Below are 54334 nucleotides of genomic sequence, written 5' to 3' on the forward strand. Positions count from 1 at the left end.
AAGCCGGTGCCGTCGGTCGCGGACCCGGGGGCGGGACGGATGACGGCCGAGGCGGTCAGGTCCTGTGCCAGGTCGCGGGGCCAGTGCACGGCGACCCCGGCCGCCGAGAGCCTGGTCGCCGCCACCCCGAGCAGCTCGCCCAGCTCCTCCTCGGAGAGCGCGAGCACGTCCGGCACGTCCTGTTCCGCGAGCCGGTCCAGCGGTGGCCAGACCCGCGCGGCCCGGCGGACGGCCAGTGCCGCGTCCACGCGCGCCCGGGGGCCGAAGGCGGCGTCGGAGCGCCCCGCCCACAGCGCCGCCGCGTCGGTCACCAGGGTGGGGTCGGCGAGGCTGTGCACCTGGACGATCGCCGCTCCCGCGCGGGGCGCGCCCTCGCCGTCGTCGAACAGGTCGTACGCCGACAGGTCCAGGCGCAGGGAGATGCGCACGCCCGCGTCCATGCCGGCGGCGACCTCCGCGGCCCACTCGCGGGCGTCGGGCAGCCGCTGTGCCTCGCGGGCGGCGAAGGGCCGGCCCGAGGTGTGGGGCGCGGCCGGGGTGCGGGGCAGGGTGTCGGCGACCGCGTCCAGGAAGGAGCGGATCAGCGCCTCGGGCCGGGGCAGCAGCAGCGGGCCCGGGCCGGGCAGCGGGACGGCGTGGCCCTCGGCGGGCAGGGCGGCGGCGACCGCGCGCAGGTGGGCGATGTCGGCGGGCTCCAGGGGGCCGGCCCGCCAGGCGTCGTGACCGGCCGGGGTCAGGCCGGGCAGCAGGCGGCCCCGGGCGGCGAGCCGCAGCGCGTGCTGGGCGGCGGCTCCCCAGCAGGCGGTGGCGGGGTGGGCGGCCGGGTCGCGGCGGGCCCGGACGAGCAGCGGGAGGGCCTCGGCGAGCGGCAGGGTCAGCGCGGGCACCTGCCGGCGGCGGACACCGGCACCGTGCCGTCGTACGACCGTCAGGTCCTCGGTCGCGGAACCGGTCGCGGCGGCGGGCAGTGGGTCGCCCTCCGGGTCCCAGAAGGCCATCCGGCCGTGGCGTGGGAGGTCGGCGGGCAGATAGATCGCGGCGAGGCGCACGGGCACGCCGTCAGGGGTCTCGGTCACCGTGCCGCTCATACGTTCTGCCACCTCCCGCCCGGTTGTCGGATCAGACGTCTCCGACTGTACGGGCGGGGTCTGACAATCGGCCCCGGCGACCGGCCGCGGCCACATTCACGGCCACATTCACGGCCACGACCACGGCCAGCGCCGGGTGCTACGGGACGGTGCGCGAGACCACGTAGATCATCGGGTAGTTGGGGTCGGCCGTGTTCACGACCACGTCCTGGGTGGGCGCCGGGTTCTTCTGCTTGTGCGTCAGGCCCGACCAGGCGCCGGGTCCGGTGAACTTCCAGCCGGTGATCTTCTGGTCGCGGGCGCTGATGCTGATGTCGTCCTTCTTGAGGGCGTCCCGGTTGACGCCCATGCCCTCCAGGAAGCTGTCCAGGCCGGCGCTGTTGGTGCGGAACTGGACGTAGAGACGGCTGGTCTTCCAGTTGTTCGTCTCGTAGTACGCGATCGTGTCGGCCGGGTGCGGGACCGGCACCTGGTACAGGCGTCGCTGCACCTTCGACGGCCAGCCCTCGGTGAGGCCGGTCGCCGAGTACTTGGACTCCTTGTCCTTGCCGCTGTTGCGGCTCTGGTTGGCGGAGATCACCAGATAGCCGGCCGGTACGCCGATGAGCAGCACGATGATCAGCAGCGTGAGCGTCCGGCGGCGGGCCTTGTGGCCCGGGGTCTCGGGCGGGCGGCGGTGCGGTTCGTCGGGCGGCGCGGCCTGGCGGGGCAGCGAAGCGGTCATGCGGTGTCCCGGGTACGGCGGGCCTCCGCGTACCGCTCGTAGCGCTCGTACCGCTCCACCCGGCGCCGGTTGGCGCGGCGGAACCGGCGGGCGACGAGCCGGGCGAGGTCGGCGGCGCCGACCATGCCGGCCTCGGGGCCCAGCTGGGCTCGGGCGATCCGGGCCTCGGGACGGTAGCCGCGGCCGGTGAGCTGGCGCTTGAACGCGTCCCGCGCGGGGCCGATCAGCAGGTCGTCGGCGGCGCTGACACCACCGCCGATCACGAAGCAGGAGGGGTCGAGGGCGGCGGCGAGGTTGGCGATGCCGACGCCGAGCCACTGGCCGATGTCCTGGAGCAGCTCGATGCACATCGCGTCGCCCTCGCGGGCCAGCTCGGTGATCATCGGGCCGCTGATCTCGTCGATGTTGCCCTTGACGTGCTCGATGATCCCGTAGGCCACCGGGGAGTCGGCCGCCGCCAGCTCCTTGGCCTCGCGGACCAGCGCGTTGCCGGAGCTGTACTGCTCCCAGCAGCCGCGGTTGCCGCACGGGCAGCGGTGGCCGCCGGGCACGACCTGCATATGGCCGAACTCGCCGGCGACACCGTACTTGCCGCGCTTGACCTGGCCGTCCTCCAGGATCGCGCCGCCGATGCCGGTGCCGAGCGTGATCATGACCAGGTGGTCCTCGCCGCGGCCGGCGCCGAACCGCCACTCGGCCCAGGCGGCGGCGTTGGCGTCGTTGTCGACCAGGACGGGGACCGCGAGGCGGCCGGCGAGGCGGTCGCGCAGCGGCTCGTTCCGCCAGGACAGGTGCGGGGCGAACAGGACGCGGTTGCGGTCGGCGTCGACCCAGCCGGCCGCGCCGATGCCGACCGCGTGCACGTCGTGCCGGTCGGACAGGTCCAGGACCAGCTCGACGATCGTGTCCTCGACGACCTTCGGGCTCTTGGACTTGTCCGGGGTCTCCGTGCGGAGCTTCTCCAGGATGTTGCCGTCGGCGTCCACGACGCCCGCCATGACCTTGGTGCCGCCGATGTCGATGCCCACCGTTGGCACACGGGGTGCTGTCAGGTGGGAGCGGCGTTCCCGGGTGCCGACGGTTCGCAGGACCGGGGCACGGCGGGAGCCGATGGGGGCGGTGAGGTCGCGGTAGGTGCTCATCGGGCTTGATTCTGCCGCACGCTCGCGCGGAGTGCCGTTCGGGGGACATAAAGGTGGGTACCGCGCCGTTGCCGGGTACGGGTTGTCCGTGGCTGGTCGCGCAGTTCCCCGCGCCCCTAGCCTCGCTGCAGCTCGTGGCGTAGAGACTCGAGGTCGCTTCCGCCCGCCATCTGCCGGGTCAGCTCCTCCAGGGTGACCGAGTCACGGTCGTAGCTGCCCGCCATCGTGCCTCGCCTGAGCAGCACGAACCTGTCCCCCACCAGGTACGCGTGATGCGGGTTATGGGTGATCAACACAACACCGAGGCCCTGGTCGCGTGCCGCCGCCACGTATTTCAGGACCACACCTGACTGCTTCACGCCCAGGGCCGCCGTGGGCTCGTCGAGGATCAGGACCTTGGCGCCGAAGTACACGGCCCGCGCGATGGCCACGCACTGGCGTTCGCCGCCCGACAGGGTGCCGATGGGCTGGTCGACGTCGCGGAGGTCGATGCCCATGCGGAGGAGTTCGGTGTGGGTGGTGCGGCGCATGAAGTCGACGTCGAGGCGTTTGAGGAGGCCCTTGCGGGGCTCGGAGCCGAGGAAGAAGTTGCGCCAGACCGGCATGAGGGGGACCACGGCCAGGTCCTGGTGGACGGTGGCGATGCCGCGGTCGAGGGCGTCGCGCGGGGAGGCCAGGGTGGTCTCCTCGCCGTCGATGTGCAGGGTGCCGCCGTCGTGGCCGTGCAAGCCCGCGACGATCTTGATGAGCGTGGACTTGCCGGCGCCGTTGTCGCCGAGGACGCAGGTGATCTCGCCCGCGTGGACCTCCAGGGAGACGCCTTGCAGGGCGCGGACGGTGCCGTAGTGCTTGCTGACGTCGGTCAGCCGGACGAGGGTCATGCGGTGGCCTCCGCGCGGTTGCGGACCCAGGTGTTGAGCAGGGTCGCGAGGAGCAGCATCGCTCCGAGGAAGAACTTGAACCAGTCGGGGTTCCACTCGGCGAAGACGATGCCCTTGCTGGTCATGCCGAAGAGGAGGGCGCCGACCGCCGAGCCGACCGCGCTGCCGTGGCCGCCGGTGATCAGGCAGCCCCCGATGACGGCCGCGATGATGTAGATCAGCTCGTTGCCCACGCCCTCGCCGGACTGGACGGCGCCGTACGAGAAGAGCAGGTGCTGGCCGGAGATCCAGGCGCCGAACGCCACGCCCATGTAGAGGCCGATCTTGGTCCTGGCGACGGGGACGCCGACCGCGCGGGCCGCGTCCTGGTTGCCGCCGACCGCGAAGATCCAGTTGCCGGTGCGGGTGCGCAGCAGGATCCAGGAGGCCAGGGCGACCAGGGCGAGCCACCACAGGATCGTGATCTTGAAGTCGACCCCGCCGATCGTGACGGTGGAGGCGAAGACCGCGCGGGCGGACGCGAAGCCCTCCATGTCGGCGACGGTCTTGGTGGAGACCGTGCCGTCGATGAGCTTGGTGAGGCCCAGGTTGGCGCCGGTCAGCATCAGGAAGGTACCCAGGGTGACGATGAAGCTGGGCAACTTGGTGCGGGTGAGCACGTAGCCGTTGAAGGCGCCGACGGCGAGGGTGACCAGCAGGGAGACGCCGACGCCCACCCAGGTGTTCGCCGTCATCTGGTAGCTGAACATCGAGGAGACCAGCGCGGACGAGGTCACCAGGACGCCCGCCGAGAGGTCGAACTCGCCGCCGATCATCAGCAGCGCCACCGGGACGGCCATGATGCCGATCGTCGAGGAGGCGTAGAGGACCGTGCTGATGCTGGAGGCGCGCAGGAAGCCGTCGGCGGCCAGCGCGAAGAAGAGGAAGACGGCGACCGCGCCGACGACCGAGCCCAGTTCCGGACGGGAGAGGAGTTTCCGCGGGACCGAGGTCCGCAGAATCCTTTCTTCAAGGGTTTTGTCCAGCGTCGCGCTCATCGGGTGCCCCGCTCGGTGTACTTCGCGAGCGCGCCCGCCTGGTCCTTGGTGATGATCTGCGGACCGGTGAGCACCGGCCGGCCGCCGCCGAGGACGTCGCCGTTGTACTTGTAGAGCCACAGCAGGTCGACCGCCTGGTAGCCCTGGAGGTACGGCTGCTGGTCCACGGCGAAGCCGAGGGTGCCGTTCTCCAGTTCGGCGGCGACCTCGGCGTTGAGGTCGAAGGTGTCGACCTCGGCCTTGCTGCCGGCATCCGTCCTCGCCTTGACGGCGGTGTCGGCGTACGGCGCCCCGAGGGTGACGACGGCGTCGATGGACTTGTCGGCCTGGAGCTTGGCCTCGATCGAGGACTGCACGTCGGGCATGTTGGTGCCGTTGACATAGAGGTTCTCGACCGTGCCGGAGAAGTTCTCGGCGACACCCGCGCAGCGCTGCTCGTGGCCGACGTTGCCCTGCTCGTGCAGGACGCACAGGGCCTTCTTCCTGCCCCGCCGGTTCAGCTCGTCGCCGACCGCCTGGCCGGCGACGGTCTCGTCCTGGCCGATGTGCGCGAGGGCGCCGAAGGCCTTGGACTCCGCGGAACCGGAGTTGACCGTGATCACCGGGATGCCGGCCTTCTCGGCCCGGGCCACGGCCGCCTTGAGGGCGTCCGGCTTGGCGAGGGTGACGATGATGCCGTCGACCTTCTTGTCGACCGCCGCGTCCACGAGCTGCGCCTGCTGCTGGGCCTCGTCGTCGTGCGAGTAGAGGAAGTGGATGTTGTCCTTGCGGGCGGCCTGCTCGGCGCCGCTCTGCACGATGTCCCAGAAGGTGTCGCCGTCTCCCGAGTGGGTGATCATCGCGAAGGTCCAGCGGGGGGTGTTCACCGCCGCCCTGCCCTGGGCCGCCGCCGCGTTGCGGGCGTCCTCCGCCCGCTTGCCGCCGGTACTGCTGCAGCCGGCGAGGGTGACGCTCAGCGCCCCCGCCACCGCGATGCCCACCCAGGTCCGAAACCGTGCCACGAGGCCGTGCCCTTCTTGCCGTGCTCATACGTGCGAGAGGGGCGGGCGGGCTCACCGTGGGTGACCACCGACGGCGACCTCGCCTGCCCCAAAAGCATCAGTATCGAACACGGGGTACACCCCTGACAGGGGTGGGTGCGCTCCACCGTCAATTTGTCCGGACATTACGACTGACGGAATGTCGGAATCCGGGCGGTGCTCAGGACCGTACGAGGAGCTGGAACTCGAAGGAATAGCGGGTCGGCCGGTAGATGTGGTCGCCGAACTCGACGGCGCGGCCGGTGTCGTCGTACGTGGTGCGCTGCATGGTGAGCAGCGGGGCCCCCTCCGGCTCGGCGAGCCGCTCGCCCTCGGCGGCGGTGGCGCCGCGCGCGCCGATGGACTGGCGGGCGCTGTGCAGGGTGATCCCGGCGGCCCGCATCAGGCGGTAGAGGCCGGTCGCCTCCAGCTGCGCGGTGTCCAGGTCGAGCAGTCCGGGCGGCAGGTAGTTGGTCAGGTAGGCCATCGGCTCGCCGTGCGCCAGCCGCAGCCGTTCGACCCGGTGCACCTCGGCGCCCTCGGCCACCCCGAGCGCGGCGGCGACCTCGGCGGAGGCCGGGACGACCGTGTTGACCAGCACCTTCGTCGCGGGACGCTGGCCGGCCGACTCCAGGTCGTCGTAGAGGCTGCTGAGCTCCAGGGGGCGTTTCACCTGGCTGTGCACGACCTGGGTGCCGACACCCCGGCGACGGACCAGGAGGCCCTTGTCGACGAGGGACTGGATGGCCTGCCGGACGGTCGGGCGGGACAGGCCGAGCCGTGCGGCCAGCTCGATCTCGTTGCCCAGCAGGCTGCCGGGGGTGAGCGAGCCGTGCTCGATGGCCGCCTCCAGCTGCTGCGCGAGCTGGAAGTACAACGGCACCGGCGAGCTCCGGTCCACACTGAGGTCGAGCGTGACGGTCGGGTCCACATCTGGTTTCGGCACGGGCCCGAGCGTATCTCCGTGACGGGTTGACGGGAAGTTGTGTAGTTCGATTGTCCGGACATACGGATTGACAGCGCACGGGGTGCACCAGCACCTTGTTCCCATGCGCATCGGGGTCATCGGTACGGGCCGCATCGGCACCATCCACGCGAACACGCTCAGCCGCAATCGCGAGGTCGGATCGCTGATCCTTACGGACGTGGACCCGGCGCGGGCCCAGGATCTGGCGCACCGCCTCGGGGAGACGGCGGCACCGGGGACGGACGAGATCTTCAAGTGGGGCGTGGACGCCGTGGTGATCACCACCGCGACCTCCGCGCACGCCGACCTGATCGGCCGGGCCGCGCGCTCCGGACTGCCGGTCTTCTGCGAGAAGCCGATCGCCCTCGACCTGCCGGGCACCCTGCACGCCCTGGCCGAGGTGGAGAAGGCCGGCACGGTCCTGCAGATGGGCTTCCAGCGGCGCTTCGACAAGGGATACGTGGGCGCCCGGGAGGCCGTGCGCTCGGGCCGGCTCGGGCGGCTGCACACGGTGCGGGCGCTCACCTCCGACCAGTCGCCGCCCCCGCCTGAGTGGCTGCCGCTGTCCGGCGGGCTGTTCCGGGACACCCTGATCCACGACTTCGACGTGCTGCGCTGGGTGACCGGACGGGAGGTCGTCGACGTGTACGCGACCGGCTCGGACGCCGGGCCCGCGATGTTCCGCGAGGCCGGGGACGTGGACACGGGCGCGGCGGTGCTCACCCTGGACGACGGCATGCTGGCCACGGCGACGGCGACCCGGCTGAACGGCGCCGGGTACGACGTGCGGATGGAGCTCTCCGGGGAGCGCGACACCGTGGTGGTCGGCCTCGACGACCGTACGCCGGTGGCCTCGACCGAGCCGAGCGGGCCGCCGCCCGCGGACAAGCCCTGGCCCGGCTTCCTGGAGCGGTTCGGACCCGCCTACGAGGCCGAGCTGTGCGCCTTCGTCGACGTGGTCCGCGGCGCCCTGGCCAACCCGTGCGACGGCCGCGAGGCCCTCCAGGCGCTGCGGATCGCCGAGGCCTGCGAACTCTCCCGGCACGAGCGAAGACCGGTGGCGCTGACGGAGATCCCGGACCGCCTCGCCTGACCGGCGGCACGGGGGGGCGGACCGGGACTGTCCGCGGACACGGGAGGGGGCTACCAGCGGACGGGGAGTCGCCGCACGCCTCTCATCAGGGTGCCCGGCAGCCACTCCCCCGGCGGTCCGTCCAGGGCCAGGTGCGGGGCGCGCTCCAGCAGGGTGCGCAGGGCGATGCGGCCCTCCAGGCGGGCCAGGGGTGCGCCCAGGCAGTAGTGGATGCCGTGGCCGAAGGCGAGGTGGCCGCGGTTGTCGCGGCGGATGTCGAAGCGGTCGGGCTCGGGGTAGCGGGCGTCGTCCCGGTCGGCGGCGGTGAGGCCGATCATCACGGGCTCGCCCCGCTCCACGGCGGTGCCGGCGATCTCCAGGGGCTCGGCGGCGTACCGGTACGTCGCGTTCTCCACCGGGCCCTCCCAGCGCAGTACCTCCTCGACCGCGCCCTCCAGCAGGCTCATGTCGGCGCGCAGAGCGGCGAGTTGGTCCGGGTGGGTGAGCAGGGCGAGGACGCCGTTGCCGATGAGGTTGACGGTGGTCTCGTGGCCGGCGATCAGCAGGATGTAGGCCATTCCGCGCAGTTCCTCGACGGAGAGGCGGTCGCCGTCCTCGGCGGTGGTGCGGATCAGGTCGCTGAGCAGGTCGCCGCTCGGTCCCGCGCACCGCTTGTCCTCGATGAGCTCCTTCAGGTACTCGGCGAGGGCGACGAAGGAGTCGTACTCGCTGCCCGGATCGCTGGGCGCGACGACCTCGTTGGAGAGTTTCCGGAACCGCTCGCGGTCCAGCTCGGGGACGCCGAGCAGTTCGCTGATCACGGTGATCGGCAGTGGGTAGGCGAGGGCGTCGATGAGGTCGGCGCGGCCGTGCGGGAGCATCTCGTCGAGCAGCCGGTCGGTGATCTCCTGGATCCTCGGCTCCAGTTCGGCCACCCGCCGGGCGGTGAAGGCGCGGGTGACGATCCCGCGCAGCCGGGTGTGCTGGGGCGGGTCGGCGACCAGCAGGTATCTGCCGATCAGTTCCTCGTCCATGAACCGGAAGCCGATCCTGCCGGTGTCCTTGGCCAGCCGGGGGTCGGCGAGCGCCGCGCGCGCCTCCTCGTACCCCACGACCAGCCAGGTCTCGTGGTACTGGTCGGCGGCCGGCAGCCGGACCCGGTGCACCGGGCCGCGCTCGCGCAGCCGGGCGTACACCGGGTGCGGGTCGGTGCGGAAGCCGTCGCCGAACTCGCTCAGGTCGATCACTCGCGTCATGCGCTGCCCCCTTCAGGACGCGTCCCCCGAAGTCATCCTGGTACTGGGGCAACGCGCCGGCCCCTCAATTGGTGCCCTCGCCCTCCAGCAGCCCGGCGTCGTACGCCAGCAGGGCGATCTGCACGCGGTTGTTGAGGCCGAGCTTGGCCAGGATGCGGGAGACATGGGTCTTGACGGTGGCGACGCTCATGAACAGGCCGGTGGCGATCTCGGCGTTGGCGAGGCCCCGGCCGACCGCGACGGCGACCTCGCGTTCGCGGTCGTTGAGGGCGGTGAGCCGGTCACGCGCGCGTGCCTGCCGGGTGTCGGCCCGGGCGCCCGCCGCGTGCCGCATGAGCTGCCGGGTGACGGCGGGCGACAGGACGGGGTCGCCGGCCGCGACCCGGCGGACCGCGTCGACGATCTCGGCGGGCGGGGTGTCCTTGAGGACGAAACCGGCGGCTCCCGCGCGCAGGGCGTGCAGCACCTGTTCGTCGGCGTGGAAGGTGGTCAGGACGACGACCTCGGGGGCGTCCGCGCGGGCGCGCAGCCGCTCGGTCGCGGTGAGCCCGTCCACGGACGGCATCCGGATGTCCATCAGGACGACGTCCGGCCGGGTGCGGTCGACGAGTGCCTCGACCTCGGCGCCGTCGGCGCCCTCCCCGACGATCTCGATGTCCTCGGCGCCGCCCATCATGAGGGACAGCCCCGCCCGCACCAGCGGGTCGTCGTCCACGAGCAGCAGTCTGATGGCGGTGGCGGCGGTCATGGCTCCTACGTAATCACGCGGGCAGGGCATCACGGGGTCGTTCAGGCGGCGGGCCAGGGCAGCCGGGCCCGTACCTCGAAGCCGCCGTCCTCGGTGGCCCGGTGGTCGAGGCGTCCCCCGGCCAGCGTGGCGCGTTCGGTCAGGCCGATCAGCCCCTGGCCGGAGCCGGGGACGTGCGGGGCCTCGGTGCCGGGCGCGGGGTTGCGCACGGTGATGTCCAGGCCGTCGCCGGGGGCGCCGGTGACGCGGACGGTCACCTCGGCGCCCGGGGCGTGCTTGCGGGCGTTGGTGAGGCCCTCCTGGGCGATGCGGTAGGCGGTGCGGCCGACGGAGGCGGGGACGGCCGACGGGTCGCCGACGTGGCTGTCCAGCACCACCTTCATGCCGGCCCCGCGTGATTCGGCGACCAGCGCCTCCAGCGCGGCCAGCGTGGGCTGCGGCCGGCCGCCCGCCTCGTCGCCGTCGGCCGCGCGCAGTACGCCGATGATCTCGCGCAGGTCCTGGAGGGCCTCGTGGGCGCTCTCCCGGATGACCCCGGCGGCCCGCGCGATCTCCTCCCGGGGTGCGTCGGGCCGGAACTCCAGGGCGCCCGCGTGCACGCTGAGCAGGGTCAGCCGGTGGGCGAGGACGTCGTGCATCTCGCGGGCGATGGCCTCCCGGGCCAGCCGCTGGGCCCGTTCGGCGCGCAGCCCGGCCTCGCTCTCGGCCCGCCGGGCGCGGTCGCGCAGGGTGAGCATCAGCTGCCGTTTGGTGCGGACGAACATGCCGAGGCAGGCCACCAGGAGGGTCAGCAGCGAGGCGAGCACCACGACCACGAGGTAGGGCAGGTCGGGGTCGGGCCGGAGCCAGTAGAAGAGCGGGACCAGGGCGAGGTTGACGACGGTGATCCAGGCCAGGTGCCGGAAGGGCCGGTGCACGGCCACCGTGAACAGGGCGACCATGGAGGCGCCGCCCGCGGTGGCGGAGACGAAGCTGACCGGGATCATCGCGAGTGCCAGGCCGAGCGGCCAGCGGCGGCGCAGCCAGACCGCGCCGCAGGCGAGGCCGCCGATCAACTGGTCGGCGACGGCGAAGGCGTGCGGGAGGTCCGTCTCCTGCCGGACGGTCTTCGCGCCGGCCGCGCCCACCAGGACGGCCAGCAGGAAGCAGCTGAAGTCGACGAGCCAGTCCCGCGCGGTACGGCGGGGGCGCCGTCCGGCCCGGTCGGGATCGGAATCGAGTTCATGGAGCACGGAGGACGGGAAGAGCCACCGTCGGCCCTCGAACGTCCGTACTGGGATGTCACCGCTCACGGTCGACAAATCTACGCAGGCCCGGCCCGTGGGACCGCCCCGCGCACGGGATCGTCGACCAAAGTCGTGCTCGCGTGGACTTTCGACGGACCACGCGTGCGAGGGCGCGGCCTTGTGACGGCGACGACTCGCCCCACGGCCGATGGCATGGGGGGAAGCCGCGGGGCGAGGGTCGTGCCGTGAGACAGCTGCTGGAAGTGCTCGGATTCGTCGCTCTGCTGCAAGGCGTGCTCGGCCTGCTGCACGAGTTCACCCACTGGCGGGTGGGCCTCCTGCACCGGCTGGGCTTCCTCGACGGCTACGGCGTGTACGCGAGCGTCACGCTGATCGTGCTGGCGTGCGCGCTGTTCGCCGTCGCGGAGAGCCGGAGGTCCGGGTGAACGCGGACCTGACCTCCGGCTGGTCGCGCCGTTCCTGGCGGTCGACCGGTCGGTTCGGCCGGCGTGTCAGCAGCCGAAGTCGATCAGGTCGAACGTGACGTAGTGGTCCGCCGTGTAGTAGTCCTCCTGGTACTCCTCGCCGGTCACGATGCGTCGTGCGCCGCGCGTGGAGGAACCGGGCGTCTTCACGGTGTACTCGTGGTAGTAGCCGCTGGGCTGGCTCGGCAGGACGCCCTCCTGGTTGCGGAAGACGACCCCGTCCTGCGAGTACGGGAACGGACCGTCCGACGCGATCAGGTCGAGCGTGTCGTACGCCTGCGAGGGCAGGTCGCTGTAGCAGATGCTGCCGACCGAGGCGGCGGCCGCGTCCGCCGTGGTGGCGGCGGTGACGGTGCCGCCGACCAGGAGGGCGGACAGCAGGGCGCCGGCGGCGCCGATGCGGGTGATTCGTGGGGGGAATCTCATGGCTCCATGATGACGCGCGTAGACAGTGGCATGTCAATGACAAGTCCGAAGAATTTCCCGTCAAGTCCCTTTCGTTTTCAGGGAGTTAACCTGTGACTAGGCGTTTCGCTGCTCCGCGATGTACGAGCCGTAGGCGGGGCGGCCCGCGACCTCGTACGACTGGATGGAGACGCCCGCCCCGGTGACCCGTCCGTCGGTGTGCCGGAACTTCGTCGGCACGGCGCCCTCCTGGAAGAAGCGGGTGCCGGAGCCCAGCACGACCGGGAACGTCACCAGGTGGAGGACGTCGAGGAGGCCGAGGTCCAGCAGGGAGCGGACCAGGGCTCCGCTGCCGTGCACCTGGAGCTCGCCGTCGGTGCGCTCCCTGAGGGCCGTGACCTCCTTGGCCAGGTCGCCGCCGAGGACCGTGGTGCCGGACCAGCCGGGGTCGGTGAGGGTCGCGGAGGGGACGTACTTCGGGAGGGCGTTCAGCTTGGCGGCGATCAGGTCCGCCGGGTCGGTCTCCTTCGGCCAGTAGGCGGCGAAGATGTCGTACGTGCGGCGGCCCAGCAGGAAGGCGCCGGCCCGGTCGAAGACCTCGGTCACGAACCGGCCGAAGTCCTCGTCGCCGTAGTGGAAGCTCCAGCCGCCGTGCGTGAAGCCGCCGCTGGGGTCCTCCTCGGGGCCGCCGGGCGCCTGGTAGACGCCGTCGAGGGTGACGAACATGGTGGAGACGAGCTTGCCCATGGCGGGTTCCTGCTTCCTGGGACGGGGTCCGTTGTCATCGGTTCAGACCCCCGCGGCGCCCGTAACTCATCGGTCGCCGCCCCGGCACCTCATCCCGCGTGCGTCGAGAACAGCCCGCCGGTCGGGCCCTGCTTGTCCCCGCCCTGGGCCTTCTTCAGGGCGTTGGCGAGGCCCTCGATGGTGAGCGACTGCAGGATCACCCGGCCGTTGCCCTCCAGGGTGGCCAGCGAGAGGCCCTCGCCGCCGAAGACGGCGTTCATGAGGCCCTGGCGGTTGAGGCCGCCGATGCGCTGGACGCCGTACTGGATGCCCTCCTCGAAGGCGACGACACAGCCCGTGTCGACCTCGATACGGCCGCCGAAGTCGGCGGGGTTGAGGTCGATGAAGTTGCCCGCGCCGGCGATGATCACCGTGCCGCGGCCGGTGAACTTCTCCAGGATGAAGCCCTCGCCGCCGCTCATGCCGGTGCGGCCGCCCTGGAAGGCGATGCCGAACTCGACACTGGACTCGGCCGCCACGAAGGCGTCCTTCTCGGCGAACCACGCGCGCGTGCCGTCCAGTTCCAGCGCGCGCATCTCGCCGGGGAGCACGCCCGCGAAGCCGACGGTGCCCTCGCCGCCCTGGGCGGTGAAGTACTGGAACGCCAGCGACTCACCGGCGAGCATGCGCTGGCCGACCTGCATGGCGGTGCCCATGGCCTGGCGCAGCATGCCGCCCATGCCGCCGCCACCGCCGCCGCCCTGCGGCTGCCCGCCGCCGTTCGGGCCGCCGAGCCGGGTCTCCATGGTCACGTTCGCCGTCTTGAACAGGAACTTGCCGGCCTCGCAGTACACGGTCTGGCCGGGGTACAGGTTGACGACCGCCATCTGCATGGCGTTGCCGACGATCTCTTGCTGAAGGGTCACGAGGGGAGAACGCCAGAAGCGGTCCGAAGAGTTCCACCGGCCCGCGCTCTCGCCCGTCTCCCGAACTCGGCGTCGGTTCCCCGCCAGCACCCTGGTGCCCCGGCCGCTGGGATGGATCCATGACAACGACTTACGGATCCCTGCACGGCAGGGTGGCCCTGGTGACCGGCGGCAGCCGGGGCATCGGCGCGGCGACGGCGCTGCGGCTCGCCCGCGAGGGCGCGGACGTGGCCGTCACCTACGTACACGGCAAGGAGGCGGCCGAGGACGTCGTACGGCGGGCCGAGGCGCTGGGGCGGCGGGCGGTGGCGCTGCGCGCGGACTCCGCGGACGCGGACGAGGCGGCGGGCGCGGTGGAGCGTACGGCCCGGGCCCTGGGCGGCTTCGACGTGCTGGTGAACAACGTCGGCCTGGGCGTGCTCGGGCCGCTGTCCGGCCTGTCGCTCGACGATGTCGACCGGGTCCTGGCGGTGAACGTCCGCGGGGTGTTCCTGGCCTCGCGGGCGGCGGCCGCGCGGATGACGGCCGGCGGACGGATCATCACGATCGGCACCTGCATGACGCACCGGGTGCCGGGGCCCGGCGGAACCCTGTACGCGACCAGCAAGTCGGCCCTGGTCGGCCTGACGAAGGCGCTGGCGCGCGAACTCGGGGAGCGCGGGATCACCGCGAACATCGTGCACCCCGGGCCGACCGACACCGACATGAACCCGGCGGACGGCCCCTATGCGGCCGGGCAGGCCGCGATGACGGCGCTGGGGCGCTTCGGCACGGCGGACGAGGTGGCCGCGACGGTGGCGTATCTCGCCGGGGCGGACTACGTCACGGGCGCGGAGTTCGCGGTGGACGGCGGCCACGCGGCCTGACACCGCCGTTCAGCGGGCCGGGCCGGGCACCTCCGGCTCGGCCCGTTCGGCCCGTTCGGCCTGAAGGCGCTGTTGTACGGCGTCGTCCGCCGCCGTGGCGGTGCGGTGGGCGTCGGCGAACCTGCCGATGATGGCGAGCAGTTCGTCGCGGGCGGCCAGGCCTTCCGCGCCGGGGCGGGAGAGGGCCTCTCGGAGGGCCGTCTGGAGGGTGTCGCGGACGCGGGGCCAGGGGTCGGCGACCGGTCGGCCGCGTTCCAGGTGGTGGTGGAGTTCCCGCAGGGCGCGGACCGCGTCGTCGCCGATCTTTGTCCGCCAGCTCTCGATCCCGGTCAGGGCCGACAGCAGGGAGCCCGCCTCGTCGGCCGGCAGCAGCACGGTCACCGTGTCGGCCTCGTCCAGGCCCGTCCGTACGGTCGCGAACCCGTCCCGGCGCCATGGCTGGGCCGACCGCAGGGCGTCCAGAGCTTGCCGTATGCCCGCCACTTCACTGGCCGGCAGGGTCACGGCGACGGTGTCCGGCCGTGATCCGGGCTCCGTGTCCGGCTCGTGCGGGTGGCGCCGGCGCCCGGACAGCCGGAACCAGCCCCGCACCGTGAACCGCGTCCCGTCGCCCGGGACCGCGCGGGGAGCCGATTCCGTGCGCGTGAATCCCTCACGGGCGAGCACCTGGTCGACCTCGGCCCAGGTCGGCACGGCGCCCGCCGGACGTATCCGGAGCGAGACGCTCTGACCGCCGCTCACGGCGATACCGACCGTCCAGGAACCGCCCGCCGTCACCCGCGCGCTGCCGAAGCGCCGTGTCGTCAGTGTCATCGTGCCGGCCTCCTCAGGACAGTCCGCTCCGCACCCGGTGCAGATAGCTGAAGTCGTGGTCGTCCCGGGCCCGTTCGAGCGGGCGGATCTCCCGCGTGGCGATGTTCAGCGCGTAGCCGCCGACGGTGCCCAGCAGCCAGCCGACGTCCGGCAGCAGCAGGGCGCCGCCCGCCGCGGCGGCGAGCGCGACCGACACCGTGATCGAGCGGTGCGCCCAGGCCATCCGGGTGCTCCGGCCCGCGGCCCGGTAGTCCTCCAGGGCCGCCGAGAGCTCCCGGCGCAGTTGGGCGAAGACGTCGGCCGGGTGCTCGTAGTCGCGGCGCAGGTCGCCGAGGAGGCGGTGCAGGGCGCGCATCAGCCGTACCCGCTCGTCGTCGTACCGCTCCCGGAAGGCGAGGACCTCGGCGGTCGGGGTGTCCGGCGCGGGGACCGGCAGCAGGCGGCCGAGTTCGATCTCCCAGGCCAGCGCGCGCATCGGGGAGGCCGGGCGCAGACTCCTGCGGTAGGCGTCCTCGCTGTCGGTGCAGGGGAAGAGGGCGAGGTCGGGGTTGACGGCGAGTTCACGCGCCAGCACGCCGATGATGAGCGTCTGGACCTCACGGGAGACGGAGAGCGCCCCGAACCCTTCGTGCCTGGCGTGCGCCGCCAGCCCGAGGCCAAGCAGCAACCGCTCCAGCCAGAAGCTGAGCTTCGTCGTGTAGATGACCGCCTCGGGAGGGGAGGCGGGCCGCGGCGGATCGGGGCGGGCCGCGATCCGCCGGAGTTCCTCGGTCAGGACGGTGGATGCCTGCCCCCCGGGGTGCGCGGCCCCGCCGGGGTACCGGTGGTCCAGCAGGTCCAGGGTGTCCTCGGCGAAGGCGAGCGGCCGGTACAGCTCGTGCTCCTCCAGGAGCCTCAGCTCCGGGCCGGCCACCGCCTCGTAGACCCGGGGGTCGCGCGGTACGACCGAGGCAATGCCGTCCCAGTAGAGCAGCGCCTGGTGGAGGATCCCGGTGGGCGGATTCACCGTCGGGTAGTACAGCAGCACGCCCATCGGATCCCCCCGCCTCGTCGACGCCGACGGGAGCAACCATAGCGAGGCGCACCGACGCCGGGGGCCGGTGCGCCTCGTGGGGTCAGCCGCCCAGTTCCTGGTGGCGGGCGGCGAGTTCGGCGGCGCCCGCCTCGGTGAGCGAGCCGTGCAGGCGGAGGCGGGAGATGCCGCCGTCCGGGAAGATGTCCACGCGCGCGTGCGTGCCCACGGCCGGGGCGGCCAGGACGAAGCGGTGGTTCGTGTCGGGCTGGAGGCGGGTGCGCGGGAGGAGCTCCGTCCAGGTGCCGTTCTCGCCGTCCCTGACGGACACCGACGCCCAGCCCGCGCTGTTGCCCTTCAGGTACGCCGTGTCGATCTCGACGGCGCGGATCTGGGACTGGGCCGCAAGACGGTAGCGGATCCAGTCGTTGCCCCGGTCACGGCGGCGGCGGGTCTCCCAGCCGTCGTCCATCTTGCGGGAGCGGCCCGGCTGGATGGTGTTGGTGGCCGGGGAGTAGAAGAGGTCGGAGGCGTCCTCGACCCGGCCGCCGTTCTCCAGGGCGGCCACGTCGAAGGTGCCGAGCGCGGCGAGCCAGCCCGGGTCCGGGACGACCTCGCCGTACACCCGCAGCCGGGCGATGCCGCCGTCGGGGTGCTGGTTGACGCGCAGGTGGGTGAAGCGCTGTTCGACGGCGACGGCGAAGCCGTTCGCCGCGTGGCCGCCGACGGGGGTGCGGGGGACGAGGGTCGTCCACTTCACGTCGTCGCCCAGCAGTTCCCGCGGGGACGGGGAGCCGGCGACCGCGGTGCCCTCGACCGACACCGCCTGCGGGTAGTTGCCGCGGAAGTGGGCCGTGTCGACGACGATCCCGCGGACGACACCGGGGGCGCCGAGGCGGACCAGCGCCCAGTCGTGGTCCTCGGCCGTCGGCCAGGGATGCTCGGCCGAGACACCGCGCCTGCGGCGGGTCTCCCAGCCGTCCATGATCTTGCCCTTGTGCCCGAAGTGCTCGGGGTCGAACTCGGCCCGCCCAGGCACCAGCAGGTTCTCCCGCTGGGCGAAGAACTCGTCGTTGGCGGCGATGACACCGGCGCCGAGCTGCCGGCCCGCGAGGTCGACGTACTGGGTGAAGGGGAAGTCGGCGGTGCGGTAGTCCGCGTACGGGTCGCCGCCGGAGTAGGGGTGCGCGTCGCCGGTGAAGCTCGGGATGGCCGTCAAAGAAGGTCTTCCTTTCGGGTGTCGGCCGCTGCGGGTGCGGGAGGGAACGGGAGGTCAGGGGGTACGGGTGAGGAGGCGGCCCGTCGGGGGCGCGAACGCGCCGTCCGCGACGATGCGTTCACCGCGCAGCCAGGTCGACCGCACGACGCCGTACAGGGTCTTGCCGGCGTACGCGGTGACCCGGTTGCGGTGCTGCAGGCCCGCCGGGTCCACGGTGAAGGTCGCGTCGGGCGCGAGGACGGCGAAGTCGGCGTCCCGGCCGGGTGCGATGGCGCCCTTGCGGTCGTCGAGGCCGACGAGCGCGGCCGTGCGGGCCGACATCCAGCGGACCACGTCCTCCAGACCGTGGCCGCGCCCGCGGGCCTCCGTCCACACCGCGGCGAGGCTGAGCTGGAGGCCGGAGATGCCGCCCCAGGCGGTCGCGAAGTCGTCGGTCTTCAGGTCGGCGGTGGAGGGCGAGTGGTCGGTGACCACGCAGTCGATGGTGCCGTCGGCCAGCGCCTGCCAGAGCAGGTCCTGGTTGGCCGCCTCGCGGATCGGCGGGCAGCACTTGAACTCGCTGGCGCCGTCCGGGACTTCCTCGGCGGTGAGGGTGAGGTAGTGCGGGCAGGTCTCGACGGTGAGCCGGACGCCCTCCGCCTTGGCCGCCGCGATCAGGGGGAGCGCGTCGGACGAGGACAGGTGCAGGACGTGCACGCGCGCGTCGAGGCGTTTCGCCTGGGCGATCAGCTGGGCGATCGCGGTGTCCTCGGCGTCGCGCGGGCGGGAGGCCAGGAAGTCGGCGTACTTCGGGCCGCCGTGCTGCGGGGCCGCTTCCAGGTGGTGCGGGTCCTCGGCGTGCACGATCAGCAGGCCGCCGAAGGAGGCGATCTCCGCGAGCGACCGGGCGAGCTGCTCCTGGTCGAGGTGCGGGAACTCGTCCACGCCGGACGGCGACAGGAACGCCTTGAAGCCGAAGACGCCGGCCTCGTGCAGCGGGCGCAGGTCCTTGACGTTGTCGGGCAGCGCGCCGCCCCAGAAGCCGACGTCGATGTGCGCCTTGCCGGCCGCGACCTCCTGTTTGACCCGGAGGTGGTCGACGGTCGTGGTCGGCGGGAGGGAGTTGAGCGGCATGTCGACGAGGGTGGTGATGCCGCCGGCCGCCGCCGCGCGCGTGGCGGTCCAGAAGCCCTCCCACTCGGTGCGGCCCGGATCGTTCACGTGGACGTGGGTGTCCACCAGGCCCGGCAGCAAAACGTCGTCGCCGAGGTCCTCCAGGCGGGCGCCCTCCGGGACGGGGGCGTCGTGGGGCAGTACGGCCGTGATCGTCCCGGCGGACACGGCGACCGAGGCGGCCCGTGTCCCCTCCGGGGTGATGACGCGCGTCGAGCGCAGCACCAGTTCAGCGTCGGACACCCGGACCCCTCTCTCTGCCGCCGTTTTACTTCCAGGAAACGGGATTTACACCCACGTAATGGAATTCAACGTTCTGTTGAAGGAGTCTTCACTCCCGCCCCCGCGCCGTCAAGGGCACACTGCCTCCCAGGGCCACGCGGGCGTCCACTCTGGACGTTTCCACGAAGCGGAATTATAATTCCGGCAAGCAGAACGTAGCTATGTACGACCGGGGAGTCAACCGACTGCCGGGTAGGCTGCTGCCCCTCCTGCCAGTCCCGAAAGGAACGCGCCGTGCCGACGTCCAGCGCCAGCACCACCGACTCCGCCAAGTCCGGCGGCGGGGTCCAGTCCCTCGAGCGCGCCTTCGATCTGCTGGAGCGGATGGCGGACGCGGGCGGCGAGGTAGGCCTCAGCGAGCTGTCCGCGAGCAGCGGGCTGCCGTTGCCGACGATCCACCGGCTGATGCGCACGCTGGTCGCCTGCGGCTATGTGCGCCAGCAGGCCAACCGGCGGTACGCGCTCGGGCCCCGGCTGATCCGGCTCGGCGAGTCGGCGTCCCGGCTGCTGGGGACCTGGGCGCGGCCGTACCTCGCGCGACTGGTCGAGGAGACCGGGGAGACGGCGAACATGGCGCTGCTCGACGGGGACGAGATCGTGTACGTGGCGCAGGTGCCGTCGAAGCACTCGATGCGGATGTTCACCGAGGTGGGGCGCCGGGTGCTGCCCCACTCGACCGGGGTGGGGAAGGCCTTGCTGGCGAACGTGCCGGACGCCGAGGTGCGGGCGTTGCTGGGGCGGACCGGGATGCCTGCGGCCACGGAGAGGACCATCACGACACCGGACGGCTTCCTCGACGCGCTGGAGGAGGTGCGCCGGCTGGGGTATGCCGTGGACGACAACGAGCAGGAGGTCGGGGTGCGGTGTCTCGCCGTGTCGGTACCCGATTCGCCTACCGCTGCGGCCATTTCGATCTCCGGGCCCGCGGGGCGGGTCACGGAGGCGGCGACGGAGAAGATCGTGCCGGTGCTGCAGCAGGTGGCTGTGGAGTTGTCTCAGGCGTTGGCTAGTTCGGGGGTCTAAGGGGTAGGGGCCGGTTCGCCGTTGGCGGGTGCGGGTTGTGCGTGGTTGGTCGCGCCCACGCGGCGGAGCCGCATGTCGACAGGGGCCCCGCGCCCCTAGGTGAATGACCGCGCCCTTCGCCTTCAAGTCCTCGGCGTCTCCCCGAACAGGTCGACCGCCTCGCGTACGTCCGAAAGGCCGCGGGACAGGGCGCTGACGGAGCCGATGGCTCCCGCGATCAGTAACAGGGAGCGGCGCAGGCGGGGGATTTCGGGCATGCCGCCGGTGGCCATGGCCGCGAGGGCGGCCAGTTCGTCCTCCGCTATGACGCGGTCCGGGAACTCGGCCGGGTGCGCGGCGAGTTCGCGGCGCAGGCGGGAGACCGCCGTGCGTAGTTCCGTCACCCTCGGATCATCGTCACTGCCGGTCACTGGCCTCTGTCCCAAGCTCCGCAACACAGCTCTCCCCCCTCGCCAGGTGTCCCTTGGCGTTGGTCGGGCGCCCGGGGACGCGGGTCAGTAAACGCCCTCACGTACGGAGAGCGCTACAGCACGGACCGAAATTCAGCCCTGCGGAACCCGCCGCCCGGTCCGGCGTCGGGTATGCAGGACGCATGACGGACACGCGTGACCAGATCGCCGGGCTGCTGCTCGCCGCCGGCGGCGGCAGACGGCTCGGCGGGCGGCCCAAGGCCTTGTTGACGCACCGGGGGCGGCCGCTCGTGGAGTACGCGGTCGGGGTGCTGCGCGCGGGCGGCTGCGGGCCGGTCCACGTGGTCCTGGGGGCCCTGGCGGACGAGGTGCGGGAACGGGCCGGGCTGGACGGCTGTGTGGTCGTGGAGAACCCGGACTGGGCCGAGGGGATGGGGTCCTCGCTCCGGGTGGGGCTGGAGTCGCTCGCGGGGGCCGGGGTGCCGGCCGCGGTCGTCTCGCTGGTGGACCAGCCGGGAATCGGGGGCGCGGCCGTGGCGCGGGTGCTCGGCGGATACCGGGACCGCAACTCGCTGGTGTCGGCCGCGTACGACGGCGTGCGCGGGCATCCCGTGCTGTTCGGCTCGGCCCACTGGGCGGGGATCGCCGTGAGCGCGACCGGCGACCGGGGCGCCCGCGCCTATCTCAAGGCCCACGAGGAGGCGATCACGCTCGTCGAGTGCGGGGACGTCGCCGAGCCGTACGACATCGACACCGAGGCCGACCTGGGCCACCTTGAGTGAGCGGGGTGGCACCGGGCGCCACCTTCGCTCGACCCGGAGAATCTCGATATCAACAAACCATTGAACTTCCACAATGAGGAAACTAGTATCCACTGTTCAGAAGCACCCGGCCCCTGATCGGGCGTGCTTCGCTCTACCCGGAACGACTGGCACCCGGTGCCACCGCTGAAGGAAGTGACAGCTCATGTCCGCACCAGCGCCGTCTCCGCTGGCCATCGTCGACGCCGAGCCCCTGCCCCGGCAGGAGGAGGTCCTCACCGACGCGGCGCTCGCCTTCGTGGCCGAGCTGCACCGGCGGTTCTCGCCGCGCCGTGCCGAACTCCTCGCCCGCCGTGCCGAGCGCCGCGCCGAGATCGCCCGCACCTCCACGCTCGACTTCCTCCCGGAGACCGCCGCGATCCGCGCGGACGACTCCTGGAAGGTGGCCCCCTCCCCCGCGGCCCTGAACGACCGCCGGGTCGAGATCACCGGCCCCACCGACCGCAAGATGACCATCAACGCCCTCAACTCGGGCGCCCGGATCTGGCTCGCGGACTTCGAGGACGCCTCCGCGCCGACCTGGGAGAACGTCGTCCTGGGCCAGCTCAACCTGATCGACGCCTACCGCCGGAGCATCGACTTCACCGACCCGGCGAGCGGCAAGTCCTACGCCCTGCGCCCGGACGAGGAGCTGGCGACGGTCGTGATGCGGCCGCGCGGCTGGCATCTGAACGAGCGGCACATCGAGGTCGACGGCGAGCAGGTGCCGGGCGCCTTCGTCGACTTCGGGCTCTACTTCTTCCACAACGCGCAGCGGCTGCTCGACCTCGGCAAGGGGCCGTACTTCTACCTCCCGAAGACCGAGTCGCACCTCGAAGCCCGGCTCTGGAACGACGTGTTCGTCTTCGCGCAGGACTACGTCGGCATCCCGCAGGGCACCGTCCGCGCCACCGTGCTGATCGAGACGATCACGGCCGCGTACGAGATGGAGGAGATCCTCTACGAACTGCGGGACCACGCCTCCGGGTTGAACGCCGGGCGCTGGGACTACCTGTTCTCCATCGTCAAGAACTTCCGGGACGGCGGGCCCCGGTTCGTGCTCCCGGACCGCAACGCGGTCACGATGACCGCCCCGTTCATGCGGGCGTACACCGAACTCCTCGTCCGCACCTGCCACAAGCGCGGCGCGCACGCGATCGGCGGCATGGCGGCCTTCATCCCGTCCCGCCGGGACGCCGAGGTCAACAAGGTGGCCTTCGAGAAGGTCCGCGCCGACAAGGACCGCGAGGCGAACGACGGGTTCGACGGCTCCTGGGTGGCCCACCCCGACCTGGTCCCGATCGCCCTGGAGTCCTTCGACCGGGTCCTCGGCGAGAAGCCGAACCAGAAGGACCGGCTGCGCGAGGACGTCCACGTCGAGGCCGCCGAGCTGATCGCGGTCGACTCGCTGGAGGCGAAGCCGACCTACCCCGGGCTGGTCAACGCCGTCCAGGTGGGCATCCGTTACATCGAGGCGTGGCTGCGCGGGCTCGGCGCGGTGGCCATCTTCAACCTCATGGAGGACGCGGCCACCGCCGAGATCTCCCGCTCGCAGATCTGGCAGTGGATCAACGCGGGGGTGCAGTTCGAGAACGGCGAGAAGGCCACGCCCGAGCTGGCCCGCAAGGTCGCCGCCGAGGAACTCGCCGCCATCCGCGCGGAGATCGGCGCGGAGGCCTTCGCGGCCGGCCACTGGCAGCAGGCCCACGACCTGCTGCTCCAGGTCTCGCTCGACGAGGACTACGCGGACTTCCTGACGCTGCCCGCGTACCAGCAGCTGCGGGGCTGAGCCTCGCCGCGTCCTCAGGGAGCAGGCTTGTCCGAGTGGCCCAGGGACCTTCCCGGGGCCACTCGGTCGCGTACGGCCTGCTTCACGGCCGTCGGCTCGGGGAAGCCCTGGTCGCGCCGGTCCCACACCACCTCGTCACCGACCCGGACGACGAAGACGCCGCCCTTGCCCGGCTTCAGCGCCAGCTCCGTCAGCTCGGTCTCGAAGGTGGTCAGCAGTTCCTGCGCCAGCCAGGCCGCCCGCGGCAGCCAGCGGCACTGGGTGCAGTACTCGATCTCCACGCGCCCGCTGTCGCTCATCCGAGGTGTACCGACCAATCCTGTCGGGCCGCGGGCTTGCCGTGCAGGTCGGGGACCTGCTTCAGCCAGGCCGGGCGTCCTTGCCGGGTCCTGGCCGCACGGGCGGCCTCCTCGGCCGCGAGCTGGTCGCGGCCCGGGAAATCGGTGGGGAGCCACTCGGCGGAGGCCCGCACCCGGGCCAGCAGATAGCCGACGTAGGCCTCGCGCATCTCGTCGGGGGTCGGGAAGTCGGTGAGCCAGGCGTCCGGGACCTCGGCGAGGATGTCCCGGAGCAGCTTCTCGGTGACCCTGGGGGCGAGTTCGGCGTCGGCCGCCCGGGTGTCGGGGCCGTACCGGCCGAGGGCGTGATGGCGGAAGTCGTACGCCTTCCCGGGTGTCGAGGTGTCCCAGCGGTGGTGGAAGACGAGGGCGGCGCCGTGGTCGATGAGCCACAGGCGCGGGGGCGCGACGCCGAGGGTCGGCCAGACCATGAGGTTGGAGCTGTGGACCGTACGGTCGACGTTGACGGTGAGCGCGTCCAGCCAGACGATCCGGCCGGCCTCCAGCGGGTGCACCGGGAACATCTCGGCGATGTCCGGGGTGAGGTCCCGCGCGCCGGGCAGGAAGTCCATGCCGAGGTTCACCCCGCCGCTGGCCGCGTGCAGGTCGCGCACCTCCTGGTGGGGTTCGTGCCCGGCGATCGCCGGGTCGAAGTGCACCAGGACCAGCTCGGGGAAGCGCAGGCCCAGCGCCCGCGCCAGCTCCCCCACGATCACCTCGGCGACCAGCGCCTTGCGGCCCTGCGCGGACCCGGTGAACTTGACGACGTAGGTGCCCAGGTCGTCGGCCTCGACGATGCCGGGGACGGAGCCGCCGGACCGTAGCGGCTCGATGTAGCGGGTGGCGGTGACCTCTCTCAGCATCTTCCAAGCCCCCGTGACCGGCGTGCGTCAGGTTCCACGATCGACTCCCATGCGGTGCGATGAGCATCGTAACCGAGCGTGACAGTCGGGGAGGAGTGCCTCCGGCACCGCCGGGGCACGCCCTGCCGCCCCGCCCCCTGTCGTGTCTACACCATCGCGCACTTCAGGACACGGTCGAGCGCCGCCCGGCCCGCGGGTCCCCACGCCGGCTTGCCGCCCGGCAGGCCCCGGTCCCCGTTCTGGCCCATGAGCACGAGGAACAGGCTCTTCACCACGGCCAGCCCGCGGGCGCGCCGGATCGCCGCGTCGTCCGCCCGCGCGTACGCGTCGAAGAACCGGCCGACGGCGTCCTCGGGAAGCAGCACCCATGCGGCCGCGAGGTCCCAGGCGGGGTCGCCGGCGAACAGGGCACCGAAGTCGATCACGCCCGAGAGCGTCCCGTCCGAGACGACGACGTTCGCCGGATGCAGATCACCGTGCACCCATACCGGCGGGCCCTCCCACTCGGGGGCCGCGACGGCGTCGTCCCAGACGGCCCGAACCTCGTCGGCCGGCCCGTCCAGGTCGACGGCCCGGAAGAAGTGGTCGAAGCCGTCCGTGGAGTCCTTGGGGTGGGCGCCGAAGTCCGAAGCGGCCGGCGCCCCGGCGGGCGCCTCCACGTGGAGCGCCCGGAGGAAGCCCGCCAGCGTGTCGGCCGCGTGGTCGCCCCGGCTGATCGAGGTGAGGTCCAGCGGTTCGCCGGGAACCCACGTCATCACGGTCCAGTGCTTGGGGAAGCGCGCGGACGGTTCGCCGGACCGCACCGGCACCGGCACCGGAAGCGGCAGGCGGGGGGCCAGCATCGGCAGCCACCGCCGCTCCTTGAGCTGGAGCTCCGGGGTGGGGTCCATGCGCTGCATGCGCACGGCCAACTCGTCGCCGAGACGCCACATCTGGTTGCCCCAGCCGCCCGCCACCTCGCGGACGGCCAGCCCGGCGAGGTCCGGATGCTGCTCCTGGAGCAGGTCGCGCACCAGCTCTGCGGTGATCTGGATCTCGGAGTCGGTCATACGGAGCGACAGTACCGGGGCGGCCGCCTCAGGCCAGGGGGTTGGGCAGCGGCAGATAGCGGGCGTCGGCGCCGTCCGCTCCGGTCCAGCGCAGCAGGAGGTTGGTCTTGCCGGGCACGGTCGGGGCGGCCAGCAGCTCGGCGGCCTCGGGCAGGCCGTGCCGTCCCAGCTCCCGCCGGGCCGCGGGCCACGGGTCGAACCCGGGGTGGCGCTCGGCGAGCGCGGCGGCGACCTCGGTCAGGTGGTTGACGACCAGGCAGTACACCAGCCGCTCCCAGCCCGCCGCCCGCTCCACGTCGGCCAGCAGCTTCACGCCCTCGGCGTCCCGGTACAGCGCCTGCACCGGCATGCCGTCCGCGTCGACGGCGACCAGGGTGTTCTGCAGATGCGCCTCCAGGACGACGCCGTGGTCGGCGAAGGCGGTGAGCGCGGGGGGTACGACCGCCCGCAGGTACGCCTCCCACCAGGCCCCCGGGTCGGCCGTCGCGGCCAGCGGGTCGCCGTCGTAGCCCTCCACCAGGCCGGCGGCGAGCAGCGGGGTCGCCCCGGGCAGCAGCGGTCCGCGCAGCCCGTCCCGGACCAGTACGGCGAGTTCCTCGAAGGCGAAGCGGGCGGTGCGGTAGCCGCGGTCGCCGAGCCAGGCGGCGGGTCCGTCCATGGCCGCGAAGGCGGCGGTCACGGCCGTGTCGGTGCGGCGCAGCTTGCGCAGGTCGTGCGCCCACAGCCGGCGGATGTCGTTGGTGATCCGGACATCCAGGCTGAACTTGAGGAACAGGTCCCGCACCGGCTCGTAGACCGTGCGGATCGCGGCCGTCGGCCAGGTGGCGAACGAGGTCTCGCCCAGCCGCAGCAGCCGTCCGTCCGCGAAGGCCGGGGCGAGGTCGCGGGCGACCAGGTCGAGCTGCCAGGGGTGCGCGGGCAGCAGCCGGTAGCCGTCCGGTACGGCGGCCAGCGCGTCCAGCGCGCTGGTGTCGCCCTCCTCCGCCACCTCGTCCTCGCGCACCGCGAGCAGCACCAGTGGGAACCGGGCGTGCGCCTCGGGCGCGTAGGGCAGCCAGGCGGTGACGGGGCCGCCGCCGCGCGCCTTGGGGGCGGGGTGGTAGGGATGGCCGGTGATGAGGGACTGTTCCGAGCGCAGATACGGGTCGTCGGGCGCCGTCGCCCGGGCGCGTGCCGTGAGCAGCGCGGCGACCGCGTCCCGGCTGTCGATCATCTCGGCGGGCAGGTCGCCGTTGGAGAGCCCGGTGTGCCGGCGCAGCTCCTCGGCGACGAGTTTCACCAGCTCGGTGTGGCCGATGCGGTGCCAGGCACCGTCCGCGTACACCTCGGGCGCGGCGGGCCGGCGCGCGCCGTGCACCCGCAGCAGCCGGCCGCCGCCGGGCAGCCGGTAGACCCGCGGCTCCCCCGGTTTCCCCGGTTCCCTCGGTTCCCCTTCCCCGGTGTCCGGTTGCGGTCGGGCCACCTCCCGCAGCAGGCAGTTGAGCAGGGGGGCGGCAGCGTAGGCGTCGGCGCGTTCTCCGACGGCGTCGCTGGGGGGCATGAGGTCCACGCGTTCCATTCGTTCTCTACGTCCACACAGTCCGATCGTGATCAGTATGTCTGTCGTCTCCGGTCATCATGACCGTCGTACCCGCCTGCGAGGAGCCCTCCCGTGCACCGTCCCTCCCCCACCGAGAACCGGCTCGCCGCCGAGCTGGCCGAGGCGCGGCCGGAACTCGTCGACGGGTACACGGCCGAGCTGCCCGGAGCGCGGGCGGCGGTGCTGACCCGGCTGTGGCGGGCGCTGGCCCACGAGCCGCTGCCGTGGGTGGCGCGCCGGGTGCGCGGGGCGCACAGCCTGGCCGTGCGGCTGGCCGACGGGCGGGCGCTGCACGGCCCGCCCGCGGACCCGTACGCCACCGCCGGGTATGTGACCGCGGTACGCCTGGACGGGGTGGCGTACGACGATCCGGCGCGGCTGATGACCGACCTGGGATGGCCGCACTCGGCGGGGTTCGCGGCCGAACTCGCGCACAGCGTGGCCTCGTTGGCGTTGTCGCGGGCCGATCGGGAGATTCGCCCGAAGGAGTGGCCGGACCGGGACTGGGAGTGGGAGCAGCGGGTCGTCGACGGGCACCCCTTCCACCCCAACTGCCGTTCCCGGCCCGGTTTCTCGGTGGCGGAGGAGCTGGCGTACGGGCCGGAGCACCGGCCGGTGGTGCGGCTGGAGGCGGTCCCGGTGGCGGCCGGCGACTGTCTGCTGACCGGGGAGTGGCCGGACGAACTCCGCGACTCGGGGCGGCTGTTGATCCCCGTGCATCCGTGGCAGAGCGCCCACGTCCTCAAGGGCGGCTCCGCCGGGCCCTGGCGGGAGGCGCACCCGCTGCTGTCCCTGCGCACGCTCGCGCTGCCCGGCGGTCCACATGTGAAGACCGCGCTCAGCGCCCGGCTCACCTCGTCCGTGCGGGACATCTCGACGTACTCGGTGGGCGCGGCGGTGACCCTGTCGGCGTTCGCGACGGACCTGGCGTCGCACACGGACGGGCTGCTGCACATCACCCGGACCCAGGGCGCGGCGACCGCCCACTCCCCCGACCTGGCGGCGCTGCTGCGCGAGTCGCCGCAGGTGTACGCGGCGCCCGGCGAGCGGGTCCTGCCGGTGGCGGCCCTGGCCACCACCGGCCTCCCCGGATCGCCGTCCTGGCTGGCCGAGTTCACCCACCTCGCCCTGACGGTGGGACTGCGGCTGCTGGACCTCGGCGTGGCTCTGGAGGCACACGGCCAGAACCTCCTGGTGGTGCTCTCGGAAACCGGACGCCCCCTGCGCCTGGTCTACCGCGACCTGGCCGACATCCGGATCAGCCCGGCCCGGCTGACCCGCCGCGGCATCACCCCGCCCGATCTGACGGGCCGCCTGGTCACGGACGACGAAACGACTCTGCGCCGCAAGCTGTTCGGCTCCCTGGTCGCGGGCGCGCTGGCGGCCACGGCGGGTTCCGGACCGGCCCTGGCGACGGCCCTGGAGGCGGCCGTACGGGGACTGCCCGCGACCCCGGACCTGACGTCCCTCCTCGAAGGCCCGCTCCCGGCCAAGGCGCTGACGCTGATGCGGCTGTCGCCGGAGACGCCCGGAGACCGGTGGGCGGCGCTGCCCAACCCGCTCGTCGGCACCCTCTGACCAGTCCGCCGCCCGGTGTTGGCTTGCCGGTCACTCCCGTTTCGGTGCCCGGACCCCGTTTTGGAGCCCGGCCCCTCTGATCAATAAGATCCGCCGATGATCAGAACACAACGGCTGGCGGCAGGAGTCTGCGCTCTGCTCGCCGCCCTGGGGGCCGGGATAGCCTTCCCCGGCGGCGCGGTCGCCGACGAGACCGACCAGGCCGCTCCGAAGGTGGAGCTCGTGCTGGACGTCAGCGGCTCCATGCGGACGGCGGACATCGACGGCGGGACGCGGATGGCCGCGGCCAAGCAGGCGTTCAACGAGGTGCTGGACGCGACACCCGAGGGAGTGCAGCTCGGCATCCGCACGCTCGGCGCCAACTACCGCGGCAACGACCGCAAGACGGGCTGCAAGGACACCGCGCAGCTCTACCCGGTCAGCACCCTGGACCGCACCGAGGCGAAGACCGCCGTCGCCACGCTCCAGCCGACCGGGTGGACCCCGATCGGCCCCGCGCTGCTGAAGGCGGCCGACGACCTCGAAGGCGGTGACGGGACCCGCCGTATCGTCCTGATCAGCGACGGCGAGGACACCTGCCCGCCGCTGGACCCGTGCGAGGTGGCCCGGGAGATCGCCGCCAAGGGCGTCGGACTCACCATCGACACCCTCGGCCTGGTGCCGGACGCCAAGACCCGCGACCAGCTCAGCTGCATCGCGGACGCGACCGGCGGCACCTACACCTCCGTGCAGCACAAGGAGGAACTGAGCGACCGGGTCGGCCAGTTGGTGGACCGGGCGGCGGACCCCGTGGTGACGCCGGTGGCCACCGAGGGCACCGGCCAGTGCTCCTCGGCGCCCACGCTGAAGTCGGGGCTGTACACCGACCGCGAGGAGTTCGGTCAGGAGCGCTGGTACAAGGTCGAGGTCGACCCCGGCCAGGAGCTGCGGACTTCGGTGAGCGTCGCCGCCGACCGGGCCGTCAACGCCAACTACGGTGTCCTGCTGCGGGCGGTGACGGTCCACGGCCGTGAGATCGTGCGCGGCGAGGCGTCCGGCACGGGCCGTACGGATGTCGTCTCGACCGGGCTGCGGTACCCCAAGGCCGAGAGCGACGACGACGAGGACACCACCCCGGAGACCGTCTGCCTCCAGGTGACCAACTCCTTCTCGGCCGCGGCCGGGGTGAAGACCAGCCCCGGTCTGCCGGTCGAGCTGACGGTCGACGTGGTGGACGGGCCGTCGAAGGCGAGCGACGTCGCCGCCTTCGGGCTCGGCCGCGGCTGGTGGCTGCTCGGCGCACTCGTGCTGACCGGCTTCCTCGCGGGTCTGGTGTGGGGCTGGGTGTCGCGCTGGCGGGTCGCGGTCTGGAGGACCAACTGATGGGGATCACACGAGTGTTGAGCGCCGCCCTGCTGGCGGTGGGCCTGGCGGCGGGCCCGGCGGTCGCCGATGACGCCTCGCCCTCGCCCAGCGCCTCGGACGACAGCGGCGCGCCCACCCAGGCGGGCACGTCCTTCCGTACGGCCACGGAGGTCGACCAGGGTCAGCAGGCGACGGCCAGCGGCTCCACCGGCGACTACCTGTACTGGTCGTTCGCCGCCGACGCCGGCCGACGCCCCGACGTCAAGGCCACGGTGAAGCTGCCCGACTCGCACGCCGCGCAGACCTGGCAGATCGACGTGTACGACGGTCTGCGGCGCCGCCAGTCCTGCCAGTACGGCGCGCAGACCCGCACCGCCGCGCCGGGTACCGCGTCGGTGGAGCTGGCGTGCGTGATGCGGACGGTCCGGGCCTGGTCGGAGCCGTGGGCCAACGACCCGCTGCCCGGCACGTACTACATCCGGCTGACCGTGGTGAACCTGACCTCGGCCGACCTCGGCCAGCCGGTGAGCGCCGAGGTCCGGGTGGACTCCAAGGACATCGGCGGTTCGGCGGCGGTGGACGGTTCGCTGGCGAAGCCGCTGGTGCCCGGGATCGCGGTCTCGTCGGCGTCGGACTCCGCGTCCGACTCCGCGTCGGACTCCTCGTCCGGCGAGGACGGTTCCTCGTCCACGAAGTCGGCGGTGCTGTCCAGCATCGAGCCCGACGACGGCTGGTCGTCCGGGTGGTGGACCGACCGCTGGGTGTGGACCGGGATCGGCGGTGTGCTGGCCGCGCTGGCGGGCATCGGCGGGTACGCGCTGACACGGGGGACGGGACGGCCGACCCGGGTGCCGCCGGGCGCCTGATCCACTGCCCGATCCACCGCCTGCTCCCCTGTCCGTTCCACCGACCGGGCCCCCGTCCACGGGGGCCCGGTCGTCGTCTCAGGCCTCCCGCAGCGCCTTGGCCAGGGTGCCGTCGCCGGTCACCGTCACCCGTCCGTCGCGTACCGCGTCCAGCAGGCGCAACTCGCCCCGGGCCAGGGCCGTACCCGTCCCGGCGTCGAGCGCGAGCCGTGCGTCGGGCTCGCGGGGCGCCGGACCGTCGCCGTACACCGGGCCGTCCTCCACGCCGACGTGCAGATGGAAGTCCCCCTCCCCCAGCCGGACTTCGACCAGGCCCTCGCCGTCCAGGGCCCGCAGCAGCGGCAGCGCGAACCAGTGGGCGCGTACGGCGTCGGTCGGCCGGCGTTCGCCCAGCTCGGCCTCGCCCCACTTGCCCAGCGCCTGTAGCACCGGGAGCAACTCCCGGCCGCGCGCGGTGAGTTCGTAGACGTACACCGCACCCGGCGGCGGCAGCCGCCGCCTGGCCGTGATGCCGTCCCGCTCCAGTTCCTTCAGCCGGGAGGCGAGGACGTCCGTGCTGACCCCGGGCAGATCCGCGTGCAGATCGGTGTAGCGGCGGGGGCCGGCGAGCAGCTCCCGGACGATCAGCAGGGCCCAGCGGTCGCCGACGACGTCGAGGGCGCGGGCTGCGGAGCAGTACTGGTCGTAGCTTCGGCGAGGTGGCATGCGACGCAGTCTAGACAAGATGTTGGACTTTCCAAGCTCCCACTTGGTAAAACCAAGCAACACGAGTTTCCGGAGGGGCGCAATGGAGTTCCGGCAGTCCAACAAGCTGAGCGAGGTCTGTTACGAGATCCGCGGACCGGTGATCGAGCACGCCAACGCACTGGAGGAGGCGGGCCACAGCGTGCTGCGGCTGAACACCGGCAACCCCGCGCTGTTCGGCTTCGAGGCACCGGAGGAGATCCTCCAGGACATGATCCGGATGCTCCCGCAGGCGCACGGCTACACCGACTCGCGCGGCATCCTCTCCGCCCGCCGGGCCGTGGCGGGGCGCTACCAGACACTGGGCCTGGAGGTCGGCGTCGACGACGTCTTCCTCGGCAACGGTGTCTCCGAGCTGGTGTCGATGGCCGTACAGGCGCTCATCGAGGACGGCGACGAGATCCTCATCCCCGCCCCCGACTTCCCGCTCTGGACGGCGGTGACCACCCTCGCCGGCGGCAGGGCGGTGCACTACCTCTGCGACGAGCAGGCCGACTGGTACCCGGACCTCGCCGACATGGAGTCGAAGATCACGGACCGCACCAAGGCCGTGGTCATCATCAACCCCAACAACCCGACGGGCGCCGTCTACCCGAAGGAGATCCTGGAGGGCATCCTCGACCTGGCCCGCCGGCACGGCCTGATGGTCTTCGCGGACGAGATCTACGACCAGATCCTGTACGACGACGCCGTCCACCACTCGACCGCCGCGCTCGCCCCCGACCTGGTGGTCCTCACCTTCTGCGGCCTGTCCAAGACGTACCGGGTGGCCGGCTTCCGCTCGGGCTGGATGGTCGTCACCGGCCCGAAGCAGCACGCCAAGGACTACCTGGAGGGCCTCACCATGCTGGCCTCCATGCGGCTGTGCGCCAACGCGCCCGCCCAGTACGCGATCCAGGCCGCGCTCGGCGGCCGCCAGTCCATCCGCGAACTCGTCGTCCCCGGCGGACGGCTCTACGAGCAGCGCAACGTGGCCTGGGAGAAGCTCAACGAGATCCCCGGTGTCTCCTGCGTCAAGCCGAAGGGCGCCCTCTACGCCTTCGCGCGCCTCGACCCCAAGGCGCACCCGATCCACGACGACGAGAAGTTCGTCCTGGACCTGCTCCTCCAGGAGAAGATCCAGGTCGTCCAGGGCACCGGCTTCAACTGGCCCGCCCCCGACCACTTCCGCATCCTCACCCTCCCCCACGCGGAGGACCTGGAGACGGCGATCGGCCGGATCGGGCGGTTCCTCAGCGGCTACCGGCAGTAGCGGCAGCGGCGGGGGCTCGTTGCTCCTTCCGGGGGATGCCGGGTACGGACTCCGGGCGCGTGCGTGCGCCGAACCGGAGCGCCGGGCTCTTAGCCTCTGACGTATGGCTGATGTCTTCCTCGTCCGGCACGGTGAGACCGAGTGGTCGCGGTCCGGACGGCATACCGGCTGGACCGACGTCCCGCTCACCGAGCACGGGAGGGAGGAGGCGCGCCGGCTGGTGCCGTTGATCCGTTCCCACCGCATCGGCGCCGCCTTCGTCAGCCCGCTGCAGCGGGCCCGGGAGACCGCCGAGCTGATCGGGGTGCCGGACGCGCGCGTGGACGCCGATCTGCGGGAGTGGGACTACGGCGGCTACGAGGGCGTGACCACCGTGGAGATCCAGCGCACCCGGCCGGGCTGGTTCCTGTTCACGGACGGGGTCGCGCCGGGTCCGCCGGAGCATCCCGGGGAGACCCCGGAGCAGGTCGGGGAGCGCGCCGACCGGATGCTGGCCAAGGTCGACGCGGCCCTCGCCAACACGGAGGGGGTCGTGCTGCTGGTGGCCCACGGCCACTTCCTGCGGGTCCTCACCGCCCGCCGCCTGGGCCTGGAGCCGTCCGCCGGGGCCCTCTTCCAGCTGGCGACCGGGACGCTGTGCCGGCTGGGCACGGAGCACGCGCGGCCGGTGATCGCGGGCTGGAACATCCGGCCGGGCACCTGAGCCGCCCCCGTTGTCAGCCCCCACCGTCAGCCCCCACCGTCGGTCCCCGCTGTCAGCCCCCACCGCCAGTCCCCGCTGTCAGGCCCCGCTGTCAGTCCCCGGTCGTAGCCTTCGGAGAAGGGATCAGTACCGCTCGGCACCGGGAAGGAGCACGCCGTGGCCCGACCGCCCACCGCCGCGCAGCGGCGGGTCATCGACGCCGCCGACCCGGTCACCGGGCGGCTGCGCGGTACGGAGGCACAGCTGGCGGCCCTGGTGCGGCACGGCCTCGCCTTCCGGCACCCGCGCCCGCCGCACGACCACTTCCTGACACCGGCGGGGCACCGGACCCGGGAGGAGGCCGCGCAGCCCCGGGAGGCGGCCCCACCGGAACCGGACGGGGTCTTCGCGGCGCGCGTCGGCGGCGAGGAGACGGCCGACGGCGGGCCCGCCCGCGTGCGGGAGGTGCACAGCGCCTGGCAGGGACTGCTCGAACTGCGCCGGATGACCAACCCCGACGGCGCCGTGGACCGGCCGTGCGGCTGGGAGCGCGCGCATCTGGTGCGGGCCGCCGCGCTCGCCCTGGAGGCGGCCGGGCACCCGCCCGAGGGACCGGACCGGGCCGGCTACCGGGTGCGGGCGACCCCGCAGCCGGAGGCGGTCGCCGTGTACGCACCGGAGGGTGAGCGCCTGCGGGCCTGCGCGGCCACGCTGGAGCAGGCCGGCTGGCAGACCGGCGAGTACACGGAGCCCCGGACCAGAACGCGCTATCTGCTGGCATCGCCCCGCCGGGTGTGACGGGCGTGCCAGGATGCGGACGGTAGATCAGTGCGTCGTACACGAGAGAGGGAAGTCGTGAGCGAACCGTATTCCGTCCGCGTCACGGTCCGTGGTTACGAGACCGATGTGCAGGGCCATCTGAACCAGGCGGTGTACATCAACTACGCGGAGCACGCCCGCTGGTCGCTGCTGCGGGCGGCCGGGGTCAGCCAGGCCCGGCTGATCGGCCGGGGCGTGGGCCCGGTGGCGCTGGAGACGACCATCCGGTACAAGCGGGAGCTGCTCGCCGGTGACGAGGTCGATGTGACCTGTGCGTTCGACTGGAGCGGCGGCAAGGCGTTCCGGATGGTGCAGAAGATGACCAAGGCGGACGGCACGCTGGCCGCCGAGGTCGACGCGGTCGGCGGGCTGCTGGACCTGAAGGCCCGCAAGCTGGTCGCCGATCCGCGCGAGATCTTCAAGGAACTCACCTCGGACCCGGAGCTGTTCGGGTTCTAGGGACGTCCAGGGTCCCTCGGACTCCGTCTACGCGTCGAGCAGTTCGGGATTGTGCTCGACGTCGTAGGCCGCCCGCGCCTGCGCGATGTACCCGCGGTTGCGCTCGGCCCAGTCGGTCAGCCGTTGCAGGGTCTCGTGCAGCTCGTAGGCCACCGGAGTGAGTTCGTACTCCACCTTCGGGGGCACCGTCGGGTGGACGGTGCGGGTCACCAGACCGTCCCGCTCCAGGTTGCGCAGGGTGAGGGTGAGCATCCGGCGGCTGATGCCCTCGATGCCGCGCTCCAGCTCGGTGAAGCGGATGGGGCCGTGCGAGGCCGCGACCAGGATCTGGACGCTCCATTTGCCGGCCACCCTGTCAAGAACCTCGCGGACCGGGCACGCGTGCGCGTTCACGACCTGCGACGTAACACCGGTGTTCCTCAGGGACATCGACCTGCCTCCTTACGCCGGCCTCCATGGTCACCCACGATGAACTCCGTTACAAGTCGTGCACCAAGGAACCGATCGATACCAATCGATACCAGCCGACACGGACGGTTCCTCCGGAGACTACGGAACATCGGAGGCCACGCCGCCATGACGGCCCTCATCTCGTCACGGACCCGGACACCGCACCGGACGTACTCCCGCTGGACCTCTCTGCTCGTGCTGTGCGCGGGAGCCCTCATGACGATCCTGGACGGCACCATCGTGACCGTCGCGATGCCCGCGATGCAAACGGACCTGGGCTTCTCGGGGGCGGGGCTGGCCTGGGTGGTGAACGCGTATCTGATCCCGTTCGGCGGGCTGCTCCTGCTGGCGGGCCGGCTGGGTGACCTGCTGGGCCGCAAGCGGATGTTCACGGCCGGGATCGCCGTGTTCACCGTGGCCTCCGTGCTCTGCGGACTGGCGACGAGCCGGGAACTGCTGGTCGCGGCCCGGGCCGTCCAGGGGGTCGGCGGGGCGATGGCGTCGGCGGTGGTGCTCGGCATGCTGGTGGCGCTCTTTCCCGAGCCGCGCGAACAGGCCCGCGCCATCGCGGTGTTCAGTGCGGTCGGGGCGGGTGGAGCCACGCTGGGCACGTTCCTGGGCGGGGCGCTCACCCAGGCGGCCGGCTGGCACTGGATCTTCCTGATCAACCTGCCGATCGGCGTGGTCGCCTGGCTGGCGGCGGTCCGGGTGCTGTCCCCCGAGCCCGGCGCCGGGCTCCGCGACGGCGCCGACTACCCGGGCGCGGCACTGGTCACCGGCGCGCTGATGCTCACGGTGTACGTCATCGTCGGCTCCGGCGACCGCGGCAGGACCGCCACCCTGCTCCTGGCGGCGCTCGCCCTCGCCCTCTTCGTGGCGTTCACCCTCCGGCAGATCCGTGCCGACCGCCCGCTGCTGCGGCCGGGGCTGCTCCGCTCCCGGCTGCTGACCGGCGCGAACGCCGTACAGGTCCTGATGGTGGCGACGATGTACGGCTTTCAGTTCATCGGCGCGCTCTACCTCCAACGCGTCCTGGGATTCGACGAGTTGACCACCGGCCTCGCCTTCCTGCCGGCGCCCCTGGCGATCGGGCTGCTGATGACGACCCTGTCCGCGCGGACGGTCGGCCGCTTCGGCGCGTACCCGGTGCTGCTGACCGGCCTCGTCCTGATCACCGGCGGCATGGCGCTGCTGAGCCGGGCCCCCGCCGACGGCTCCTACCCGGCCGACGTCCTGCCGCCCATGCTGCTGCTGGCCGCCGGGTTCGCCGCCGCGATGCCCCCGCTGACCGGTCTGGCCATGTCCGGCGCCCCCGGGGAGGACGCCGGTCTGGCCTCGGGACTCTTCAACACCACGCAGGTGGTGGGCGGTTCACTGGGGCTCGCGGTGCTGTCGACCCTGGCGGCGAGCCGCACGGACACGCTGCTGGGCGGCGGCGCCGAACTGGTCCCGGCCACCGCCGAGGGCTACCGGCTCGCCTTCCGGGTGGCGGTGGGCCTCGCGGCGGCGGCACTGGTCCTGGCGGCGACCGTACTGCGGCCCGGGCGGGACTGAGCCGGGCGGGAGCCGACCGGGCCGGAGCTGGCCGCGCGCCCGTGCCGGCCCGGCCGGTCTCAGGCGTCGGCGAACAGGTCCCTGTGGTCGACGGCCCACTCCCGGTAGGTCCGGGCCGGCCGCCCCAGGAGGCGTGGCACGTCGTCGGTGACGACCTCGTTGCCGCCCCGCTGTACGAAGGCCCTGCTCTGCTCGGAGGCGTCGACGAACGTGTCGTCGAAGCCCAGGGTCCGCAGATGCGCCCGGGCCTCGTCAGAGGTCAGCTCGCGGGTCCCGACCGGGCGGCCGAGGATCTCGGCGAGGACGGCGGCCTGGTCGGGGACGCTGAGCACCTCGGGGCCGGTCAGGGTGTACGTCCGCCCCGCGTGCCGCGCGTCGAGCAGCGCGGCGACGGCCACCTCGGCCACGTCGCGGGGATCGACGACGCCCTGTCCGCCGGCGCCGCTCAGGTTCGGCACCGGCCCGCCCGAGCGCACGGCCGGCGCCCAGCCCAGCGTGTTCGACGCGAAGGCCGAGGGACGCAGCACGGTCCACTCCAGTCCGCTGTCCCGCACGGCCTGTTCGCCCGCCAGGTGCCAGGTGCCGACCGGGCCGACGGCGGGGTCGCCGCAGCCGATGCCGGAGAGTTTCACGAGCCGCCGCACCCCGGCGGCCCGGGCCGCCGCCGGCAGGGCCCGGTCGTGCTCGGAGTCGTCCGGTCCGAACACGCCGACCAGGAAGGCCGCTTCGGCGCCCGCCATGGCCGCCGCCACCGAGGCCGGGTCACGGTGGTGCCCCGGCACCGCCTCCACCCCCGGGGGCAGCTGGGCCCGTGCCGGGTCCCGGGTCAGGGCGCGCACCTTCGCGCCGCGCGCCGCGAGCTGTCGTACGACTTCACCGCCTGTGGTGCCCGTGGCACCCATCACGAGGATCATGACCACCACGGTGGGCCGCGCCGGGCCCGGGGTGCTAGGAAAATCCGGCACGGCTCGGCCGCCCGTCCGCCCCGCGCGACGCCTACCGTGAAGGGGTGACGAACGCCGTGTTCCCGCGGACGCTGCCCGTGCCCCGCCCGCTGCGCCCCTGGATCTCCCGCGTCGGCCTCCTCGACGTCGAGGCCGCCGCGCGGGGACCGTACGTCCATCTCCCGGACACGGACACCAAGTTGATCCTGCGGGTCGCGGCGAACGGCCACCGCAGTGCGCTGGTCGTCGGGCCGCGGGTCCGTGCCTCGTACCACGAGGGCAAGCCCCTCTCCTCCTGCGTGGAGCTGCGGCTCACGCCCGGCACGGCCCGTCCGCTGCTGGGTCTTCCGGCGGCCGAGCTGGTGGGCCGGTCCCTGCCGCTGGAGGCGGTGCCCGGGGCGGCCGCCCGCGGGCTCGCGCACGAGCTGCGGTGGCTGGAGCCCCAGGAGGCGGTGGCCCGCCTCGCGGACGAACTGCCGGACCGGCTGGCCGCCGTCGCGGACGGCGGCCGCACCGGGCTGGTGCGCGCGGGCGTCGCGGCGCTGTCGGTCCGCTCCGGCCGCACGCCCGGCACGGTCCGCGACACGGCACGTGAACTGGCGGTGAGTGAGCGGCAGTTGCGTAACCTCTTCACTGAGGGCGTCGGCCTCTCCCCCAAGCACTACGCCCGGATCGACCGGGTCCGCGCGGTGGTCAGCCATGCCACCGAGGTCTCCTGGGCCGAACTGGCCGCCGTCACCGGCTACTACGACCAGTCGCACATGTCGTCCGACTTCCGCGCCCTCATGGGCGTCCCGCCCCGCTCCTACTTCACCGGCCGGCTGCCCGCGGCGGCACCCTGCCAGGCGGCGCGGCGCCGCTGAACCCGTCGGCTCACAGTGACTTCCTACCGCCGCCCCACCGCTTTCCCAAGTTGCCGCGCCAGTCTCGACATCCTTTGACAGCACCCTGCTTGGGAGTTCCTGTGCCGATCCTGCACGCACGCGCCGCCCGCCGCACGCTGTTCGCCACCCTGGGCGCCGCGCTGCTGACCTCGCGATGGCCGGCGGCCGAGGCGGCGGACGCGACCGGGCTGGCGGACCCGGTGAAGAAGGACATCGCGATGCGGCTGGTGAGCAGCGCGGAGAACTCGTCGCTGAACTGGAAGGCGCAGTACAAGTACCTGGAGGACATCGGCGACGGGCGCGGCTACACCGGCGGGATCATCGGCTTCTGCTCCGGTACGGGCGACATGCTGACGCTGGTCGAGCTGTACACGGAGTGGGACGCGGACAATCCGCTGGCAACCTACCTGCCCGCGCTGAGGAAGGTGAACGGCACCGACAGCCACCGGGGGCTGGCGGGCTTCCCCGCCGCCTGGCGGAAGGCGGCGAAGACGACGGCCTTCCGCAGGGCACAGCGCCACGAACGCGACCGCGTCTATTTCGACCCGGCCGTGGCGCGTGCCGAGAAGGACGGTCTCGGCACACTCGGGCAGTTCGTCTACTACGACGCGATGGTCATGCACGGCCCCGGCACGGACGCCGTCAGCTTCGGCGGCATCCGTGCCCGCGCCCGCAGGCACGCGGACACCCCGGCGGACGGCGGCGGCCGGCGCACGTACCTCAACGCCTTCCTCGACGCCCGGGTGTGGGCGATGCGGCAGGAGGCCGCCCACCGGGACGTCAGCCGGGTCGAGACGGCCCAGCGGGTCTTCCTCAAGGCGGGCAACTTCGACCTGGACACCCCGCTCAAGTGGAAGGTGTACGGGGACAGTTACGAGATCGACTGAGGTGCCGGGCGGGGTACGGCGGCCGTCGCCGTCGTACCCTTCGCCGCCTGGGGCCGTCGGCCGAGGTGGTGGAAGACCAGGTTGAGTGCCACGGCCGCCACGCAGCCCGTCGAGATGCCCGAGTCCAGGACGATCCGGGCGGTCTGCGGGAAGGCGTGGTAGAAGTCGGGGGCGGTGATCGGGACGATGCCGACGGCGAGCGAGACGGCGACGATCAGGACGTTCTCGTCCTTCTCCATACCCGCCCTGACCAGGGTCTGGATACCGCTGGCCGCCACCGAGCCGAACAGCACCACGCCCGCGCCGCCCAGCACCGGCCGGGGGACGACGGCGATGAGGGAGGCGGCCATCGGGCACAGCCCCATCAGGACGAGGAAGCCGCCGCCGGCCGCGACCACGAACCGGCTGCGGATCCGGGTCATCGCGACCAGCCCGATGTTCTGCGCGAAGGCGCTGCACATGAACCCGTTGAAGAGCGGGCTGATCGCCGAGCCGAGGGTGTCGGCGCGCAGCCCGGCCGCGATCGTCCGCTCGTCGGCGGGGCGTTCGACGATCTCGCCCAGCGCCAGCATGTCCGCGGTCGACTCGGTCATCGAGACCACCATCACCACGCACATGGACAGGATCGCGGCGATCTGGAACTGCGGGGCGCCGAAGTGGAAGGGCGTCGGGAAGCCGACGACGTCCGCGTCCGCGACCGGGCCGAAGTCCGTGACCCCGAACGGGATCGCGACGACCGTGCCCGCGACCAGGCCGATCAGCACGGCGATCTGCTTCACGAAGCCGCGGGTGAAGCGCCGCAGGAGCAGCACGAGGAGAAGGGTCGCGGCGGCCAGGCCCAGGTAGGTCGCCGAACCGTAGTCGTGCGCGGCCGGGTCGGGGCCCTGCGCCCAGCCGAAGGCCACCGGGAGCAGCGAGACGCCGATGAGGGTGATGACCGTGCCGGTGACGACGGGCGGGAAGAAGCGGACGGCCTTGCTGAAGAAGGGGGCGGCGAGGAAGCCGAGGAGGCCGGCGACAATCACCGCGCCGAAGATGACCGGCAGGGCGTCGGTCCTGTCGTGGGTGGCGGCGGCGATCGCGGTCATCGGGGCGACCCCGGCGAAGGTGACGCCGTTGACGAAGGGCAGCCGGGCGCCGATCTTCCAGACGCCGAGGGTCTGGAGGAAGGTGGCGAGGCCCGCGGTGAAGAGGCAGGCGCCGGTGAGGAAGGTCAGTTCGGTGCCGGACAGGCCGATGGCCGCGCCGACGATCAGGGGCGGGGCGACCACCCCGGCGTACATGGCGGCCACGTGCTGCAGACCCGTGGTGGCCATTTTCAGGGCGGGGAGTTTCTCGTCGACGGGATGCACTTCTTGCGTGGACACGGCGGCTCCTCCGGTCGGTTACACGTCGGCTCTGACGCGGGTGTCTGGGAGGTGGTGCGGGTGATCCAGGTCGTGCGGGACCCGAGAGGAGGACGGTGACCGTTCCCGGGCGCGCACGACCGGCGTACGCGCCCAGGGGACGGCCGCCGTGGACCGTTGCGGGTCCACGGCTACCGACCGGGAGCCGTCCCTCCCAGTCGGAGCTCAAGTGCCTTGCGAAGGAGAGGAGTTACTGGGCGGCGATGCGCGCCAGCCGCTGGGCCTCGACCCGCGTGGAGCGGGCGATCGCGTCCTCGTCGACATGCAGCAGGCGGCCGTCCTCGACGATCTGACGGCCGTTCACGAAGGAGGCGGTGACCGGGGCGGCGGCGCCGAGGACCAGGGCGGTCACCGGGTCGGCGATGGAGGCGTGGGCGAGGGTGTCCAGCTTCCAGAGCACCAGGTCGGCGAGCTTGCCGGGTTCCAGGGAGCCGGTCTGGCCCGCCCGGCCGAGGACCTGGGCGCCGCCGTAGGTGCCGAGGCGCAGTGCCTGACGGGCGTTCAGGGCCGCTTCCCGGTGCGCGCCGAGGCGGTTGATCAGCAGCGCGTTGCGCAGCTCGGTGTGGAGTTCGCCGGACTCGTTGGACGCGGTGCCGTCGACGCCGAGGCCGACCGGGACGCCGGCGGCGAGCATGTCGGGGACGCGGGCGATGCCGGCCGCGAGGCGGGCGTTGGAGGACGGGCAGTGGGCGACACCGGTCTTCGTCCGCCCGAACGCGGCGATGTCGGAGTCGTTCATGTGGACGCAGTGCGCCATCCACACGTCCTCGCCGAGCCAGCCGGTGGACTCGAAGTAGTCGGTCGGGCCCATCCCGAACAGCTCGTGGCAGAACTTCTCCTCCTCGACGGTCTCCGAGCCGTGCGTGTGCAGGCGCACCCCGAGCCGGCGGGCCAACTCGGCGCCCTCGCGGAGGAGTTCGGTGGAGACGGAGAAGGGCGAGCAGGGGGCCACGGCCACCTGGGTCATCGCGTCGAAGGAGGCGTCGTGGTACTCCTTCACGGTGGCCTCGGTGGCGGTGAGGGCGCCTTCGAGGGTCTCGACGGCGAAGTCCGGGGGCAGGCCGCCGTCCTTCTCGCTGCGGTCCATCGAGCCGCGGGCGAGGGTGAAGCGGACGCCCGTCTCGCGGGCGGCGCGGATGATCGCGCCGGACAGGTCGCCGGAGTCCTTCGGGTAGACGTAGTGGTGGTCCATGGCGGTGGTCACGCCGCCCCGGGCCATCATCGCGAGCGAGCCCTGCGCGGCCGCGTAGACCATCTGCTCGTCGATCCGCGCCCACGTCGGGTACAGCGCGACCAGCCAGTTGAAGAGGTTGTGGTCGGTGGCCAGGCCCCGGGTGATCCACTGGTAGTAGTGGTGGTGGGTGTTGACCAGGCCGGGGGTCACCAGATGGCCGCCGGCGTCGATGCGGCGCCCGACGTTCTCCAGACCCTCGGGGGCCTTGCCCGCGCCGAGCGACTCGATGCGGTGGCCGGCGATGACGACGTACCCGTCGGCGTACTCGGTGTCGTGGGCGTCGACGGTCGCGATCGAACAGTTCTCGATGACGGTGCGCCGGTCTGCTGCCATGATTCGTCCTTTTCGCTCAGTGGACTTGGGGAGTGGGCACGGCAGGACCCTGGGGATTTGAGTGCCGCGGCCGGGGAGTGGGGCTCCCCGGCCGAGGGTGCCGAGAAGGGGTCGGTCAGAGGTTGGTGAGGTCCACCGGGATCTTCGCCTCGCAGCCGTCGCGGAGGATGGTCGCCTCGATCAGGCCGTAGGGCCGGTCGGCGGCGTAGTACACGGCACCGTCCTCGGTCGCGTTCTTGAGCCCGAACGGCTCCAGGTCGACGAGGAAGTGGTGCTTGTTGGGCAGCGAGAAGCGGACCTCGTCGATCTCGCTCCGGTTGTCGATGATCCGCGAGCCCATCTGGTACAGGGTCTGCTGGAGCGAGAGCGAGTAGGTCTCGGCGAAGGCCTGGAGCATGTGCTTCTTCGTCTGCTCGTAGGACTTCTCCCAGTGGGGCATCTTCTGCTCGTCCGCGGTCCAGTTGAACCGCCAGCGGGCGGAGACCTGGGTGGCCAGGATGCGGTCGTACGCCTCGGGCAGGGTCGTGTACTTGTCCTTGACGTAGCCCCAGAACTCGGAGTTGGTCGAGTTCATCACGACCAGGTCCTTCAGGCCGGAGACGACCTCCCACGACGCACCGTCGTACGTGATCTGCGTCAGCCGGGTCTCCTGGCCCTTGCGCACGAACGAGTGCCTGACCTCGTCGGCGCCGATGAACTTCGAGTGGGCGTCAGAGGCCTCGATGCGTTCCCAAGCGTACTCCTCGATGCGGATCCGGGCCTGGTGGATGGGCTCCTGCGAGGTCACGAAGTGCCGGGCGAGGTGGATGCCGAACTGCTCGGCGGACTCGATGCCGTGCTCCTTGGCGAACGCGTACACCGTGTTCTTGGTGGTGTCGGTCGGCAGGACGTTGGCGTTGGAGCCGGAGTAGTGGACCTCGTCCATGTCGCCGGAGAGCGACACGGAGACGTTGAGGTCCTTGATGTGGTGGGTGGCGCCGTCCCGCGTGATCTTGACGACCCGGTTCTCGGCCTTGCCGTACTGGTTCTGTCCAAGAATCGTAGGCATGTGTAGCTAGCTCCCTCGGTAAACGGAGTAGCCGAACGGGTTGAGCAGCAGCGGTACGTGGTAGTGCTCGCCCGGTACGACGGCGAACGTGATCGCCACCTCCGGGAAGAACACGGCCGGTCCGCTGTCCCGGTTCGCGGGGGCGTCCTGCTGCGCATCGGCTTGCTGGTGCTTCTGCTGGTGCTTCTCGAAATACGGCTCCACCGCGAAGTCGAGCCGTACGTGTGTCGTCCCCTCCGGCAGGTCCGGGAGGTCCTTGCACCGGCCGTCCGCGTCGGTCGCGGAGCCGCCGAGCGCCTGCCAGTCCGCCTCCCGGCCGCCGCGGGCGGAGAGCAGGACGGCGACGCCCGCGGCGGGGCGGCCGACGCTGGTGTCCAGGATGTGGGTGGACACGGAGGCGGTGGTGCTGGTGCTCATGCTGCGGTCAGTCCTCTTCGACGATGCGGGCGAGCCGGATACGGTTGATCTTGCCCAGCTCGGTGCGGACGATCTCCCGTTCCCGCTCGGGCGCGTTGCCGATCCGCTCCTTGGCCGCGTCCCGCATCTCCTCGCCGCTGCGGCCGGTGGCGCAGATCAGGAAGACATGGCCGAACCGCTCCTGGTAGGCCAGGTTGAGTTCGAGCATCTCGGCCTTGAGCGCCTCGGCGGCGCCGGCCATGCCGGACTGCTCCCGGGCCGAGGCCGGGTCGCCCGGCTGGGGGCGGCCGATCGGCGGGTGTCCGGCCATGGCCTCCGCGAGGTCGGCCGGGTCCAGTTCGGCCATGGCGGCGTCGCTGGCGGAGTAGAGGGCCTCGGGGGTGGCGTAGGGCCGGGCGGCGAGCAGCTGCCGGGCCCAGGCCGTGGAGGCGCACGCCTCGTGGAGGGCGGCGAGGGCCGCGCGCTCCTCCAGATCGTTGAACCGGGCCAGGCCCGGGGGCGTGGAAGTCGACGTCACGGGAGCCTCCGTGGCCGTAGGCGGCCTTCGTGCTGAACGGGCTGCCGTTAGCTAACGCTCTCCGGAACACCGCGTCAACACTTTGTTGAAAATTCCGCGTAACAACCCCCGCCCAGGAGTCCGGGGCTCAGCTCTCCTTCTCGCGGTTGAGGTAGTTGTAGACGGTGAAGCGGCTCACCCCGAGCGCGCTCGCCACGGTCTCCACGCCGTGCCGTACGGAGAAGGCGCCGCGCGCCTCCAGTATCCGGACGACCTCCTGCTTGGCCTTGCGGTCCAGGTCGGCCAGCGGCTTGCCCTGCTTGCGCTCCATGGCGGCCAGGATGTGGTCGAGGGAGTCCGCGAGCTGGGGCAGCCGTACGGCGACCACGTCGGCGCCCTCCCAGGCGAGCACGACGTCGTCGGGGCCGGCCTCGTCCGGCGGGAGCATCTCCCCGCCCATGGCGTCGACCAGCGGCTTCACGGCCGTGATGAAGGGCTCGTCGCCGTGTCCGGTCACCGGCCCTCACCCTCCCCCACCACGTTGACCTGGAGCGAGATCCGGGTGGCCCCGGCCGCCAGGCTCCGGCGCAGCAGCGCGTCCAGGGCGGTGAGCACGGCGTCGGCGCCGCCCTCCGCCGTGTTCCCGAACGGCCCGACGTCCACCGCGTCCAGCTCGGCCGCCTCGATGACCTCACGGGCGACCAGCGCGTGCGCCGGGGCCTCGTCGAGGTCGAAGGGCTCGGTCGTGAACTCCACTCTCAATCGCACGCGCTCAACCTAACGCGCGGCGCCGATGTTCGGGCAGCCCTCCGGGATCACCGGCCCTTGCGCAGGAAGGTCCGCAGCCGCCGCTCGGGCCAGGTGTTGATCACGTCGTCCCCGGTGAGCCAGCCGCGCTGGGCGGTGCCGATGCCGTAGCGCATGTTGGCCAGGTGCGGCACGGCGTGGGCGTCGCTGTTCACGGCGAACCGCACGCCGTGCCCGCGGGCCCGCAGGATGTCCTCGTCGCGCAGGTCGAGCCGGTGCGGGTGGGCGTTGATCTCCAGGGCGGTGCCGGTGCGGGCGCAGGCCTCGAAGACCACGTCCAGGTCGGCGTCGATGCCAGGCCGCCTGCCGATGAGGCGGGTGGTGGGGTGGCCGATGATGTTCACGTACGGGTTCTCGCAGGCGCGGACGAGCCGCCGGGTCAGCCGCTCGCGGCTCTGCTTGAAGTGCGAGTGGACCGAGGCCACGCACAGGTCGAACCCGGCGAGGAAGTCGCCCGGCCAGTCCACCTCGCCCTCCGGGCCGATGTTCAGCTCGGTGCCGTGCAGCAGCCGCAGGCCGCCGCGCCGGCCCTTGGTGGGGTAGGTGCCGTCGAGCGCGCGGACCCGCTCCCGCTGGGCCAGCATCCGCTCGTCGGTCATCCGCTGCATGACCAGGTCGGGCGCGTGGTCGGTGACCGCGTAGTAGGCGTAACCGCGGGCGGCGGCGGCCTCGGCCATCTCCTCCAGCGGGGCGAGGCCGTCGGTGAGGTCGGTGTGGGTGTGCAGGTCGCCCCGGAGGCCGGCCTCGGTGACCAGCTCGGGCAGCTCGTCGCGGAGCCCGGCCTCGATCTCGCCGCGGTCCTCGCGGAGCGTCGGCGGGATCCAGGGCAGGCCGAGCCGGGCGTAGACCTCCTCCTCGGTCGCGGAGACGATCTTCTCGCCGCTCTCCACGTCGAAGAGTCCGTACTCGGAGAGCTTGAGCTTCTGGCGCACCGCGATCTCGCGGGTGCGGATGTTGTGGGCCTTCGAGCCGGTGAAGTACTGCAGGGCGGCGCCCCAGGAGTCCGGCGGTACGACCCGCAGGTCGACGTCGAGGCCCTTGCGGGTGCGTACGGAGGTCTTGGTGCCGCCCTGCCCGATGACCTCGGTGACGTACGGCAGCCGGGTGAACGCCGCCATGAGCGGCGCCGACTCCCCGGCGGCGGCGAGGATGTCGATGTCGCCGATGGTCTCCCGCATCCGGCGCAGCGATCCGGCGTACGCGCACCGCTCGCAGCCGGTCACGCCGGAGAGCGCGCCGACGATGTCCTCGGCCAGCTCCATGGCCACGTCGATCTGCACCCGGCCGCCCGAGGACCGGAGCAGTTCGATGCCGTGCAGGATGTTCTCCTCGGTCTTCGGCCCGAAGCCCTTGAGGTCGCGCAGCCGTTCGCCGTGGATGGCGTCGGCGAGTTCCTCGACCGACGAGACGCCCAGCTCCTCGTAGACCGCCATCGCCTTCTTCGGGCCGAGGGTGGGGATGGCCGTCAGCCGCCGGACCCCGTCCGGGATCCTCGCCCGCAGCTCCTCGACGGCGGTCACGCTGCCGCTGTCGAGGTACTCGCGGACCTTCTGGGCGATCGACTTCCCGACGTTCGGGATCTCCCGCAGCCCCTTGAGGTCGAGCGTGGCGACGTCGGCGTGATGGCCGCCGACCGACCGGGCGGCCTTCTCGTACACCCGCGCCCTGAACGCGTCTCCGCCGGTGATCGAGATCAGGTCCGCGTACTCCTGGAGCAGGGCGGCGACCTCGTCGTTGGACCGAGCCATGACTTCAGGGTAGGGCGCGGGTTTTGCGCGGGCGCCCTTGACAGCTCTCCCCGGTCACAGGCAGTCTTCCATTAAGCAGAAAACAACTTCCGTAATACGGAATTTCCACTCGGCTACTAGGCAGCGGAAGGGAGCGCGACCCCCATGGGATTTGCAGAGCAGCGCTTCAACGTCAACCTGTCGATCCTCTTCACGGAACTCCCGCTCCTGGAGCGCCCCGCGGCCGCCGCCGCGGCCGGCTTCACCGCGGTCGAGCTGTGGTGGCCCTGGGTCGACTCCCCCACCCCCGAGCGGTCCGAGCTCGACGCGCTGCGGACGGCGATCTCGGACGCGCGCGTCCGGCTGACCGGGCTGAACTTCTACGCCGGGCAGCTGCCGGGACCCGACCGGGGCGCCCTGTCGGTCCCGGGCGAGGAGTCGGAGAGGTTCCGCGCCAACATCGACGTGGCCGCCGCCTTCGCCCGGACCCTGGGCTGCCGGTCGCTCAACGCGCTGTACGGCAACCGCGTCGAGGGCGTGGACCCGGCCGAGCAGGACGCGCTGGCGCTGGAGAACCTGGCCCTCGCCGCCGAGGCGGCCGACCGCAACGGCGCGATCCTGCTGATCGAGGCCCTCAACGCGCCCGAGTCGCCGCGGTACCCGCTGGTGTCGGCCCCGGCCGCCGTCGCCGTCGTCGACCAGGTCAACGAGACGACCGGACTCGGCAACGCGCGCTTCCTGATGGACCTTTACCACCTGTCCATGAACGGCGAGGACCTGCCGGCGGTGATCGACCGGTACGCCTCGAAGACCGGCCATGTGCAGATCGCCGACAACCCCGGCCGCGGCGCCCCGGGCACGGGCTCGCTCCCGCTGGAGGACCTCCTCGACCGGCTGGGCAAGGCCGGTTACGACGGCTGGGTGGGCCTGGAGTACAAGCCGGGCGACCGTCCGAGTACCGAGGCGTTCGACTGGCTCCCGCGCGAGGCGCGCGCCCGGCAGCACTGAACTCCCCGACTCCGCAGAGCAGTGAGAGAGGCACCCCGAAAATGAGCACCCTCCCCAAGATCGCCTGGATAGGTCTCGGCATCATGGGCTCCCCCATGTCCGAGAACCTGCTCAAGGCGGGTTACGACGTCACCGGCTTCACCCTGGAGCAGGACAAGCTGGACCGGCTGGCCGCCGCCGGCGGCCGCGCCGCGGCCTCGATCGCCGAGGCCGTGCGGGACGCCGACGTGGTCATCACGATGGTGCCGGCCTCCCCGCAGGTCGAGGCCATCGCGTACGGCCCGGACGGCATCCTGGAGAACGCGCGGTCCGGCGCGCTCCTCGTCGACATGTCGTCCATCACCCCGCAGACCTCCGTCGACCTGGCGAAGGCGGCAGCGGCCAAGGGCATCCGCGTCCTGGACGCGCCCGTGTCCGGCGGCGAGGCCGGCGCCGTCGAGGCGGTGCTGTCCATCATGGTCGGCGGCGAGCAGGCCGACTTCGACGTCGCGAAGCCCGTCTTCGAGGCGCTGGGCAGGACCATCGTGCTGTGCGGTCCGCACGGCTCCGGGCAGACCGTGAAGGCCGCCAACCAGCTGATCGTCGCCGTGAACATCCAGGCGTGCGCCGAGGCCGTGGTCTTCCTGGAGAAGTCCGGCGTGGACCTGGCCGCCGCGCTGGACGTCCTGGGCGGCGGCCTGGCCGGCTCGACCGTGCTGGCCCGGAAGAAGGACAACTTCCTCCGGCGCGACTTCAAGCCGGGCTTCCGGATCGACCTGCACCACAAGGACATGGGCATCGTCACGGACGCGGCCCGCACCGTCGGCGCCGCGCTCCCGGTCGGTGCCGTGGTGGCCCAGCTGGTCGCCTCCCTGCGTGCGCAGGGCGACGGCGGCCTGGACCACTCCGCGCTGCTGCGCGCGGTCGAGCACCTCTCCGGCGCCCGGGTCTGAGACTTCCGGGCCGCGGCGCCGCCGACACCTGTCCTGTCGCGCCCAGGCGGCGCCGCGGCCCGGAACCGACTTCAACAAACTGTTGACGTCCGGAACACCCCACTCCTAGGCTCCACGAAGCGGAAACAGTTTTCCGCTGACACTCGCACGGAAGGTCCTCGATGTCGAAGCGCGTGCTCACGACCGAGTCCGGCGCCCCCGTCGCCGACAACCAGAACTCAGCCTCCGCCGGCCTCGGCGGCCCGCTCCTCCTCCAGGACCAGCACCTCCTGGAGAAGCTGGCGCGGTTCAACCGCGAGCGCATCCCGGTGGGGGCACCTCCCACGCCCTTAAGGCAGTGGGGGAGCGTGGTGCACGCCCGTGGCAGCGGCGCCTACGGCCACTTCGAGGTGACCGACGACGTCACCGGGTTCACGTACGCCGACTTCCTGAGCCAGGTCGGCCGGCGCACCGAGGTGTTCCTGCGCTTCTCGACCGTGGCCGACTCCCTCGGCGGCGCCGACGCCGTCCGCGACCCGCGCGGCTTCGCCGTCAAGTTCTATACCGAGGAGGGCAATTACGACCTCGTCGGCAACAACACCCCGGTGTTCTTCATCAAGGACCCGCTGAAGTTCCCGGACTTCATCCACTCGCAGAAGCGCGACCCCTTCACGGGCCGTCAGGAGCCGGACAGCGTCTGGGACTTCTGGGCGCACGCCCCCGAGGCCACGCACCAGGTGACCTGGCTGATGGGCGACCGGGGCGTCCCGGCGTCGTACCGCCACATGAACGGCTACGGCTCGCACACCTACCAGTGGACGAATGCCGAGGGCGAGGCCTTCTTCGTCAAGTACCACTTCAAGACCAACCAGGGCATCCGCAGCCTGAGCGCCGAGCAGGCCGCCGAACAGGCAGGCCAGGACCCGAACTCGCACCAGACGGACCTGCTCCAGGCCATCGAGCGGGGCGTGCACCCGTCCTGGACGCTGTATGTGCAGCTGATGCCGGCGGCCGAGGCGGCCGACTACCGCTTCAACCCGTTCGACCTGACCAAGGTCTGGCCGCACCGCGACTTCCCGCTCCGGCGGGTGGGCCGGCTGGTCCTGGACCGCAACCCGGACAACGTCTTCGCCGAGGTCGAGCAGGCCGCGTTCGCCCCGAACAACTTCGTGCCGGGCATCGGCCCCTCCCCCGACAAGATGCTCCAGGGCCGCCTGTTCGCCTACGCGGACGCCCAGCGCTACCGCCTGGGCGTCAACCACACCCTGCTGGCGGTGAACGCCCCGAAGGCGACGACGGCGCGGAACTACGGCCGGGACGGCTTCATGGCGGCCAACGCGCAGGGCCGCGCGGCAAAGAACTACGAGCCGAACTCCTACGACGGACCGGTCGAGACCGGCCGCCCGCTGTCGGCCCCCCTCGCGGTGCACGGCCACACCGGCACCCACGAGGCGCCCCTGCACACCAAGGACGACGACTTCTTCCAGGCCGGCGAGCTGTACCGGCTGGCCCACTTCCACGCCGCCGACCCGGAGTACGGCAGCCGCGTGGCGGAGGCGGTCCGCGCCCTGCGCGAGGACTGACACAGACGGCCCGCGCACAGCCGGACGGCCCGGATGAGGGGTGGCCGGCCGGAGGTGCGCGGGCGTGGCACGGACCGCGGCGGCGTGCGAGCCAGTGCGGTGGTGAAGGAACCGAGCGCCCGTCCCGACCAGCGGGAAGGACGCCGGGCTCCGTCGCACCCGCCGCGGTCCCAGCCGACCCCCGACCCCGTCCGGCGGCGCGAACGACCTGGCACACCCAGCCTCGCGCCGTCGGACGGCCAGATCACGCGCGCCGGACGCGGACACCACCCGCATCCGGCACTTCGGCGCGCGTACCACCCGGGGCGCACCGCGCCGCCGTCGTCACGCGGGCTCGCGCCGCCGTATCGCCCAGGGTGCCACCGTCCCCGCCGCCGCGAACAGCGCTCCGAGCGCGAGCCAGCCCGTCGTCGTATGGGCGCCCAGGCACAGGAAGGCGAGCAGTCCGGGGGCGAGCGCCGTGGCGGCTCCGCGGCCCAGGGAGAAGAAGCCCTGGTACTGGCCGTGCAGACCGGCCGGTGCGAGCGAGAAGCTCAGCCCGAACGAACCGGCGGACAGCCAGAGTTCACCGAGGGTGAGGGCGGCGGCGAACAGAAGCAGCAGCGCGGTCGCGGACCAGCCGCCCAGGCCGACGGTGAGGGAGATCAGCGCGCAGGCGGCGAGCAGCGCGATCCCCGACCGGCGGCACAGCCGGGCGGCACGCTCGTCGTCCTCGGCGCCGCGGCTGAAGCGGATCTGGAGGCAGATCACCATCACCGTGTTGACCGCGACGATCCCGGACACCAGCGCCCGGGGGGCCTCGGTGTGCCGCAGCACCCACAGCGGCACAGCGAAGGACAGCACCTGCGCCTGCAGGGAGAGCACGCCGCAGATCGCCGTGACGGCGGCGTAGCGCCCGTCGCGCAGGACGGCCCAGCCGGAGCCGGTCCGCTCGGTGCCCTTCTCCCCTCGCTCGACGGCCGCGGTCGCCTTCAGACGGCGCAGCGGCAGCGCCGCCCCCGGGTAGGTCAGCGCCGTCGCCCACAGCAGGACCCGGTAGCCGGCCGGGCTGTCGGCCTGGATGACCAGGGCCGACGCGGCCGCGCCGATCGTGACGCCGACGTTGGTCACCACGCGCAGACAGGCCCGGATCCGTACGCGTTCCGCGCCCTCCCCGACCGTGGCGACCAGCGCTCCGCGCGCGGCGGAGCTGCCCTGCTCGGCGAGGAGGAAGACGAGGATCAGGGCCAGGAACGCCGAGAAGGTCCGCACGAAGGCCAGCCCGGCCATGGTGGCGAACTGGACGCCGAGCAGCGCCGTGTAGGTGCGCCGGGGCCCGTAGCGGTCCGCCAGCCTGCCCAGGGGCACGGCGCCGGCCAGGGCCACGATCCCGGCGACGGAGAGCCCGGTGGCGACGCGGCCCACGGGCAGTCCGACGACGCGGGTGAAGAACAGTGTGCTGGTGGTCAGGTAGAGGCCGCTGCCGATGGTCTTGACCAGCCAGGACAGGGCAAGCAGCCGGGGCTCGCCGGGCGGTGGCAGCAGCGCCGCCGGTGTCCTGCGACGGCGCCGCGCTTCGAGCCGGGTCATGCGCCGGGCACCGCCAGCGCCTGCAGCCGGGTGTTCAGTTCCGCTGCGGCCGTCTCGTCGGGGGCCGTGTAGTGCGCCTCCAGGTAGCCGGTGCCGCTCTCCTCGGGCGTACGGACCTCGATCACTCCGGGGAGCGCGGCGGCCCGCTCGCGCAGGCCCGGGAACACCGGCAGTTGGGTGCGGCCCACGATCTCCTCGCGCGCGGGGCGGTCCGGCCGGGTCGGATCCTCGTCGAGGGAGACCCGGACGAACTCCTCCCACAGGTCCACCCCGAAGGCATGCCACCAGCTGCGGGATATGCCGAGGCCGCCGGGCCGTACGGCCACTTCGCCGATCACCGGTCCGTCGTCGGTGCGGAAGACCTCCAGATGGGTGACGCCCGCGGTCAGGCCGAGGACGGCGACCACCCGGCGGTGCAGGTCCAGGACCGCTCGGGCGAACGGGGTGGACTGGTCGATCAGGCAGCCGCTGTTGAGGTCCTTCGGGATGCGCATCGGAGAGACGAGGTAGCGGGAGACCGCCGCCCGGGCCACCTCGCCGCGGTGGACGACGCCGTCGCAGTGGTACTCGTCGGAGAACCGCACCAGGCGTTCGACCTGGACCGGAAGGCGCCGGGCCGCGAGATCGGCGAACTCGCCCGCCCGGTGCCGGGCGGCGAGGTCGGCGGGTGACTCGACGCGGTACGTGGCCTTCGCCGCGGCCCCGAACACCGGTTTGACGACGACGGGCCAGCCGGTCGCCCCGGCCGCCCGCTCCACCTCGTCGAGCGAGGCCGCCTGGGCGTGCGGTGTCACCGGCAGCCCCGCATCGCGCAGCCGGTCCTTCATGGCGCGCTTGTGGGCGGCCCACAGGGACTGGTCGAAGCCGAGTCCCGGTACTCCGAGCAGGCTCCGCACCAGACCCGCCGGAACCACGCTCTTCTCGGTGGCGGCGATCACATGGTCCACGGGTCCGCCGGCGGTGAGTTCGTAGGCGGCCCGCTCGACCTGGGTGAGGTCGTCGAAGCCGTCGACGTAGGCGACGTCGAGGCCGTGGTAGAGGTCGGCGTACACCTTGCGGGTGATCACCCGGACCCGCACGTCGGGGCGGCGCGCCAGGATGTCGTTGACCTCGGGTTTGTCGGAGTTGAGCAGGAGCACCTGCCGGGTCACGTCGTCTCCTGTGAGTGGTGGTAGGTGAGGGTGGCCGCGGTCTCGTCGACGACGGCCCAGGCGGGTGAGGGTCCGCGGTCCGGCGAACAGCGGGTGACGGAGCCCACGTTGACGACGTAGCGGCCGTCCGGCGCGAGCGGGACGGGCTCGCCGAACCGCACCGGGACGCGTTCGGCCTCGGCCCGGCCGTCGCCGGCCGGGCGCAGCCGGTACAGCGCACTGCGGTGGTGGTGACCGTGGATCAGGGCGCGTCCGGGGAAGTCCGCGTCGAGGGGACTCCAGCGTCCGGGCTCCAGTTCGCGCCAGTGCAGTGGGTGGCCGTGGCAGTACCGGGCGAAGCCCGTGTCGTGTTCGAGCGGCGCGTCGAGCAGGGGCAGGGTCCAGCGGGGCAGCCGCCGCTCCGGCACGAGGGAGCGGATCCGCTCCTCCTGGTTGCCGCGCACGACCACCACGCCCTCCAGGAGCCGGGCCAGCTCCGAGTCCGGGTCGAAGACGTCCTCGACCCGCCCGAACACGTACCCGGCCGCCTCTCTCTTCCCGATCCGGCACTCGAACACGTCGCCGAGGCAGACGACCTGGTCCACCTCCTGCTCACGGATCCGCTCCAGTACGCCGGCGAGCCGTGCGGTCTGCCCGTGGACGTCGGTGACGACGGCGATACGCACTGCGGCTCACTCACCCATGTCGATCAGCACCCGGCGGGCCAGTTCCTCGCAGGCCCGTGCCGCACCGGCCGGGTTCGCCCCGTCGGTGAGGACGTATCCGGCGCGGTCCTGGGAACGGCGCACCGGCCCGACCCGGTCGCCCACCCCGACGTCCAGCTGGATCACGGCGTTCGACCCCTGTGTGTCGGGCACGGAGACACCGCGCACGACGCCGGGAGGCGGGGTGAGAAACCTGACAGCCGCCGCCCGGGCCGCCTCGGCCGTCGGCGTGGGCGGCGGCAGCAACCCGAGCGGACAGCCCGCGGTCAGGCTCACCATGTCCAGGCCCAGGGCCAGGCGCAGCAGTTCGCGGATCTTGTCACCGCCGATGCGGTTGTGCGACTCCAGGACGCGCGGACCGCGCGCGGTGACCTTGATCTCGGTGTGGGCGGGTCCCTCCGTCAGGCCGACGGCGTCCAGAAAGGCCTCGACGAGCGTGGTGACCTCCCGCCGTACGGCGGCGGGCAGAGTGCTCGGCAGCGTGTGCCCCAGCTCCACGAACGAGGGTCCGACCAGCTTGTCGGTCAGCGCGAGCACGATGTGCCTGCCCTCGTGGGAGAAGCTCTCCACGCTGATCTCG

56 protein-coding genes (2 of these 56 cut by a window edge) are annotated in these 54334 nt (G+C 72.4%); 19 read left to right on the forward strand and 37 right to left on the reverse strand.

What is annotated here, in order from left to right; genetic code table 11:
* The 7 genes from ACIPSJ_RS48935 to ACIPSJ_RS48965 form a co-directional block, all read right to left on the reverse strand.
* Positions 1–1088: the 5' end (the start) of an SNF2-related protein gene (locus ACIPSJ_RS48935; protein WP_401356312.1), read on the reverse strand. Its footprint begins 1732 nt before the window's first position; only the first 1088 of its 2820 coding nucleotides appear in the window; the start codon lies at positions 1086–1088; its stop codon lies off the left edge, out of view.
* A gap of 139 nt (positions 1089–1227) precedes the next feature.
* Positions 1228–1812, reverse strand: coding sequence for a sugar kinase (locus ACIPSJ_RS48940; RefSeq protein ID WP_365684718.1), 585 nt, complete (start codon positions 1810–1812; stop codon positions 1228–1230).
* Entirely contained in the window at positions 1809–2954 is a 1146-nt protein-coding gene (locus ACIPSJ_RS48945; RefSeq protein ID WP_359225227.1) for an ROK family glucokinase, read from the reverse strand. The genes ACIPSJ_RS48940 and ACIPSJ_RS48945 overlap by 4 nt, the downstream gene beginning before the upstream one ends.
* A gap of 116 nt (positions 2955–3070) precedes the next feature.
* Positions 3071–3835 (reverse strand): ATP-binding cassette domain-containing protein, encoded by a 765-nt coding sequence (locus tag ACIPSJ_RS48950; RefSeq protein WP_401356316.1) that lies wholly within the window; start codon positions 3833–3835, stop codon positions 3071–3073.
* A complete protein-coding gene (locus ACIPSJ_RS48955; RefSeq protein ID WP_401356318.1) occupies positions 3832–4872 on the reverse strand; it encodes an ABC transporter permease in 1041 nt (346 codons plus the stop codon). The genes ACIPSJ_RS48950 and ACIPSJ_RS48955 overlap by 4 nt, the downstream gene beginning before the upstream one ends.
* A complete protein-coding gene (locus tag ACIPSJ_RS48960; protein ID WP_401356320.1) occupies positions 4869–5873 on the reverse strand; it encodes a sugar ABC transporter substrate-binding protein in 1005 nt (334 codons plus the stop codon). The genes ACIPSJ_RS48955 and ACIPSJ_RS48960 overlap by 4 nt, the downstream gene beginning before the upstream one ends.
* Before the next feature lie 199 nt (positions 5874–6072).
* The gene (locus ACIPSJ_RS48965; RefSeq protein ID WP_359225347.1) at positions 6073–6822 is read right to left on the reverse strand and encodes a GntR family transcriptional regulator; all 750 of its coding nucleotides are present in this window, start codon (positions 6820–6822) and stop codon (positions 6073–6075) included.
* A gap of 118 nt (positions 6823–6940) precedes the next feature.
* Between ACIPSJ_RS48965 and ACIPSJ_RS48970 the strand changes: the two genes are divergently transcribed.
* On the forward strand, positions 6941–7951 hold the full coding sequence (locus ACIPSJ_RS48970) for a Gfo/Idh/MocA family oxidoreductase (protein WP_359225238.1): 1011 nt from the start codon (positions 6941–6943) through the stop codon (positions 7949–7951).
* Between the two features lie 50 nt (positions 7952–8001).
* Here the strand turns inward: ACIPSJ_RS48970 and ACIPSJ_RS48975 are convergent, their stop codons facing one another.
* From ACIPSJ_RS48975 to ACIPSJ_RS48985, 3 genes are all read right to left on the reverse strand, one after another.
* On the reverse strand, positions 8002–9186 hold the full coding sequence (locus tag ACIPSJ_RS48975) for a cytochrome P450 (protein WP_401356322.1): 1185 nt from the start codon (positions 9184–9186) through the stop codon (positions 8002–8004).
* A 64-nt stretch (positions 9187–9250) separates the two neighbouring features.
* Positions 9251–9934: a response regulator transcription factor gene (locus tag ACIPSJ_RS48980; RefSeq protein ID WP_359225244.1), complete on the reverse strand. Its 684-nt coding sequence runs from the start codon at positions 9932–9934 to the stop codon at positions 9251–9253.
* A 41-nt stretch (positions 9935–9975) separates the two neighbouring features.
* Positions 9976–11226 carry a sensor histidine kinase gene (locus ACIPSJ_RS48985; protein WP_401356325.1) on the reverse strand — a complete coding sequence of 417 codons (1251 nt, stop codon included), beginning with the start codon at positions 11224–11226 and terminating at the stop codon, positions 9976–9978.
* Between the two features lie 179 nt (positions 11227–11405).
* Between ACIPSJ_RS48985 and ACIPSJ_RS48990 the strand changes: the two genes are divergently transcribed.
* Positions 11406–11606, forward strand: coding sequence for a hypothetical protein (locus ACIPSJ_RS48990; protein WP_359225248.1), 201 nt, complete (start codon positions 11406–11408; stop codon positions 11604–11606).
* A 66-nt stretch (positions 11607–11672) separates the two neighbouring features.
* Here ACIPSJ_RS48990 and ACIPSJ_RS48995 read toward each other — a convergent pair whose 3' ends face one another.
* From ACIPSJ_RS48995 to ACIPSJ_RS49005, 3 genes are all read right to left on the reverse strand, one after another.
* Positions 11673–12071 carry a ribonuclease domain-containing protein gene (locus ACIPSJ_RS48995; protein WP_359225251.1) on the reverse strand — a complete coding sequence of 133 codons (399 nt, stop codon included), beginning with the start codon at positions 12069–12071 and terminating at the stop codon, positions 11673–11675.
* A gap of 96 nt (positions 12072–12167) precedes the next feature.
* Positions 12168–12797 carry a dihydrofolate reductase family protein gene (locus ACIPSJ_RS49000; RefSeq protein WP_401356327.1) on the reverse strand — a complete coding sequence of 210 codons (630 nt, stop codon included), beginning with the start codon at positions 12795–12797 and terminating at the stop codon, positions 12168–12170.
* Between the two features lie 89 nt (positions 12798–12886).
* On the reverse strand, positions 12887–13702 hold the full coding sequence (locus ACIPSJ_RS49005) for an AIM24 family protein (protein WP_359225257.1): 816 nt from the start codon (positions 13700–13702) through the stop codon (positions 12887–12889).
* A gap of 119 nt (positions 13703–13821) precedes the next feature.
* Between ACIPSJ_RS49005 and ACIPSJ_RS49010 the strand changes: the two genes are divergently transcribed.
* Positions 13822–14568, forward strand: coding sequence for an SDR family oxidoreductase (locus tag ACIPSJ_RS49010; RefSeq protein WP_401356330.1), 747 nt, complete (start codon positions 13822–13824; stop codon positions 14566–14568).
* 9 nt (positions 14569–14577) lie between these two features.
* Here the strand turns inward: ACIPSJ_RS49010 and ACIPSJ_RS49015 are convergent, their stop codons facing one another.
* From ACIPSJ_RS49015 to allB, 4 genes are all read right to left on the reverse strand, one after another.
* Complete coding sequence (locus tag ACIPSJ_RS49015) at positions 14578–15381, reverse strand: hypothetical protein (RefSeq protein WP_401356332.1); 804 nt, start codon at positions 15379–15381, stop codon at positions 14578–14580.
* Between the two features lie 13 nt (positions 15382–15394).
* Positions 15395–16414, reverse strand: a complete 1020-nt coding sequence (locus ACIPSJ_RS49020; protein ID WP_401356334.1) for a DUF6236 family protein — start codon at positions 16412–16414, stop codon at positions 15395–15397.
* Between the two features lie 82 nt (positions 16415–16496).
* Positions 16497–17612 (reverse strand): allantoicase, encoded by a 1116-nt coding sequence (gene alc, locus ACIPSJ_RS49025; protein ID WP_401356336.1) that lies wholly within the window; start codon positions 17610–17612, stop codon positions 16497–16499.
* Positions 17613–17666: 54 nt separating this feature from the next.
* Positions 17667–19007: an allantoinase AllB gene (allB, locus tag ACIPSJ_RS49030; RefSeq protein WP_401356339.1), complete on the reverse strand. Its 1341-nt coding sequence runs from the start codon at positions 19005–19007 to the stop codon at positions 17667–17669.
* A 273-nt stretch (positions 19008–19280) separates the two neighbouring features.
* Here allB and ACIPSJ_RS49035 point away from each other — a divergent pair, with 273 nt between their 5' ends.
* Entirely contained in the window at positions 19281–20069 is a 789-nt protein-coding gene (locus tag ACIPSJ_RS49035) for an IclR family transcriptional regulator (RefSeq protein WP_401356342.1), read from the forward strand.
* Between the two features lie 122 nt (positions 20070–20191).
* Here the strand turns inward: ACIPSJ_RS49035 and ACIPSJ_RS49040 are convergent, their stop codons facing one another.
* Positions 20192–20506, reverse strand: coding sequence for a DUF5955 family protein (locus tag ACIPSJ_RS49040; RefSeq protein WP_359225275.1), 315 nt, complete (start codon positions 20504–20506; stop codon positions 20192–20194).
* Between the two features lie 155 nt (positions 20507–20661).
* Between ACIPSJ_RS49040 and ACIPSJ_RS49045 the strand changes: the two genes are divergently transcribed.
* Positions 20662–21261: an NTP transferase domain-containing protein gene (locus ACIPSJ_RS49045; protein WP_401356345.1), complete on the forward strand. Its 600-nt coding sequence runs from the start codon at positions 20662–20664 to the stop codon at positions 21259–21261.
* A gap of 184 nt (positions 21262–21445) precedes the next feature.
* Positions 21446–23068, forward strand: a complete 1623-nt coding sequence (gene aceB / locus ACIPSJ_RS49050) for a malate synthase A (RefSeq protein ID WP_401356347.1) — start codon at positions 21446–21448, stop codon at positions 23066–23068.
* 14 nt (positions 23069–23082) lie between these two features.
* On the opposite strand, the gene ACIPSJ_RS49055 is transcribed toward aceB, so the two are convergent.
* The 4 genes from ACIPSJ_RS49055 to ACIPSJ_RS49070 all read right to left on the reverse strand — a co-directional run bounded on the left by ACIPSJ_RS49055 (position 23083) and on the right by ACIPSJ_RS49070 (position 26876).
* Positions 23083–23367, reverse strand: a complete 285-nt coding sequence (locus ACIPSJ_RS49055; RefSeq protein WP_355715070.1) for a SelT/SelW/SelH family protein — start codon at positions 23365–23367, stop codon at positions 23083–23085.
* Positions 23364–24269, reverse strand: coding sequence for a HipA family kinase (locus tag ACIPSJ_RS49060; protein ID WP_401356350.1), 906 nt, complete (start codon positions 24267–24269; stop codon positions 23364–23366). Before ACIPSJ_RS49060 ends, ACIPSJ_RS49055 begins: the two co-directional genes overlap by 4 nt.
* Positions 24270–24415: 146 nt before the next feature.
* Positions 24416–25318 (reverse strand): aminoglycoside phosphotransferase family protein, encoded by a 903-nt coding sequence (locus tag ACIPSJ_RS49065; protein ID WP_401356352.1) that lies wholly within the window; start codon positions 25316–25318, stop codon positions 24416–24418.
* 28 nt (positions 25319–25346) lie between these two features.
* Positions 25347–26876 carry an IucA/IucC family protein gene (locus ACIPSJ_RS49070; RefSeq protein ID WP_401356354.1) on the reverse strand — a complete coding sequence of 510 codons (1530 nt, stop codon included), beginning with the start codon at positions 26874–26876 and terminating at the stop codon, positions 25347–25349.
* Between the two features lie 93 nt (positions 26877–26969).
* Here ACIPSJ_RS49070 and ACIPSJ_RS49075 point away from each other — a divergent pair, with 93 nt between their 5' ends.
* From ACIPSJ_RS49075 to ACIPSJ_RS49085, 3 genes are all read left to right on the forward strand, one after another.
* Positions 26970–28475, forward strand: a complete 1506-nt coding sequence (locus tag ACIPSJ_RS49075) for an IucA/IucC family protein (protein WP_401356357.1) — start codon at positions 26970–26972, stop codon at positions 28473–28475.
* A 96-nt stretch (positions 28476–28571) separates the two neighbouring features.
* A complete protein-coding gene (locus ACIPSJ_RS49080) occupies positions 28572–29837 on the forward strand; it encodes a VWA domain-containing protein (protein ID WP_355715056.1) in 1266 nt (421 codons plus the stop codon).
* Positions 29837–30685: a hypothetical protein gene (locus ACIPSJ_RS49085; RefSeq protein ID WP_401356359.1), complete on the forward strand. Its 849-nt coding sequence runs from the start codon at positions 29837–29839 to the stop codon at positions 30683–30685. Before ACIPSJ_RS49080 ends, ACIPSJ_RS49085 begins: the two co-directional genes overlap by 1 nt.
* 78 nt (positions 30686–30763) lie before the next feature.
* Here ACIPSJ_RS49085 and ACIPSJ_RS49090 read toward each other — a convergent pair whose 3' ends face one another.
* Positions 30764–31390 (reverse strand): winged helix-turn-helix transcriptional regulator, encoded by a 627-nt coding sequence (locus tag ACIPSJ_RS49090; RefSeq protein ID WP_401356361.1) that lies wholly within the window; start codon positions 31388–31390, stop codon positions 30764–30766.
* An 82-nt stretch (positions 31391–31472) separates the two neighbouring features.
* On the opposite strand from ACIPSJ_RS49090, the gene ACIPSJ_RS49095 reads away from it, so the two are divergent.
* The 4 genes from ACIPSJ_RS49095 to ACIPSJ_RS49110 all read left to right on the forward strand — a co-directional run bounded on the left by ACIPSJ_RS49095 (position 31473) and on the right by ACIPSJ_RS49110 (position 34641).
* A complete protein-coding gene (locus ACIPSJ_RS49095; protein ID WP_401356363.1) occupies positions 31473–32681 on the forward strand; it encodes a pyridoxal phosphate-dependent aminotransferase in 1209 nt (402 codons plus the stop codon).
* A 103-nt stretch (positions 32682–32784) separates the two neighbouring features.
* Positions 32785–33384 (forward strand): histidine phosphatase family protein, encoded by a 600-nt coding sequence (locus tag ACIPSJ_RS49100; protein ID WP_359225307.1) that lies wholly within the window; start codon positions 32785–32787, stop codon positions 33382–33384.
* 156 nt (positions 33385–33540) lie between these two features.
* Complete coding sequence (locus tag ACIPSJ_RS49105; RefSeq protein ID WP_359225310.1) at positions 33541–34161, forward strand: hypothetical protein; 621 nt, start codon at positions 33541–33543, stop codon at positions 34159–34161.
* Positions 34162–34218: 57 nt separating this feature from the next.
* Positions 34219–34641 (forward strand): acyl-CoA thioesterase, encoded by a 423-nt coding sequence (locus ACIPSJ_RS49110; RefSeq protein ID WP_401356366.1) that lies wholly within the window; start codon positions 34219–34221, stop codon positions 34639–34641.
* Between the two features lie 27 nt (positions 34642–34668).
* Here ACIPSJ_RS49110 and ACIPSJ_RS49115 read toward each other — a convergent pair whose 3' ends face one another.
* Positions 34669–35070: a helix-turn-helix domain-containing protein gene (locus tag ACIPSJ_RS49115; RefSeq protein ID WP_359225314.1), complete on the reverse strand. Its 402-nt coding sequence runs from the start codon at positions 35068–35070 to the stop codon at positions 34669–34671.
* Positions 35071–35217: 147 nt separating this feature from the next.
* Here ACIPSJ_RS49115 and ACIPSJ_RS49120 point away from each other — a divergent pair, with 147 nt between their 5' ends.
* Positions 35218–36645 carry an MFS transporter gene (locus tag ACIPSJ_RS49120; RefSeq protein ID WP_401356368.1) on the forward strand — a complete coding sequence of 476 codons (1428 nt, stop codon included), beginning with the start codon at positions 35218–35220 and terminating at the stop codon, positions 36643–36645.
* 59 nt (positions 36646–36704) lie between these two features.
* On the opposite strand, the gene ACIPSJ_RS49125 is transcribed toward ACIPSJ_RS49120, so the two are convergent.
* Complete coding sequence (locus ACIPSJ_RS49125) at positions 36705–37559, reverse strand: NAD(P)H-binding protein (protein ID WP_401356371.1); 855 nt, start codon at positions 37557–37559, stop codon at positions 36705–36707.
* Positions 37560–37654: 95 nt separating this feature from the next.
* Here ACIPSJ_RS49125 and ACIPSJ_RS49130 point away from each other — a divergent pair, with 95 nt between their 5' ends.
* Both ACIPSJ_RS49130 and ACIPSJ_RS49135 read left to right on the forward strand, forming a co-directional pair.
* Entirely contained in the window at positions 37655–38452 is a 798-nt protein-coding gene (locus ACIPSJ_RS49130) for a helix-turn-helix domain-containing protein (protein ID WP_401356373.1), read from the forward strand.
* 101 nt (positions 38453–38553) lie between these two features.
* Positions 38554–39360, forward strand: coding sequence for a chitosanase (locus ACIPSJ_RS49135; RefSeq protein WP_401356375.1), 807 nt, complete (start codon positions 38554–38556; stop codon positions 39358–39360).
* Here the strand turns inward: ACIPSJ_RS49135 and ACIPSJ_RS49140 are convergent.
* From ACIPSJ_RS49140 to polX, 8 genes are all read right to left on the reverse strand, one after another.
* The gene (locus tag ACIPSJ_RS49140; protein WP_401356466.1) at positions 39345–40676 is read right to left on the reverse strand and encodes a nucleobase:cation symporter-2 family protein; all 1332 of its coding nucleotides are present in this window, start codon (positions 40674–40676) and stop codon (positions 39345–39347) included. The genes ACIPSJ_RS49135 and ACIPSJ_RS49140 overlap by 16 nt on opposite strands.
* A 280-nt stretch (positions 40677–40956) precedes the next feature.
* On the reverse strand, positions 40957–42333 hold the full coding sequence (locus ACIPSJ_RS49145) for an 8-oxoguanine deaminase (protein WP_401356377.1): 1377 nt from the start codon (positions 42331–42333) through the stop codon (positions 40957–40959).
* A gap of 115 nt (positions 42334–42448) precedes the next feature.
* Entirely contained in the window at positions 42449–43381 is a 933-nt protein-coding gene (pucL, locus tag ACIPSJ_RS49150) for a factor-independent urate hydroxylase (RefSeq protein ID WP_401356380.1), read from the reverse strand.
* Between the two features lie 6 nt (positions 43382–43387).
* Positions 43388–43798, reverse strand: coding sequence for a hydroxyisourate hydrolase (gene uraH, locus ACIPSJ_RS49155; protein ID WP_359225329.1), 411 nt, complete (start codon positions 43796–43798; stop codon positions 43388–43390).
* Between the two features lie 7 nt (positions 43799–43805).
* On the reverse strand, positions 43806–44315 hold the full coding sequence (uraD, locus tag ACIPSJ_RS49160) for a 2-oxo-4-hydroxy-4-carboxy-5-ureidoimidazoline decarboxylase (RefSeq protein ID WP_401356383.1): 510 nt from the start codon (positions 44313–44315) through the stop codon (positions 43806–43808).
* Positions 44316–44442: 127 nt separating this feature from the next.
* On the reverse strand, positions 44443–44811 hold the full coding sequence (locus ACIPSJ_RS49165; protein ID WP_355715013.1) for a helix-turn-helix domain-containing protein: 369 nt from the start codon (positions 44809–44811) through the stop codon (positions 44443–44445).
* Positions 44808–45062, reverse strand: coding sequence for a hypothetical protein (locus tag ACIPSJ_RS49170; RefSeq protein WP_359225336.1), 255 nt, complete (start codon positions 45060–45062; stop codon positions 44808–44810). The genes ACIPSJ_RS49165 and ACIPSJ_RS49170 overlap by 4 nt, the downstream gene beginning before the upstream one ends.
* A gap of 47 nt (positions 45063–45109) precedes the next feature.
* Positions 45110–46849 carry a DNA polymerase/3'-5' exonuclease PolX gene (gene polX, locus ACIPSJ_RS49175; RefSeq protein WP_401356387.1) on the reverse strand — a complete coding sequence of 580 codons (1740 nt, stop codon included), beginning with the start codon at positions 46847–46849 and terminating at the stop codon, positions 45110–45112.
* 144 nt (positions 46850–46993) lie between these two features.
* Between polX and ACIPSJ_RS49180 the strand changes: the two genes are divergently transcribed.
* From ACIPSJ_RS49180 to ACIPSJ_RS49190, 3 genes are all read left to right on the forward strand, one after another.
* Complete coding sequence (locus ACIPSJ_RS49180) at positions 46994–47836, forward strand: TIM barrel protein (RefSeq protein WP_401356390.1); 843 nt, start codon at positions 46994–46996, stop codon at positions 47834–47836.
* A 41-nt stretch (positions 47837–47877) separates the two neighbouring features.
* On the forward strand, positions 47878–48768 hold the full coding sequence (locus ACIPSJ_RS49185; protein WP_401356392.1) for a 2-hydroxy-3-oxopropionate reductase: 891 nt from the start codon (positions 47878–47880) through the stop codon (positions 48766–48768).
* Between the two features lie 161 nt (positions 48769–48929).
* Positions 48930–50330 (forward strand): catalase, encoded by a 1401-nt coding sequence (locus ACIPSJ_RS49190; RefSeq protein WP_401356394.1) that lies wholly within the window; start codon positions 48930–48932, stop codon positions 50328–50330.
* Positions 50331–50654: 324 nt separating this feature from the next.
* On the opposite strand, the gene ACIPSJ_RS49195 is transcribed toward ACIPSJ_RS49190, so the two are convergent.
* The 4 genes in view from ACIPSJ_RS49195 to ACIPSJ_RS49210 are tightly spaced (at most 6 nt apart) and all read right to left on the reverse strand, a layout consistent with a single transcriptional unit that may run on beyond the window.
* Positions 50655–51899 (reverse strand): MFS transporter, encoded by a 1245-nt coding sequence (locus ACIPSJ_RS49195; RefSeq protein ID WP_401356396.1) that lies wholly within the window; start codon positions 51897–51899, stop codon positions 50655–50657.
* Positions 51896–53050: an acetyl-CoA carboxylase biotin carboxylase subunit family protein gene (locus ACIPSJ_RS49200; RefSeq protein ID WP_401356398.1), complete on the reverse strand. Its 1155-nt coding sequence runs from the start codon at positions 53048–53050 to the stop codon at positions 51896–51898. The genes ACIPSJ_RS49195 and ACIPSJ_RS49200 overlap by 4 nt, the downstream gene beginning before the upstream one ends.
* A complete protein-coding gene (locus ACIPSJ_RS49205) occupies positions 53047–53715 on the reverse strand; it encodes a metallophosphoesterase family protein (RefSeq protein WP_401356401.1) in 669 nt (222 codons plus the stop codon). Before ACIPSJ_RS49205 ends, ACIPSJ_RS49200 begins: the two co-directional genes overlap by 4 nt.
* A gap of 6 nt (positions 53716–53721) precedes the next feature.
* Positions 53722–54334: the 3' portion of an ATP-grasp domain-containing protein gene (locus ACIPSJ_RS49210; RefSeq protein WP_401356404.1), read on the reverse strand. Its footprint extends 590 nt past the window's final position; the window shows 613 of its 1203 coding nt (coding positions 591–1203); the start codon falls outside the window, past its right edge — the gene reads right to left on this strand; it ends in the stop codon at positions 53722–53724.

It is taken from the genome of Streptomyces sp. NPDC090088, from assembly GCF_044747345.1.
GTDB lineage: Bacteria > Actinomycetota > Actinomycetes > Streptomycetales > Streptomycetaceae > Streptomyces.

Excerpts from the sequence above, each read along its gene's own strand:
- ACIPSJ_RS49015 (WP_401356332.1), bottom strand. The coding sequence starts at position 15,381 with ATGACACTGACGACACGGCGCTTCGGCAGCGCGCGGGTGACGGCGGGC.
- ACIPSJ_RS49100 (WP_359225307.1), top strand. The coding sequence starts at position 32,785 with ATGGCTGATGTCTTCCTCGTCCGGCACGGTGAGACCGAGTGGTCGCGG.
- ACIPSJ_RS49020 (WP_401356334.1), bottom strand. The coding sequence starts at position 16,414 with ATGGGCGTGCTGCTGTACTACCCGACGGTGAATCCGCCCACCGGGATC.
- aceB (WP_401356347.1), top strand. The coding sequence starts at position 21,446 with ATGTCCGCACCAGCGCCGTCTCCGCTGGCCATCGTCGACGCCGAGCCC.
- ACIPSJ_RS49145 (WP_401356377.1), bottom strand. The coding sequence starts at position 42,333 with ATGGCAGCAGACCGGCGCACCGTCATCGAGAACTGTTCGATCGCGACC.
- polX (WP_401356387.1), bottom strand. The coding sequence starts at position 46,849 with ATGGCTCGGTCCAACGACGAGGTCGCCGCCCTGCTCCAGGAGTACGCG.
- ACIPSJ_RS49060 (WP_401356350.1), bottom strand. The coding sequence starts at position 24,269 with ATGCTGAGAGAGGTCACCGCCACCCGCTACATCGAGCCGCTACGGTCC.
- ACIPSJ_RS49120 (WP_401356368.1), top strand. The coding sequence starts at position 35,218 with ATGACGGCCCTCATCTCGTCACGGACCCGGACACCGCACCGGACGTAC.
- ACIPSJ_RS48975 (WP_401356322.1), bottom strand. The coding sequence starts at position 9,186 with ATGACGCGAGTGATCGACCTGAGCGAGTTCGGCGACGGCTTCCGCACC.
- ACIPSJ_RS48995 (WP_359225251.1), bottom strand. The coding sequence starts at position 12,071 with ATGAGATTCCCCCCACGAATCACCCGCATCGGCGCCGCCGGCGCCCTG.
- ACIPSJ_RS49185 (WP_401356392.1), top strand. The coding sequence starts at position 47,878 with ATGAGCACCCTCCCCAAGATCGCCTGGATAGGTCTCGGCATCATGGGC.
- ACIPSJ_RS48945 (WP_359225227.1), bottom strand. The coding sequence starts at position 2,954 with ATGAGCACCTACCGCGACCTCACCGCCCCCATCGGCTCCCGCCGTGCC.
- ACIPSJ_RS49000 (WP_401356327.1), bottom strand. The coding sequence starts at position 12,797 with ATGGGCAAGCTCGTCTCCACCATGTTCGTCACCCTCGACGGCGTCTAC.
- ACIPSJ_RS49090 (WP_401356361.1), bottom strand. The coding sequence starts at position 31,390 with ATGCCACCTCGCCGAAGCTACGACCAGTACTGCTCCGCAGCCCGCGCC.
- ACIPSJ_RS49080 (WP_355715056.1), top strand. The coding sequence starts at position 28,572 with ATGATCAGAACACAACGGCTGGCGGCAGGAGTCTGCGCTCTGCTCGCC.
- ACIPSJ_RS49070 (WP_401356354.1), bottom strand. The coding sequence starts at position 26,876 with ATGGAACGCGTGGACCTCATGCCCCCCAGCGACGCCGTCGGAGAACGC.
- ACIPSJ_RS49055 (WP_355715070.1), bottom strand. The coding sequence starts at position 23,367 with ATGAGCGACAGCGGGCGCGTGGAGATCGAGTACTGCACCCAGTGCCGC.
- ACIPSJ_RS49125 (WP_401356371.1), bottom strand. The coding sequence starts at position 37,559 with ATGATCCTCGTGATGGGTGCCACGGGCACCACAGGCGGTGAAGTCGTA.
- ACIPSJ_RS49010 (WP_401356330.1), top strand. The coding sequence starts at position 13,822 with ATGACAACGACTTACGGATCCCTGCACGGCAGGGTGGCCCTGGTGACC.
- ACIPSJ_RS48970 (WP_359225238.1), top strand. The coding sequence starts at position 6,941 with ATGCGCATCGGGGTCATCGGTACGGGCCGCATCGGCACCATCCACGCG.
- ACIPSJ_RS48980 (WP_359225244.1), bottom strand. The coding sequence starts at position 9,934 with ATGACCGCCGCCACCGCCATCAGACTGCTGCTCGTGGACGACGACCCG.
- ACIPSJ_RS49085 (WP_401356359.1), top strand. The coding sequence starts at position 29,837 with ATGGGGATCACACGAGTGTTGAGCGCCGCCCTGCTGGCGGTGGGCCTG.
- ACIPSJ_RS48940 (WP_365684718.1), bottom strand. The coding sequence starts at position 1,812 with ATGACCGCTTCGCTGCCCCGCCAGGCCGCGCCGCCCGACGAACCGCAC.
- ACIPSJ_RS48950 (WP_401356316.1), bottom strand. The coding sequence starts at position 3,835 with ATGACCCTCGTCCGGCTGACCGACGTCAGCAAGCACTACGGCACCGTC.
- ACIPSJ_RS48955 (WP_401356318.1), bottom strand. The coding sequence starts at position 4,872 with ATGAGCGCGACGCTGGACAAAACCCTTGAAGAAAGGATTCTGCGGACC.
- ACIPSJ_RS49190 (WP_401356394.1), top strand. The coding sequence starts at position 48,930 with ATGTCGAAGCGCGTGCTCACGACCGAGTCCGGCGCCCCCGTCGCCGAC.
- ACIPSJ_RS49115 (WP_359225314.1), bottom strand. The coding sequence starts at position 35,070 with ATGTCCCTGAGGAACACCGGTGTTACGTCGCAGGTCGTGAACGCGCAC.
- ACIPSJ_RS49195 (WP_401356396.1), bottom strand. The coding sequence starts at position 51,899 with ATGACCCGGCTCGAAGCGCGGCGCCGTCGCAGGACACCGGCGGCGCTG.
- uraH (WP_359225329.1), bottom strand. The coding sequence starts at position 43,798 with ATGAGCACCAGCACCACCGCCTCCGTGTCCACCCACATCCTGGACACC.
- ACIPSJ_RS49065 (WP_401356352.1), bottom strand. The coding sequence starts at position 25,318 with ATGACCGACTCCGAGATCCAGATCACCGCAGAGCTGGTGCGCGACCTG.
- ACIPSJ_RS49180 (WP_401356390.1), top strand. The coding sequence starts at position 46,994 with ATGGGATTTGCAGAGCAGCGCTTCAACGTCAACCTGTCGATCCTCTTC.
- ACIPSJ_RS49045 (WP_401356345.1), top strand. The coding sequence starts at position 20,662 with ATGACGGACACGCGTGACCAGATCGCCGGGCTGCTGCTCGCCGCCGGC.
- ACIPSJ_RS49140 (WP_401356466.1), bottom strand. The coding sequence starts at position 40,676 with ATGGCCACCACGGGTCTGCAGCACGTGGCCGCCATGTACGCCGGGGTG.
- pucL (WP_401356380.1), bottom strand. The coding sequence starts at position 43,381 with ATGCCTACGATTCTTGGACAGAACCAGTACGGCAAGGCCGAGAACCGG.
- ACIPSJ_RS49095 (WP_401356363.1), top strand. The coding sequence starts at position 31,473 with ATGGAGTTCCGGCAGTCCAACAAGCTGAGCGAGGTCTGTTACGAGATC.